The following is a 54,750-nucleotide window of genomic DNA, read 5'->3' as shown; positions in this document are numbered from 1 at the left end:
GTCAGACGCACGCAAGGCCGTGCGGCCCAGGTCATCTCGGCCGGCCCCCTGCGGCTGGAGCCGGAGAGCGGGCTGGCCTGGTTCCAGGGCGAGTCCGTCTCCTTGTCGCGCCGCGAGGTCGATCTGCTGGCCCATCTCGCCAACGCCGATGGCCGGTGGGTCCCGCCCGACCTGCTCAACGAGCGCTTGTATGGCCTCGGGGAAGAGATCGGCAGCAATGCGCTCAATGTGCATATCCACAACATCCGCCGCAAGCTCGGCGCCGAAGCCATCGAGACGGTCCGGGGGCTCGGCTATCGGCTGGGCTGGAGGCTCGCATCATGAGCCTGCGCCTTCGGGCTGTTCTGATCGCCGGTATCTCGCTGTTGGTTCTGTGGGGTGCTGCCGCCGGCTGGATGATGCGCGGCGTTCATTCCAATCTCGACCGAACCCTCGACGGCCGCCTTGCCATGTCGGCACGCATGGTGTCCGGGCTTCTTGAACGCGCCGCGCTGGCTCCGAATGCGGCGTCCAACGACTTCACCGAGGCGGTGCGCGTCAGCGGCAAGGAGGGCATCGCATGTGAAATCCGGTCCTTGCAGGGAGAGATCCTGGCACGAACGACCACTGGACCTCACTCGGAGTTCGAGTCACTGCCGGCCGGCTTCAGCACGCGGGACGTTTTGGGACATCAGTGGAGGGTCTACGTTCTTCGTGCCAATGGCTACCAGATCACGACGGCGGATCGCGTGGATCAGCGGGATATGCTGATCAACGAACTGCTGAGCGTGGCTGGCGTGCCATTCTTGATTGCTTTCCTTGGCGGCCTGGCTGCCCTTTGGATCGGCATTGGCCGGGGGCTGGCCCCCCTGGAGGCTCTGTCGCAGCAATTGCGCGACAAACACGCGGACGACACGTCCCCCATTGCTGTCAACCATTCGCCCTCGGAACTGCGCCCGGTTCTGGACGCAATGAATGGGCTTCTCAAGCGCCTGGCACGAACACTTGCCAGCCAGCGGGCATTCACCGATGCCGCGGCGCACGAGCTGCGCACACCGTTGACCGTGATCGATACGCATCTGCAGGTGGCCCGGCTCAGTGAAGGCGACGAGGTGGCATCGTCTCTCTCCAGTGCAGAGGAAGGCGTGAAACGACTGCGGCGCACCTTGGACCAGATGATGACGCTGGCCCGCGCCGAGACGTCTGCCGACAAGGCGGACGGTTGCACCTCTGTGGTCGCTTCTGTCGGCGGCGTGCTGGAACAGTGGAAGGCGCACGAAAATGAGCGCTTGTCGTTGAACATCATCGGCGAGGACACCGGAACTCCGGTGCCCAAGTCGATGCTGGAAACGGCAGTTCGCAATCTGGTTGACAACGCAATGCGCTACTCGCCGCGAGATGCGGCGATCGAGGTTGGCGTGTTCCTGGATCCGAATGCACAGCGGTGTGTGGTTACCGTATCGGACCGTGGCCCCGGGCTGACTGCCGAGCAGGCATCCCAAATCGGCCAACGTTTCTGGCGCGGCGACCAGGGCCGAAAGAGTAAGGACGGGGCGGGCCTGGGCATTTCGATCGTGCGGGCCATTGCAGAGAGATTTGGTGGGGCACTGAATCTCGAACCCCGGGAAGGGGGAGGTCTGGTTGCGAAATTTCTCGTGCCCACTGACCCTGCACCCAAAAAAAGCCAAGCCTGGCCTGCAGGACGCAGTTTGGATTCAAAGCCGTAGGTTTGGTGTGCTGCCATGGATGGCGGGGTTACAGCCAAGGGACGGATGCATGCTGATGTGGTTCCCCTTCGTTCGATCTATCGTCTGACTTGGGTGTAACCCGCCGCCGGGGATCGGGCGCATGGCAGTGCTCGTGCGGCTGCCGGTCTTGCGGCTACCGTCGGGTCGGGCGCCATGCGAGACCAGCCAGCACCATCCCTATGAGCAACAGGACGGGCTGGTCGCCATGGCGAACGTACGGCGTCAGGCCGCTCATGCCTTGTACGGTCACGGACAACACGCCCGGCCTGTGTGGCGGCAGAGCGGCAGCGACCCGTCCTTTCGGATCGATCGAGGCTGTGATGCCTGTATTCGTGGAGGTCACCATAGGCCGTGCGGTCTCGATGCTGCGCATCCGCCCGATCTGCAGATGCTGGCGAAGCGCCCAGGTCTGGCCGAACCAGGCGAGGTTGCTCAAGTTCACAAGCACGCTCGCGCCGGGTCCTCCGCCGGGGTTCGGCAGGAGCGACGGGAGCAGCTCGGAACCGAAAACATCCTCGTAGCAAATGTTGAACGCCAAGTGCTGATCATTCACCGAGAACGGTAGCTGGACCGGGGCTCCGCGATCGAAATCGCCCAGCGGCATGTCCAGCATTCGCGTGAACCACTCGAACCCGGCCGGTACATACTCGCCCCACGGAACGAGGTGGTGCTTGTCGTAGCGTAGCGGCAGGGAGGCGTCGACAAGCTGCTGCAAAGGTGTGCCGGCGTCGAAGCCGATGGCGCTGTTGGTGTACCGCGAGCTGCCGTCGGCCGCCATGCTGTGCAAAGGAACGCCCATCGCAATCATGCTGCGCTGGTGCGCGGCGACGTCAAGCCAGGCTTTCCAGATCGTCGGGTTGAGCTGGTCTTGGAATATGGGCACGACCGTCTCTGGCAGGACGATCAGGTCCGGATGCGGCTCTCCGGGACCAGGTGGCTGCGCAGCCAGCCGCAAGTGCCTGACGATGCCGTCTTCGAGCCGCGTCGGATCGAACTTCTGCGATTGATCGATGTTTGCCTGTACCAGCCTCAGATTCAATGGCTCGCCTTCGGCCGTCGACCAATCGAGACGAGCAAGTATCCACCCCATGGCGATCAGGATCAGCACCGTCGCCAGCAAGGACACGTTCCAACGCATGGACGCCGCGGCCGGACGCGACAGGAACGCCACGGTCCCTGAGAGGTACGCCGCGAGCAGCGCGACACCATGCACGCCCAGCAACGGCGCCCAGCCGACCAATGGGCTGTCCACATGGGCGTAGCCAATGTTCAGCCACGGAAAGCCCGAGAACAGCACGCCGCGCAGCCATTCCGAGGCGGCCCAAGCAGCCGACCAGGCCAGCACGTGTGACAGTGCCGCTCGCCGCCGAATGCGGGACTGCAGCCACTTGCTGATCGCACAGGCAAGACCGGGAAACAGCGCGAGAAAGGCAGACAGCGCCACGACGCTGGCCCCGGCCAGTGGCGCGGACAAACCACCGTAGTCATGGATGCTGATGAACAGCCAGTACAAGCCGACCGCAAAATTGACGAAACCGAACCCCCATCCGCGAAGGAATGCCTGCCGGCCGCGCTCGGCGGCGAAGCTGGCGCGTGCCAGAACCGCCAGCGCGAGGATTTGCACGATGGGCAGCGACCACTGGGGCAGCGGATCCGGGGCGAACGTCAACGCATGTGCGCTGCCGGCAAGCGCCAAGGTCACGGCATTTCCCCACCGCACGACCTTGCTCACGGCCTGAGCATTCCAGTGCTCCTTTCAGGATGTAGCAGGGTCGGCCTGCATCGACCTGTCCAAGACAGGGCGGCCGTGCAGCAGCCTGCAGGTGTTCAGAAATACCGACGCACTGCTGGCAAGCATGGCGAGCGCGGCCGCAAAGGGCGTCACGCCTGCTTCGAACAGCACGACAATCACGGCGAGGTTGTACGCGACGGAAAACCCGAGGTTCTGCCGGACGATGCGATCGAACTTGCGAGCCAACTCACGGGTCTCGACGACAGCGCCCACGCTGCCGTGTGCGATCACCACCCCGGCTGCGGAAACAGCCACGGAACTCGATCCTGGAATGGCGATTCCGCAGGCTGCCTGGGCCAGGACCAAGCCATCGTTGGCGCCGTCTCCCACGAAGGCGACAGGCGCTGGGCTCTTTGCCACGATGTCGGCTTTCTCTTCTGGAGAGCAGTGGGTCTCGACCCGGTCGAAGTCTATGCCCAGGTCAGCCGTCAGGCGGTCGGACGCTGCGCTGGAATCCCCGGTCAGCAACCAGAGTTTCAATCCCTGCGCACGCAACTGCTGCAGTGACGAACGAGCATCGTCGCGAGGGGCATCCTGTAGTCGCAAGGAGCCGAGCCAATCCCTGCCTTTGGCAACGTGTACCAGCCCCGGCATGCCATCTTCCGGCGGCATGCCCTCGACACCCGCGGCAAGCAGCCAATTCCTTTCACCCACCCGCACGGCCTCGCCGCCGGGCACCTGCATCGTCACGCCTTTCGCGCATGCCGTCACCTGGCATCCGTCGGGCTCGCACGCGCTGCTCATTCCAGACTGCCGGGCCGCGAGGACCACCGCGTGTGCGATGGGGTGCACGACGCCGGCCTCAGCCCTTGCCGCAAGGTCGATGAGGTCCTGTTCAGACCATCCCTCCCGCGTCTGGATGCTGACGATACGCATCTGACCGCACGTCAACGTACCTGTCTTGTCGAACGCCATGATCCTCGTGCGGGCCAACGCTTCGACGCTCGCAGAGTCTCTTAAGAGGACGCCGCGCCGAGCGGCCTCGCGGCAGGTAAATGCGTAGGCCAGCGGCATTGCCAGACCGACCGCACAAGGGCAGGCTGCGACAAGGATGCTCAGCGCACCGAGCAACGCCCGATCTGCACTTGTGCCGCTCCACAGGTAATGGACGAAGGCGAGCAGAGATGCCGTCACCACGACCGGAAGCAGTATCCGGACGAAGCGCTCGGCCGTCTCGGACAACGACGACCGGGCGCCAAACAGCTCAAGCATGCGCAGGCCGAGGACATCCAATCTTCGCTCTCCCGCACCGGCGGTCACGTGGACCGTCAGAGGACCGCGCAGGTTCACGGACCCGGCGAAGACCCGCTCGCCAGGCTGAACGCTGCGAGGAACGGACTCGCCTTGCAGCAGCGAGAGATCGACGGCCGACTTTCCCGCCACGACGATGCCATCGACCGCGATGCGCTCGTTGGCGCGTATCAGAACGGTATCACCGGGCGCAAGCTCTGCCAGCAGGACGGTGCTCTCGGCCTTTGTGCCGCCGGACGAAGTCAGCTTGGTCACGGTTTCCGGCGCAAGGCTGCGCAATGCTTGCACGGCAAGTCCGCTCTCCTGCCGGGCATGGATTTCGATCAGTCGTCCGATCAGCAGAAAAGTGATCAACATGGTGGCAGCGTCGGTGTAAATCGCCACGGCCCCCATTGCCAGGGAGCCAACCGACACAAAGAGGGAACCCAGGACAGCAACAGAGGCAAAGACGTCCATCCCGGCGATCCCGGCACGCAGTGAACGGGCGGCGGCGCGGTAGAAGTCCAAAGCCGAATATCCGACGACGGGAAGGCTCGCTACGACGCTGGCCCAAGCAATGGCGAGCGCTGCCCCCTCGTCGGCATTGAGGTAAAGCACCCATGAGCCGAGCATGCTCCACATCCCGAAGACGACTGCAACGGTAAGCTGCAAGCGGATCTTCCCAGCCTGCCGCTGCAGGGCCGCTTCCAGCTCATCGGTGCCTTTCAACGGCGACAGTGCGTAGCCCAGGCCCTCGGCCTTTCGCAGCAGCAAGGGGAAGTCGATCGACTCCGGGGCCCAGGTCACAAGTGCCGAGCCCGAGGTGAAATTCACCGTCGCCGAGACCACGCCGGGAACACGCTGCAGGACGCGCTGCAAGGCCATCGCGCAGCTCACGCACCAAAGCCCGTCCACGGAAAACACCATCCGGCCCGCGACACGGGCCTGCTCATAGTCGAAATCCGCGCCGGGACTACGGTCCGCTCGTGGCATCCGTTCCAACCCCAAGCAGCTTCCCACCCAAGACCTTCCCGTAGTAGCTTTGCTCACCTTCGTGGTATTTCTCCAGCGCCTCAGCCACGGTTCCGGTCTGGCGTGTGTCCTTGGGGCGTTCGTGGCTGTTGATGAATGCCGCCACGTCCCAGGCCTCCTGTTCAGTCAGGCTGTACGGCTTTCCAAGGGGCATGTTCGCCCAGATGAAGCCCGCTGCGGTATCGATGCGGGCCATGCCGGCGCCCCAGTTATACGACTCTGCTCCCCAAAGCGGGGGGAATCGCATTTTTCCGTTCGCCTCCCGGGTCCCCTGTCCATTGGGACCATGGCACAGCGCGCAATTTTGTTGATAGACCGCCAGGCCTCGGCCCACGTCGTAGTCGTCCTTTGGCTTCGCCACCTTGGGATAGAGCGCTCCGCGCGGCTTGTTGCCAGCAGGCAACCCATCGGCCATCCAGGCCATGTAAGTCATGAGATCGCGGTACACGTCGCTGCCAGCAGGTGGCGGCTTTCCCGAGGACGACGCCTGGGCGTTCATCGAATAGGTGAAACATCCCATGATCCGGTCTTCGAGCGTGCTGATGGTCCCGGTCTTGCTGCGAAAAGCGGGATAGGACGCATAAGCCGCCCACATCGGTGCGGCATTCTCGCGGCGTCCCGAGTCGAGGTGGCAGTTCGCGCAGGCCAGCGAATTGCCCACGTGGTCCTTGACCATGGCGCCAGTGTCGGTGAAGATTTTCATTCCTCGCCGGATGGCATCGCCATAGGGTCCCTTCGGAATGTCATCCTCCGCAGGCGGGATGTAATAGCCGTCCGCACCGACAGGCATACCGGGCGCAGACGCCTTGGCGTCTTTTGCATAGGCCTTGCGAGCAGCTTCCATGTCTGCTCTCGAATAGGGCGCGGCCGAAGGAATCGTGACCGTTTTGCCGCTGATCGCGCTGTACAGACGCCCGATGACGCCGCTCTCGTAGATGCCGTAACCCGCCGAAAACAGCAGGATACCCAGCCCCGCGGCATAACCGGCACGCCTGAGTGTCCCCGTATGCGCAGAGCGGCGATCACCGTTGTTCATCATGATTGCCTCCTTTGCTGCCTGGACGCAAAGATCCGAAATACTGAGCCACATCGCGCATGTCTTGCTCCGACATGCGCGACGCGATGTCATCCATCAAGGATTGCGGCGAGTTGTGGCGATGGCCGCCTTTCCATGAGACCAACTGGTGGAAGATGTACTCGGGCTGCTGCCCCGCCAGCGCAGGGAAATGGCCACCGACGCCCTCGCCCTGCTGGCCATGACAGGTCACGCACGCCGGGATATCCTTTTTCCAGTCGCCGGTTCGGCTCAGTGCCTCTCCACGTGCCGCGTCTCCGCCCAGATCGACGGGCGGGCCGACAACGCGCGGCAACGCGGCGTAGTAGGCCGCGACTTGCCCGATTTCCTCGGCGCTCATTGCGCTGGCCACGTACTGCATGGACTCGTTGGGGCGGCTTCCGGTGGCGAAGTCGTGGAGTTGCTTCGCGATGTAGGCTTCGGACAAGCCAGCCAGCGCAGGCGTCAGCCCCGCGCCGGCACCATGGTCGCCGTGACATGACGCGCAGGCCCAGACGATGTCGTTCCCCTGAAAGACGAGCGCCGGCGCGTCAGCGGCAACTGCGGGGGCCTGCTGCTTCGGCGCAACGGCCCCGCCAATCGCCGCCCCGCGATTCGGCGCCAGGTCGGCGATGTAGCTCAAAGCGCCCCAGATCGCCAGCGCCAGGAAGATGGCCAGCACAAACAAGGGAATGGGACGCGATTGCTCCCAGGGGTCGAACGTCGGGTCCACGTCTTGAACACGACGCCCCTTGCCGCTCAGATCGGATTTCATCTGGCCCCTCATTGACGCGAGCCCTGCTGAGTTTTCGGATCGTAGCCACGATCACGCAACGTCGCCTCTTTGGCGCTGACGGGGTAGGAACGATCCAGGCTCAACAGGTACGCGACCAGGTCGAGCGCCTCCTGGCGGGCCACCACCACCTTCCCGTCCGCAGGGCGGTACTTCTGCGGCAGCTTGACCACGACCTCGCCGGGCGCGGCCTTCTCCTTGACCTCGAAGAGGAAGGGATACGAAGGCATGATGCTCCAGTCGAAAATGGCCCTGGGCTGGTACAGGTGGGTCAATTGCCAGTCCCGGCTTGGCAGACGCACCCCGACATTCAGCAAATCGGGGCCGGTGCGCATCGTCCCGAGCAGTTGGGGGGCGTCGTAGGCGTAATCACCCGGCGTGGACGGCCTTCCCCAGCCCCGGGCCTGGTCCGCCAGCGTCTGGCCGCTCGAACGGGGCTGCTGGCTGTGACAGTAGACACAGCCATTGGCCACGTACTGCGCACGGCCTCTCAACTGTTCGATTGTGTAGTTCTGCAACTGCGCAGGTGCCTGGACCGTACGGACCTGCAGGCCGGGGAGCACCACGAGCATGATGGTCGCGAACACCAGGATTCCGACAGCGCCGACGAACAATGGAATCAGCCGGTTCATGCGTCACCTCGCCGTTTCGACCAGAGCAGGGCCATCGCATGGAAGGCAAAGACGAAGTGTCCCAGCGTCATCATGCCGCCGCCCACCGATCGACCTTCGAGATACGGCACGATGTTGCGGGTGATGTCGGCGAAACTGGTCTGCGGATCGAGCAGCGACATGCCTTGCAGAAAACCGCCGATGGTCAATGATAGGAAATAGATCAGAAAACCCAAGACCGTCAGCCAATAGTGGAGGGCGATGAGCCGCGGACAGGGCCAGTTCTTGCCTGTCAGGTAGGGCAAGAGATAGTAAAAGGCGCCGAACAGCACGATGGAGACGAATGCGTAAGCCCCCAGGTGCGCATGCCCTACCGTGTAATGCGTGAAGTGGGTGATCGAGTTGATGGCCCGTACGGCCTCCAGCGATCCCTGGAAGGATGCGGCCGTGTACATCAATGCGCCCGTGGACACGAAGCGTAGCGCCATGGACTCCTTGAACGCCCAGAAATTCTGTGCGACCGTCACGTGCTGATTGATCGCCACCGCGATGACAGGAATGAACATCATGACGCTGTGCACGATCGACAGCGTGACCACCCACGTCGGCACTGGCCCACCGATCAGGTGATGAATCCCCACCTGGCTATAGAACAAGGCGAGGCCCCAGAAGCCCAGCAGCGACACACTGTAGGAATAGATCGGCTTGCCGATGATCTTTGGAATCAGGTAGTAGGCCGCGCCCAGGCCCAGCGGTGTCAGCCAGAGGCCGAGCACGTTGTGCGCGAACCACCAGTTGGTGGTCGCTTGCTGCACGCCCGAATGCAGGCCCGGGATATTCGCGATGAAGAACAGGATGGGGAACCAAGCCAGTCCCGCGAGGTAGTACCAGCCGCTGACGTAGATGTGGTGAACGTTGCGTTTTCGGGTCGTCGCGATGGCGGACCATGCGATGAAGAAGCCGCCGAGGGCCAGGACAATGTCGATCTGCCATGGGATTTCGAGCCATTCCAGTCCGTCGCTCCATCCATTGGCAATGGCGATGGCGCCGGCCGCCACGCCGAGGGCCCACAGCACCGCGCCCACCATCGCCATGGCGGGCCTCCGCAGGGGCGTATGAAACATGCGAGGGATGATCCAGAGCGCGACCGCAATACCTCCTGTGGACAGCCAGCCGTACGCGACCAGGTTCAGATGGACGGTGCGCGCGCGCCCGAAGGTGGTGAACGCCTCATTCGCCAGCCAGTCGGGCCAGTGCAACTTCAGTGAGGCAATCATCCCGAACAGCGAGCCAACGATCAGGAACACGAAGGAAACGATGGACAGGACCAGTACGACGTTCCTACCCGGGGCGTCGACGCCGGCACGCAAGGCGTCGAATCGATGCTCGGCCGCCCCTTCATCAAATGAAGATGGGTCATCCGGGGTGCCGGCCTCACCCTCCAGGAATATGGTCGAAGCCTCTTTCTTTCCCGCACGAATCTGGCGCGTCACGATGGACCAGATCAATGCGCCCAGAGCCGCCAGCGAGACGATGAAGCTCAGAGCAAGGAGTAACCCAAGGCTCTCATTCATGGGCGCTCCAGAAATGGCGCGCAACCGTTCGAATTGGTTCCGATGCCAACCACTGGCGTTGGCGATAGTGTTCCATCAGGGCTTGCCTCGGCATTTTTTTTATGAATGTCACAGGTGAATCGCGAGAATGATGGTCAGCCTCGATTAAGCGAAAGTTAAGAACGTTCTTCGAGGCGCCCCGCGTTCTTTGACAGTGGGCAGCCTGGATGGCGAGAGCCAAATACAGTCGGCCGGGGTATTCGAATCGTCGTGATGCGAAGGTCTCGTTCGCCTCGCGGCAGACGCCGACGCTGCGCCGGGGTCTGCCCTGGCACGGGTCGGGACGAACGCTCGTTCGCCTTGCGCAGGAAATCACAACGGAGCACGTATCCGTTGTACCCACCCGCATCCCGAAGGACCGTCAGCCCTGGAAGGGGTAGCCGGCGTTGAGGGTCGAAGGGCCGAATGCCGCCCTCCTTTCGCCCGCTGTTCGCCCCCACTAAAGGCGTCGGCTTCCCATGTCCCGGCGACGACGCACGCCGCTGCTCATCCGTCCGAGAGGACAGGATGCGCGAGCCATTCGCGGCCCTTGAGCATGCCGTCCCAATAGACCGGCGGCAGGATGCGTTCCTTCAGCAGCCACGCCAGCGATGACGGCCGTTTGCCGTCGATGAACCATTTCGGAAACGAAGGTGCCAGCTTGCCGCCGTAGGCAAATTCCGCCAGCACGATCTTGCCGCGCTCGACGGTGAGCGGGCAGGAGCCATAGCCGTCATAGCTGGCTAGGCGCGTGGACCCGCTCCGGGCGGCGAGCAGGTTGTGCGCGACCACCGGCGCTTGCTTGCGCGCGGCCGCGGCAGTCTTGGCATTGGTGGTGTTGGTGCAGTCGCCCAGTGCGAAAACGTTGGCGTACTTCTTGTGGCGCAGGCTCGATGGGTCCACGTCCACCCAGCCCGCACCGTCCGCCAGTGGGCTCACTCGGATGAAGTCCGGCGCCTTCTGAGGTGGCACGGCGTGCAGCAGGTCAAATGGACGGGTGATGCGCTCTTTGGTGCCGTCGGCGTTCGTGCGGACAAAGGTGGCTTCATGCGCTGCGCCATCGACGGCCACGAGCTGGTGGTTGAACTGCAGATCGATGCCGTAAGCCTTCACGTACTCCATGAGCGCAGGCACGTAGTCCGGCACGCCGAAGAGCACGCCTCCCGCGTTGCAGAACTCGATGTGGATGTTCTTGAGCACACCGTGCCGCTTCCAGCGATCGGCCGAGAGGTACATCGCCTTTTGCGGTGCACCCGCGCATTTGATGGGCATGGGCGGCTGCGTGAACAGGGCCTGGCCGCTCTTGAGGTTCTGTACCAGTTCCCAGGTGTAGGGCGCGAGGTCGTAGCGGTAGTTGGAGGTGACGCCGTTGCGGCCCAGTGTCTCCGGCAGGCCCTCGATGCCGTTCCAGTCGAGTTTCAGGCCCGGGCAGACCACGAGCTGCTGGTATTTGACGACGCGGCAGCCGTCGAGCACCACGGCGTTGCGCTCGGGCTCGAACGCGGCGACGGCCATCTTGATCCACTTGACGCCGCGCGGCAGCACGCTCGCCATCGTGCGCGCCGTGTGCGCAGGTGGAAAGATGCCCGCGCCCACCATCGTCCACCCCGGCTGGTAGTAGTGCACGTCCGCCGGGTCGATGATGGCGATGTCCGCGTCCGGCTTGCGCGCGAGCAGACTGGACGCCACCGCGATGCCCGCCGCGCCCGCGCCGACGATCACGATGTCATGCGTGGCGTCCACGACCTCGGTGGGTGTGCGACCGCCGTTGGCGATGCGCCGGGCCACGCCGGAAAGCTCGTAGCCGGCACCGCGTGCGGCTTCGAGGATGGAGGCCAGCGGCTGGCGCTGTGCTTGGCTCAGCGCCCACAGCGTGGCCGAGCGCGTGCCGGTGCGGCAGTAGGCGAACACCGGGCCAGGCAGTTGCGTCATCAGCGTCCCGAAGGCCTGGGCCTGCTGGTCGGTCACTTTGCCGGACTCGACCGGCAGGTAGGTCGTCGCCATACCCAGTGCCTGCGCGGCTTGCTCGATTTCGCTGAAGCCGGGTTGGTCGCCCGCTTCTCCATCGGGCCGGTTGCAAACCACCGCGCGGTAGCCGGCTTCGGCGATGGCCTTCAGGTCAGTAGCAGCGATCTGGCCGCTGACGGCCAGTCCCTGATCCAAGGCTTTGATGTCCATGAGGTCTCCTGCCCGAAAATTGTCCTTTCAGCCGGTCGGTGCCGCTCTCAGAGGGCATCGATGGGAATCTTGAGGTAGTGGACGCCGTTGGATTCGGCGGGCGGCAACTCGCCGGCCCGCATGTTCACCTGTACGGAGGGCAGCAGCAGCACGGGCATCGCCAGCGTGGCGTCGCGCTGCTCGCGCGTGGCCGCGAAGTCATCCTCGCTGATGCCGTCGCGCACATGGATGTTGTGCGCCCGCTCCTCGGCCACGGTGGTTTTCCATTGAAGCTCGCGTCCCCCGGGGCGGTAGTCGTGGCACATGTAGAGCACGGTCTCAGGCGGCAGCGAGAGCACGCGGCCGATCGAGCGAAACAGCGTGCGTGCGTCGCCACCCGGAAAGTCGCAGCGCGCCGTGCCATAGTCGGGCATGAACAGCGTGTCTCCCACGAAGGCCGCGGCAGGCGCGTCAGATGTGGTGTTGTCCTCGACCACATAGGTCATGCACGCAGGCGTATGACCGGGGGTGTGCATGGCCCGCACCTGCAGCGTTCCGAGCATGAAGGTCTCGCCGTCGTCGAACAGACGGTCGAACTGCCGGCCGTCACGCGCGAACGCCGGCTCCGCGTTGAAGAGCTGGCCGAACACCTGCTGTACGGTACGGATGTTCGCCCCGATGCCGGTGTGGCCGCCCACGAGCGACTGGAGATACGGCGCGGCACTCAGGTGATCGGCGTGCACATGCGTCTCCAGAATCCACTGGACGCGCGCGCCCAGTTCCCGCACGCGCTCGGCCATGCGGTCCGCACCGGCGCGCGAGGTGCGGCCGGATTTGGGATCGTAGCCGAGCACACTGTCGATGATGGCGCACTGACCGCTGTTCGTGTCGAGCACGATGTAGCTGAAGGTGCTGCTGTCCTCGTCAAAGAAGGGTTCGATTTTCACGGTGCCTTTGCCTCGCTGACGTATGACCCGTCTGTTGTCGCCCATGCTCCTTTGATCGGATGTTTTCTGGGGCGTTCTCAAATGTCAGATGGTGTCCGGGCCGAATTAACTCAAAATTAAAAATCTGTCGTCGCATGTTCCTGCCGGCCGGCTGCCGGGTGAAGGAATCGCTTCCCCGCCCGTTGACTCAGCCGGGCAGCGCGCGGCGGTTCCAGGGCATGCGCATCAGCACGCGCGCGAGCCCACAGAACCCCGAGACACCGGCGAAGACCAGCCCCGCGCCCACGAAGCCCGAAAGCACATGGAACCATGGCGAGACCGTGGCACCCAGCACTGCACCGAGCACGATCAAGGACCCCGCAACAATCTGCACCTGCCGTTGCAGTTCCAGGGGTTGAGAGGCATCGGCCACGACGGGCAGGCCGGCTTTCTTCCATGCGTCCAGGCCGCCTTCGAGCACGTAGGCGTCACAGGCCGTGCACGCACCCAGCGTCGGGGCGTTCACCCGCGTCCGGTTGCCCGAGCGGCAGTGGAAGATGATTGCCGAAGCGCCGTCGAGCGGCAGGCCGCCACTTCGCAGGCGGTCCATCGGCACATGGCGTGCCTGTGCGATGCGCTCACGGGCATGTTCGTCCGCCGCACGGATGTCCACCAGGACGGCACCCTGGTTCACGAGTTCGCTGGCGGCTTGGGGCGAGATGGATTTCAGGGACATGGCAAGGGCCTCCTAGGGCGGATCATGGACAAAAGATGGCCTTGAGCGTGGCGATGAGCTTGGCCACGTCCGGATTGTCGATACGGTAGTGCAGGGTCTGCGACTCGCGCCGGTAGGTCACCAGGCCTTCCTCGCGCATCTTGGCCAGATGCTGGGACAAGGCGGACTGGCTCAGCGCCACGTTTTCGTGCAGGGCGCCGACGGTCATCTCGCCATGCTCGATCAGCAGGCACAGAACGAGCAGGCGATGCTCATTGCCGACTGCCCGCAGCATGGCCGCAGCCTTGGCCGCGCCGTCCTGTAGAAACGACTGGTCTTTCTTGTCAACCATCATGGCAGCTTGTATTTCATGTTTATCTAATTTAGCATAAACTAATAAAAGATCAAGGAAATTCCTCCAAGGCAGGGAGTGCTGCAGGTCTTCCGGCCGGTGTTCCCATGCTGCGGTATGGGTTCACCTGACACCTCATTCCTGATTTCTTCATGACGCCACCTGCTTCGCTGCCACCGCCAATTGCGACAGACGCTCGACGCAATGTAGGACTGCTGATGGCCGCCCAATCACTGGGCGGCGCCGCGCCACCCATCATCATTTCGCTGGGCGGCATCGTGGGCCAGATGCTGGCCAGCAACCCTTCGCTGGCCACACTGCCGGTCAGCCTCTACAACCTGGGGCTGGCGCTGTCGACCATCCCCGCGGCCCTGCTGATGCGTCGTCTCGGCCGGCGCGCGGCTTATGCGTTGGGGGCGCTGCTGGGTTCGGTGTCCGGACTCATCGCCGCATTGGGCGTCCTGTGGGGCAGCTTCGAGACCTTCTGCATGGGCACGGCGATGGCCGGCTTCTACGGCGCGTGCGTGCAGAGCTACCGCTTCGCGGCCAGCGATGCGGTGCCGCCGCCGCAGCGCGCCACCGTCATCTCGCGCATCATGATCGGCGGCCTGATCGCCGCGGTCATCGGCCCGCAGGTCGTCATCTGGACGCGCGACGCCTGGCCCATGGCGCCGTTTGCTGGCAGCTTCCTCGGGCAGGCAGGCTTGGCGCTGTTGGCCTTGCCGCTGCTGCTGATGCTGCGCATGCCGCCGCCCCAGGCAGCGGCCGTCGTGGGCGCGGCGCGCCCGCTGGCGGTGATCGCGCGCAGCCCAGGCTTCGTCGTGGCCGTCACGGCGGGCATCGTGTCCTACGGTTTGATGGCTTTCATCATGACCGCCGCGCCGATGGCCATGGTGGGTTGCGGCCACACCGTGGGCGAGGCCGCGCTGGGCATCCAGTGGCACGTGCTGGCCATGTTCGCGCCGAGTTTCGTCACCGGCCACCTGATCGCGCGTTTCGGCAAGATCGCGATCACGGCGTGCGGACTGGTGTTGATCGGGACCTCCGGCCTGCTGGCCCTGGCCGGGCTCGAACTTCTGCACTTCTGGGGCTCGCTGATCCTGCTGGGCGTGGGCTGGAATTTCGGCTTCATCGGTGCCACGGCGCTGGTGACCGACTGCTACGCCGCGCCCGAGCGCGCCAAGGTGCAGGCACTCAACGACTTCCTGGTGTTCGGCACCGTGGCCGCCGCCTCTTTCGGGTCGGGCCGGCTGCTGAACAGCTCGGGCTGGGAAACCATCAACGGACTGATGCTGCCGCTCATCGCGCTCGTGCTGGCCCTGCTGGGTTGGCTGGCTTGGCGCAACCGCCAGCAGTCGGCGGCAGCCGCCGCGCCATGAAGCCGTCTGGGTCCGGTCGAGCGTGCGGGTCAACCCCGTTTCATATTCGATGTTCCAAAACCATGAGGAGTTCGCGATGACGACAAGTTACCGGCAACTGACGCAGGACGTGGTGGCCAATCTGGCGCCTCTGCACAAGGGAGTGCCGCAGGTCATGAAGAGTTTTGGTGAGATGGGCAAGGCAGCCATCGCCGACGGCGCACTCGACGCCAAGACGAAAGAGCTGATCGCGTTGGCGATCGGCGTGGCCGCACGGTGCGATGGCTGCATCGGCTTTCATGTCAAGGCATTGGTCAGGCTCGGCGCGACGGCTGCGGAGGTCCATGAGGCCCTGGGCGTGGCCATCTATATGGGAGGGGGCCCGTCGGCGATGTACGCATCGAACGCGGTGGCCGCCTTCAACGAGTTCGCGGCGCTGTCCAGCAACCCGGGCGCGCCGGCCAGCGCCCCGTAGCCTGGGCCCGGACCGTCGTGCGGCGCCGCGGACCGCCTGCATCCGGTGCCAGAGCTTCGCTCCCTCCAACTTGCATCCCCGCAACCACTGTTTACCACAAAGGCCTAACCATGCAGACCACCGACTTCGTTGCGACAGTTTTTGATGGGAGAAGCAATCCCAACAAGGTGACCGTGACCTTTACCATGGCACTCAACGCGCTGCTCAAGGGACATACGGCGACCATCGTCCTGATGGTGGAAGCCGTGGAGCTGGGAAAACCCGGCGCGGCCATTGGGTTGGACATCGGCAAGCCTTTCGAACCCGTTGCCGATCTGCTGGAGAAGTTCTTGGAGAAGGGAGGTCGCATTGCCATTTGCGGCTCTTGCATGATCCACAACGGCATGACCGCCGCGCAGATGGACCCGCGCTTTAGCGTCATCAATGCAGCCGATGTGGTGGAGTTGCTGATGGGCGCCAGGGGGTCCTTGCAAGTCACCTGAGCCCAACCATGACACGATCAAGCGTCGCTGGCTGAGGCCTGTGGCGCGCGTCTTGGAGATCAAGCATTCAGTTGTACCTTGTGCGCCTTCTTGTTCACGAACTCGCCCAGGCGCTCCTGCACATCGTCACCTTGCTGGATCATGGCCATCACCAGCCCCTCGGTGAAGAGCCCGTCCGTGGCCGACATGTCGGCGATGCGGCTGATGGCGCTGACGATGGCGTAGTTGGAAAGCGGCGCATTGCCCGCGATCTTCTTTGCCAGAGTCAGGGCCAACTCCGGTGCGGGCGTGTCGCCTTTCGCGGTGTCGCAAACGTAGTGGGCCAACCCCAGTTCGCGGCCTTCCTGCGCATCGAGGACCCGTCCGGTGAGCATCATCTCCACCATGCGCGGCGCGGAAATGATCCGCGCAGTGCGCACCGTCGCGCCGCCGCCCGTAAAGATGCCCCGCGTGCCCTCGGGCAGCGCAAAGAAGGTGCGGCTGTCGGCAACGCGCACGTGCGCTGCGCTGGCCAGTTCCAGACCGCCGCCCACGACCGCGCCCTGCAGGCAGGCGATCACGGGAATGCCGCCATGCTGGATCTTGTCGAACGCGCGGTGCCAGCCCTGGCAGACGCGCATGAACTCGACGCCGCTGCGCGCCTTGTCGTGGTGCTCCTTGAGGTCCAGGCCGGCACAGAAGTGATCGCCCTTGGCCGTTAAGAGGATGGTCCGGATGTGGCTGGGCACCGCCGAGAAATAGGCGTCGATAGCGGCGATGGCATCCTCGTTGAGCGCGTTGCGCTTGTGCGCCATGTTGAGCGTGACGATGCCGATGTTGCCTTGTTCGGAGGTCAGCAGAATGGGGTCGGACATGAAGTTTTCCTGGCACTGGGTCATGAACATGGTGGGCTGTGGCGGGCAGGTCGACGTGCTCGGTCCGGCGGGCATCGGCCGCCGCTGTGACGGCATGGCCCGCGCCGAAGCGGGCCATGCCGTTCAAGGCCGAGGCTCCATGCCAATGTCGCCATTCATGGGCATTGAGCTTGGCCTGGGCGCGAAATGGCGGATAGACCCCTGGAGTCGCGGTCAAGCCTCACAGTCGATACTATTAAGGGGCGTTTATCTTTTCCATGCCCGTAGATTACCCACCAGGGATGCTGGGCTCAATTGCCAATAGCGTCGTGAAGTTTGCAAAAACTGACAATCTCGTCCGGCCGCCAAGAGGGCTTCCTGCGAGCCCAAAGGCTGTCGCGGCGGCCACGGTCTCATGCGACCTGGTGGAGGATCTGCTGCGCAGCCTGCGCTCGCTGTGCTCGGACCAGGCCCTGGATCGCTGCCTGCAGCAGGCCGGCATCGTGAAGGCATTTATCAACCACCCCGGCTCGCGTCTCACGCACGATCAACTGGTCGGGCTGTACCGGCGAAGCGCCGCCGCCACCGGCGATGAAATGATGGGGCTGTGGAGCCGGCCCATACGGACCGGCGCTTTGAAGTACATCGTCCGAGCGGTCATGGACGCGCCAAGCATCGAGGTAGCGCTGTATCGCTTCACGCAGGTCTGGAACCTGCTGCTGGACGACTACAGGCTGAGTCTCACGAAGGCAGACGCCTCCTTGCGCTTGGACCTTGTCCCGCGGTCTTCCAACACGGGGGTGAACCGATTCGGGCACGCACTGATGCTGAAGCTGACGCACGGCATCGTGTCATGGCTCGCCGGCCGAGAGGTCTCGGTGCGCACTGTGGGCTTCGCTTTTCCACGCCCGTCCTTTGCTGCCGACTACTCGATCCTGTTCCCGGCCCCGATCGATTTCTGCGAACCTTACTCTCAGGTCACCTTTCACGCCGAACTCGGAAAGGTCCAGCCGGAACGCAGCGCGTCCGACGCGCGCAGCTTCCTGGAGCAGGCGCCGCGCGACTGGATTTTCACCTCCTACCACGAGCACGCCCTGCGGCTGAAGGTGCGCGAGTTGCTGCATATGGATCTCGGACGGACGCTGGATGATGTTTCCAGCCGGCTGCACATGTCCTCGCGGACACTGATACGCAAGCTGCAGCAGGAAGGGCTGTCGTTCCAGGGCATCAAGGATGAGTTGCGCAGGGATCTGGCCATTCTCCACCTTGTGCGCAACGACGGCTCACTGGAGGAGATATCCGATGCTTTGGGCTTCAGTGCCCCCGCCGTCTTCCATCGCGCGTTCCGCCACTGGACAGGTATGACCCCCGGACGATACCGAGCGGCGCAGCAAGGCATTTCCCAAGTGGTTACGCTCTGACCTGTGCACCGAAAAGCGGGCATCCGGACCTCGCCACTGGATATCCTCATTTCGCAGCCAGCGAGGCCTCACGCCCGGCCTCCTCGTTGGCGAGGCACAAGTAGGGGTTGTTGGGCGGCACTCGCTCGAACAACGCACCGGGCTGCGTTAGCAGGTAGCCGTGCAACTGCCGCGATTTGCGCGGCCCTGTGACGTGGCAAGTCCAGATGTTCAGGCCGCTGGCCTGCTTACGGTGCACGGCCAGCTTCTCGAAGCGTTTTTGTACCCACTGCCACGGCTCCAGTTTTTCCTGGCGAGCAATGGCTGCCAACTGCGGATGCTCTTGAGCGTAACGCTGGAACACGCCGGGACTGACCAGGTACGCGGTGTCGTCCACGGAGTGCACCAGCGCCTTTGCGTCGTTGATGATGAGCCGGCGGGAAGCGATGCCCTGTTTCAGCCACGCCATGAAGTGCTCGCCTGATGGCGGCGCTGCCGAGGATGTTGGCACTGGCACTGGCACTGGCACTGGCACTGGCGCCGGTGACGAAGGCGAAGGCGAAGGCGAAGGCGAAGGCGAAGGCGAAGGCGAAGGCGAAGGCGAAGGCGAAGGCGCGGCCAAGCTTGGTGCTTCGGGGCGCACGGTAGACGTCTCTTTGGGGAGCGCTTCCGCATCCTGCCGGGTCTCGGGCGAGCCTCCCATACCCACCATCGACAGCATGTCCTCCATGACGTCGGGCACGACCTGGGCCTTCAATGGAGGCGCCGAGAGGGGGCCACCGCTTTCCCATGGCGGAACCGACGGGCCGTCCGAGTTGGACTGCGGCCCCTCCGTCGTGCGGGTGGCGGAAACATCGGCCTCCTTACCCGTGGACGCTGCGTCGATCGCCACTGTGCCGGTAAATGGTACCGGCCGCTGCCCCGGCTCCCAGATCAGCGCGGGTGCGAGGCGCAACAGGGTGAACGAGTGGGACCAGCCGGTGGCGCTGGTCACGGTTGCGCGCCAGACTGCCTTGCCGTCGTATGACGGCTGCAATATGCCGTGGTCCTGCAGCACATTGAAGACGGCGGTGTTGTTGGCCGGGATGCCGTCGATGCCCTGGGACAGCAGGTGCGCACGCAGCTTGTCCGAGACCGTCTTGCTCACCAGCCACAAGGCATCCTCGGTGAGCCAGCCGTCTGAGGCCTCGGGCTGGTTCAGCTTCAACTCTTCCTTGAGCAGGTAACGCAATCCGTCGAGCAGTTTGCGTTGCAGCGCGTGCTTCGGTGCGGCCATGGCGCGCGCCGGGTCACCGCCCAGTTCCTGGGCCACCGAGGCGCGGTCGGCCTGCACGACAAGTTCGCCCAGCACACCCGCGTGCTCGTACTGGCCGGCCAGGACATAGAGTAGCGGTGCCCACAGGTCGGGATAGCCACTGAGCCAGTCCAGGGCATCACGGTCGAGCAGTTGGCGGTAGAGCAAACTTGTCGCGGCACTGTGCAGGCGGTATTCGCGGTCGTCGCGGTAGCGGAAGCGGTACGGCTGGTGCAACGGGCCATGCCACGGGTGCCAAGTGCTGCCGTCGGCAAGCTCGACGTGCAGATCGACGGCGATCTTGCCGATGTCATGGAGCAGCGCGGCATAGGCAACGGCGGCGGTCCAGGCCTCGGACTGTGCGGCCTGGTCCTCGGGACTGGCGCCGATGGGCAGCAGATGGGACTGGCGCAGCTTGAGCGCATAAGCAACGATTTCGAGGCCGTGGTCCAGCATGCCGCCCGGATAGGCATGGTGATGCGCCTCGGAGGCCGGGAAGGCCTGGACCAACTCGGCGTAGCGTTCCAGGGGCGCGCGGTACAGGGTGGCGAATTGCCTGCGTGAGAGCGAGGTGCGCTGCCAGATGTGCTCCAGCAGTTTCTGCCGGCGCGGGGTGGCCAGCATCGATGCGGCAGACTCGGGCCGCAGCAGCCCTTTCGGGAGGACGGTGGCGGGTGGTGGCGTGGGCGCGGCAGCGACCGGGGGCCGTTTTCGCTGGAACAGGGAGAGCATGTCGATGTCCTGATGACGGGCCGACCGGGAGGCCTTTTCGCCTTTTCGAGGTAGGGCCTTTCCCCTTGCACCCCATTCCCTTGCCGTTTCGGCCCTTTGGCCTTTAACCGTTTCGGTATAGCGGGGCCTGGGTTGCGGCTCCAGCGCCAATGTGGAATCTGCTCGAATGGATTGGACGGCGACCAGGTGATGGCCTCGGCCTATGCTGCGGAGATGCTGCTTCCGCCAGGTAGGTTGCCCCTAGGCGTCCAAGTTGACAAACGCGACAAACGCGACTAGAGTGAATCTTGTCTCAAACCTGCTTGGGAGATGACCATGCCCACCGCCATTGAATTCATTGCCGATCGTCTTCCGCGCGTCACCGTGGAGGACGTGCGCCGTTTCGCGGATACCGTTGAAATCCGGGACGCCACGGCATTCGCGGCCGAGTTGCAGGCGTTCGTTCACGAGCGCGTGGAAGCGGTGAAACTGCCCGCTAACCTCGCAGGCGAAACGGTGGAGCATGCCCTGGAGCGCAAAGCGGCCGCGCTGCGTGCCGACACGAGTTGGGCACCGACTGAAACCGACGTCCAGCGTGGCCGCGCCGTGCTGCTGGAGGCCTTCAACCAGCCGCACAACCTGCCGCCCGCGGAGTTCGCCAAGCTGGCGGACAAGTCGCGCCAGCAGATCTACAAGGACATCCTCGCCCGTCGGCTGCTGGCGCTGAACGTGGGACCGCGCGGCCAGAAGCTGCCCGACTGGCAGCTCGACCCGGTGAAGCAGCAGTTGACCCAAACCGTGCTTCAGGAGGTCGAGGGCATCGACCCCTGGACGATCTACCGAGCGCTGACCGAACCGCTCGAAGGCTTGGGCGGTCGCTCGCCGGTGGATGCGGTGACGCATGGCACGATCGACGACGTGGCCGAGGCCGTGTTCAACGTGCTGGGCGTTCAGGTGCATTGAGGCAAGACCGCCGTGAGCCGCGAGCTGCCTTCGTTCCTGATCGATGCCGGCGAACTGCTCCAGCATGTGAGCCGTGTCGTCTATCGAGGCAGCAGGCTGTACTATGGCCGCGGTAGCACCAATCGCTACGATGATCCGGCACGGGCCTATGGCGTGCTCTATTTGGGGCGCGACCTGCCCACGGCGCTGATGGAGTCGGTGTTTCACAAGCATCAGTGGCTTGCGGACACGCAACGCTCGATCGCGCTGAAAGAAGTCCAGGCCCGGATGGTGCGCGCGGTGGGCGTGATGGACGACGTGCTCCTGGCCGACCTCACGGCGTCGGGCGTCATGGCGGGCTACTTCGGCCTGAACCTAGAGCAGTTGGCCAGCCGCGACTACACGCTCACGCAGCAGGTGTCTGCCCAGGTGCATGCGATGTTCAGCGGCGATGGCCAGCCGCTGTTCGATGGGGTGCTCTATCCGTCGCGCAACAACTATCCCGCCAAGAGCATCGCCCTGTTCGAGCGTGCGGCAGCAAAGGTTGGCGTTGTCGATGACATCGACCTGGTGGACCATGTGGACTGGCCGCACTTCGTTGCCACGTATCGCGTCGGCGTGGAGCCTGACCCCGGCCCGGTGGAACCGGATGACGAAGCGTCATGAAGCACTTTGAAGCCCGCAGCAGAATGAAATGGACCAAACTCGAATAGGCATCCCTCAGTAGCAGGAGACGACCATGAGCATCACGACCCGCATCAGCACTGCAGAACGCCTCGGCCGCGCCCTTGGCCGCGGGTGGCGCGCCTACGCGCGCAGCGAACGTCGGGCGTCAAACTGGTTGGTGTCCAAGGGTGTGCCGTTGGCCGGCGCTGCTGCGCTGCTGTGGGCCGGCAAACTGGCTGTCCTGGGGCTGCTGCTCTACGTTGCTTTCTGGCTGGCCTTGCTGCTGGTCGCGCTGGTGTTTGTGGCCCAGGGGCACGATACCGTCGAATGGGAGCCGCCCGAACCAGAGTGGCGGCACGGCCACGCCGGTTTTGGCCTCTATACCCACGATGAGTATCGGATAGATCCACATGATCCATCTGATGAGACCTAGCGAAGAAGCATGGCACTATTTCTTCTTGCTAGGTGTCGATGCCCACTTCATAGCGCCGCCAAAGGCCATGTCGGCGGCCTTGCCGCCGGCCGCTTTGGCGCCTGCCGTACCGGCAGCAAGCCCTTGCAACATGCCCCCCACGGCGTAGCCCGCCCATCCCAAGGCGGTTACCCAGAACAAGGGCAGCACGATGAACATCGTCGCCATGACGAAATTCAACAGCATGTCTCCGAAGGCATTGTTGAGGCCCATGACCGGATCGAAATTCGTATGCGGCCGGTTCCATCCCCAGCCCCATCCGTAGAGCGCGTCCAGAATGGTGCTGTCGATCCAGCGCGCGAGTTGAAACCAGAAATCCACGAAGAACAGCGCAAACTGCACCACGCTGACCGTCACGAGTGTTTTCAGGTTGTAGGTGCTAACCATGAGCACCACCGGAATGCAGATAACCAGCGCCATCTTCAAGAGCGCCAGCACCATCGGAAGGGCCTGGCGCATTGCATCCATGGAGGGGAAGTAGCCCAACGAGCCCACCGCCAGTCCTACGTCGGCTGCCGCCCGGGTGATGATGTTCGGGTCGGTCATTTCGATCTGGCCACCGTAGTCCGTATAGACGCTGCCTTGGTTCAGCTTCTGCTGCCGCGGTGACGCGATCGCGCGGATCACCGAATCGTCCACGTCGGCCCGGCTCAGGAAGCCAGCCCAGCCCGCCAAGCGATTGAGCAGGCTCGGGTCCACCTGGCCCAGAAGCCGCGCCCGCAGGCCATTGCTGCCGTCGGCCCACCATTGCCTGCAGGTCGGGTAGCCGCCGCCGCTTGCTACCTGCGCGAGCCCTGCATCTCGGTTGCTGTCGTAAGGCCAGTCATCGCGCGGCGTGCTGGAACGATACGTGTCGTAATAGCCGTTCGTGTCCGTGAAGAAGCGCGAGCCGATCCAGGTCACGTCGTGCATCTGCTGCTCATCGAGCTGAGGGCGCTGCATGAATAATTTCGCCCGTGCAGCCCCATAGCAATCCCGCGAGAAATCCGCCACTTCCTGAGCCAGTACCGGGTCGTCGATGCGCGTGGCGTCGATCTCCATGCGCATCTGCCGCAGGTCCGTGCCACACGGGATCGCCGCCACCGAGGCGCTCGTGACGGCGCGCGAGAGTGCATGCATGAACGCCCACCAGACGGGCACCTTCGCCGACTGGTTGTTGATGGTGCTGAAGGACTGCGACCAGCCGGTATCCGTGGGCTGCGGCACGCTGACCTGGCACTGGGCCGAGCGCGAGCTGTCGTACTGGATGGTGTTCAGGTCCACGTCGATGAACGGAATGCCGGCGAACATCACCACCACGATGGCGACGAAGACCCGGTTCTCGATGCGGGCGGCGCTCAGCACGCCTTTATTGCCCTCGTCGGCACCTTCCGCACGGGCCTTCAACCACTCCTGCACGATGATGGCGACGAAAGGCAGCGCGAATACCCCGCTGGATACCAGCACCGCCCAGATGCCGTTGTTGACGATCCAGGACACCAGCGTCAGGTAGTACTCCAGGTAGTCGGTCGTGAAAAGCGTCATCGCGCCATCTCCCCTCAACCGGCCTGCATCAGCAGGCTGGCTTCCAGCGCCACGATGGCGATGACGCCCGCGATCTCGGTGCGCACCAGGCGGCGCCGCGCCTGGGCGTCGTCCTCACGTACCAGCAGCCGGCGCCGCATCCAGACCCAGCCATAGGCCGTCGCCCCGTACAGGCACAACCGCCACACGAAGAAGTAGCCCGATGCGGCCGCGAGCCACCGCTCCCAGCCGGCCACGCTCCCGACCAGGTAGATGCCGGCGACGTTGGCCCCCACCGCAGCGGCGACGATCACCACCGCCCACAGCAGTGCTTTCGCCGCGCGCCGGCTGAACAGCCAGCGCAAGGGGCGCCAGGTCATGCGCATTGCGCTCATGGCCTGACTCCCGGATTGCCCTTCTGCAACTGGTCGAGGCGGTCGGGCACCGGATCGCCCTCGTAGATGCCGCGCGAGCCGGCCGCGCGCGTACCATGGCGCTGGATGATCGCCATCGGCGAGTTGTTCGCCAGCTCGCGGCGCAGCTCCAGCTCCGTTTTCAGGTTGCGGATCTCCCGGTCGAGCGTGTCGCTCTCGTGGTTCACAGCCTCGACCGCCAACTCGTTGGCCGCCACGTTGGGCTCCTTCTTTCCCGTGAGCAGCGTGCGCTGGAGCAACAAGGCCTTCTCCAGCACCGACGACAGCGCCACCTCGGACGCAAGGCGCCGCGCCAGCAGGTCCTGGTCCGGCTCGTCGCGCAGCGCCTCGATGACGCCGCGCGTGATCGGCAGCGACGTGCTGCCGGCCTCGCGCAAGTTCTCGAAGGTGGTGTTGCGCACGCCGGAAACCAGTTCCTGCAAGACTTCCAGTTTGGCTTCGTACTCCTCCTGGATCAGCGGCGTCAGCCCGACGCCGGGCACCGTCTCGGTCTTGGTGCAGGAATCGCACGTGCGCTGCACCTGTTCCCCGAGGACCCGGGTGGCCCATTCGGTCGCCTGCTGCGGCGACGTCCAGGTCTGGCAGGACAGGCTCGCGCAACTGGCGGGCGCGATGGAGGATGTGTCCGTCACGCCGCGCCCGTTGACCAGGTTGTAGCCCGCGCGGGTGACGTCGCCGACCACCCGAATGGCGGACTGGCCTGCGCCACCGGCATTGCTGCCGCCCACCCAGGGAACGCCGTCGTTGCCGCGGCGCGTCTCAGCCTGCTCGACGGCCGAAACGGCATCGTTGCTGCCAACCGCGTCACGCAGGGCCATGCCTTCGGCCATCTGGCTCCAGCCAAGCTGGCCGCCCGCCGTCTCGGCCATCTTCTCGGCCATCGCGCGGCACGTCAGCTTGGAGCGGTCGAAGTCCAGCCGCGCCTGCAGCACGCCGTTGGTCAGCAGGTTGTACAGGCCGGGATCGGCGCGCTGAATGATCAGCGCCGGCAGGGACGCCACCGCGCTGGTGGCGCTCTGGATCACGTTGCTCATGATCTGCTGGAAGCCGTTCGTGATGCCGTTGAGCTGGTTGCGCAGCGTGGTCTGGATGCTCATGTCGCCGCAGATCAGGTTGCTGTTCCACCCCAAGCCGACCCCGATGGAGCGCATGCCAGCCGCGCGGCCCATGGACACCGCGCTGCCGCCTCCGATCGAGTACATGACGTCATCGCCAATGACGGGGCCGCTGTTCTGGTATCCGACCTGCGCCCACGCCAGGCCGCAGACCAGAGCGAGCGTGCCGGCCAGCGCCGTCGGGCGCAGCAAGTAGCACGCCTTGGCGGAAAGGTTCATCGGTTCAGGACGCTTCATCGTGGCACCTCAGAGGAAATCGACGCTGCCCAGGAACACCTGCCCGCGGCGTTCGCAGCAGGCATACGGCCGCCACAGCGCCCAGGCGTAGTCGCCTTGCTGGGCCTGGGTCAGCGTGCCGCTGTGGGGGAAGACCACGCAGGTGTTCGACAGACGAGGGGTCAGCTCCTGCCACTTCCCGGTGGAGGTATCGCCTTCGACCAGCGCCCCGGCCGGCCAGTAGCCGTCACGGGCGTTGGCGAGCAGTGGCTGGTACACGTGCAACTGCCCGCGGCGCGTGACGACATCGCCCGCGCGCTGGGCCACCACCGCCCCGGATTTGTGGTCGTCGGTCTGGTGCAGGAAGCCACCGCGTGGATAGACATTGCCCCAGAGGTTCATCGTGGTGCGCGCACCGACCTCACGCATGCCCGGAATCAACGCCTCCGGGTAGGCCATCTCGGGCACGTTGTAGCGCCAGGCCAGCGTGTCCAGGGTGCTGAGCAGATACGGCATGAAGGCCGTGCCCGCGCCTTGGCAGAAGTAGCCGGAGGACGAGGCGAACTGGTTGAACACCTCGCCGCCGGGATGGCCGATAACATCGCTGTTCTTGAATTTGGCGAGGTTGTTTTCATGATCCTCGTTCGTGGTGCCGTCCCCGCCGGCCTGGGCCGAAGGATTGGGCGTGCTCATGGCGCGCACTTCAACCCAGGGGTTCTCGCCGGTGTTCGAGTACGACGACACCACTGCATCGGGGATGTAGTGCCTGACCTTGACGGAGGTACGCACCGTGCAGCCGGTCCAGGTGCAATAGAGCCAGTAGCAGATACCCACCACCCGGTATTCCAGGCAATCGGGCGAAGCCACTGAACCCACGATGGTTGCCGTGTTCAGGGCGTAGCTGCCCGTGGCGCTAAGCAGCAGCACGGACGCGACAGCAGCTCGCATGCGGCGCAGAAGGTCGAATGGGGGGATCACGGTTCGGTCCTCCGGTGCTGTTCGATCCGCGCGATGGCGCGGGCCACGTCCGGCTCGCCATAGACCACATAGCGCTGGTCCACCACGACGGCCGGGACGGCGGTGATGCCCAGGCTCCATGCGTCCGTCACGCCCTGGTAGGCCGTCGCGATGCGCCGCTGAAGGTCAGTGCCTCCCTGGGTCAGCCGACGCTTGACCAGGGCTGTCGCCTGGTCGGGGTCGGTGGGCAGATTCGCCGAAAGCTCGGCCTCGATGCGCGGCGCTTCATCCAGCTCGATCAGCCGTTCGCCGCCCATGGTCTTGACCGGGTGGTGGCCGTCGGTGACGACCACCACGTCGGCGGCGAAGGTGACCGGGCTGAACACCGCCAGGGACGCCGGCAGCGCCACGGCCAGGCCAAGGGTTCGCCAGCCTGGTGCGAACCGGGTAAAAGCTGCTGGCATGTCATGCGCCCCGGAAGTTGATCAGGGCCATAGTCAAACGCCGAACCCCATGCGGTCCCAACAAACAATGCGCATCGCGGCCACCCCGCATACCTGCTTGTGTCGCCGCGAAGAAAAAGCGGAGGCCGAAGCCTCCGCGCTGATCAACGAAGCAGTGCAACACTTACAGCAGGCCGGACTCCGCAAAGGAGAACGGGGCACCCTGGCCGACGATGATGTGGTCCAGTACCCGCACATCGATGAGTGCCAGCGCAGCTTGCAGTTGCTGGGTCAGCATGCGATCCGCGCTGGACGGCTCGGAGACACCCGAGGGATGCTGGTGGGCGAAGACCACCGCGGCGGCATTCAACTCCAGCACACGCTGCACGACGACACGCGGATAGACCGAAGTCGAGTTGATCGTGCCCCTGAACAACGGCTCGTAGGCCAGCACCTGATGCATGCTGTCAAGGAATATAGCGACGAATATTTCGTTGGGCTCGGCCACCAGCTTCACGTGCAGGTAGTCGCGCACGGCCGTGGGGTCGAGGAGTTTCGGACCCGCTTTGAAAACCCGCTTCTCCAGCAGTGCAATGGCTTGCTGGATGATCCAGTCCTCGTGCTGGGCAGCGATGGCGGAAAGCGACTCCAGGCAGGAGTCATTGACGACGAAAGACATGGCGAACCTCCAAATGGTGAGATCGGAGGGCGCGCGCCCGGGGAGGGCAAGCCCTCCTGGGGAACGAACAAGGTGCATCCATCACCGCGGGAGCGGTGATCGTTCGCGGCCAGGATGCGAGGCGAACGGGTTGCGGTCAGCGCAGCGGACTGCGCCGTAGCCTTGAAGACCGGGGCTACCTGGGCATGTCGCCGACGACGTCGGCAGGCATTTCCGATGTAGGTGTGGCGGCGGGATCGCGGGCCGCGAGCATGTCCATGGCCGACAGCAAGGCATCGCCCTCGATCGGACCCTGCAGCAGGATAGCCTTGCCGGTTTCGCGATCGTGTAGCCGCAGCGACGGCGTGGCGGTCACGCCGCTGTTCGTGGCTTCCGCAGTTTGGGCGCGAATCGCCGCGTCGGGCCGCTCGCTCGCGATGCACTGCTCGATGGGTGGCGTAAGGTCGGGGTAGCGCAGGTCCTCGGGCAAGCCCTGACCGTCGCTGCGCGTGTGGGCATATACCCACTCGACGGCCTGCCAGAAGGCGGCATGACCGCTGGCTTGGCCCGCGCATTCCGCCAGGCGCGCTTCCGCGGACGCGGCCGGCTCATGCGCTGCCAACGGGAGGTGATGCCATTGCAAGGCCACGTCCGCATTGCCGGCCACCCAACGCTTGAGCACTGGGAAATAGGACCGGCAGAACGGGCATTCGAGGTCCGCGTAGAGCGTCAGCGTGAAGCGTCCTTCCGGATTGCCCATCTGCCACGGAGGCCCAGCCACCTGCGTCTCGCTGACTGGCGCTGAAGTCTGAGGCGTGGACTGCCCGGGCCAACGGGACACGAGCCAGATCAGCAGCAGTGCAACCAGCGCTGCGGCCACTGTCCAAGGCCAGCTGGGCCGCCAGTGCCGACGGCGGAACGCCTGCACCTGCATCGGAATAGAAGGACGTTTCTGTTCCATGGCGTTCTCCGGTGTACGGCAGATTCAGGGCAGGTCCAGGGTCGGCGACTCGATGCCACGTGCCCGGTCGATCTTCTCAGCCACCTTGAAGGCGGCATCCAGCTCGCTGACGCCGTGCTGCTGCATGAGTTGGTAGCGTTCTGCCTTCTCCTCGGGCTCGGTTTGCGCGAGCGCGAGGTAGAGACTTGGCGGCACGGCGCGGAACAGCACTTCCATGCTCTTGGAGAGGATGACGCCCTCGGTGAACTTGCCCGCTTCCTTGCGTGCGGAGAGCATCAGCGCCTTCTGCGCCGGCGAGAGTTCGCGGAAGCGCGCGATCTTCTCCACCTCGTCCGGCGGCATCGACAGGCACACCCACCACTCGATCATGTTGAGCATCGGCTCCGCTGCACGTGGCAGGTCGTCGATGTTCTGCGTCGCCAGCCAGAACCAGGCGCCCAACTTGCGCCACATTTTTGTAATTTTCACGACATAGGGCGCGAGCAGCGGGTTCTTGGTGATGATGTGACCTTCGTCGGTCACGTTGACGATCGGCCGTCCCAGGTACTGGTCGCGCTCGGCGATGTTGTTCACCGTGCTGATCAGGCTGATGTAGGCGATGGAGAGCTGCGCGTTGTAGCCCTCGCGGGCATAGGTCGCCAGATCGACCAGCGTGATGTCGGCCTCGGGCCACGGCGTGCCGTCGCGGTCGAACATCTCGCCGTCCGTGCCTTGGCAGAACATGTCCATCGCGTCCGCCATCTCCAGCAGCCGCGCACGGCGCATCTCGGGCAACGTCGGGTCCTGGCCACGGGTGCGCAGTGCATTGCGCACATCGCGCGTGAGCACGGTGCGCTTCTCCGCCACGCAATGTTCGGCGGCGTCGAGGATGCACTGGCGGATCAGCGAGCGGTCGGCCCGCGTCATCCGCGCTTCTTCCTTGTCTTCGCCGCCCGTGATCATCAGCCGTGCCGTGATCTCCAGTTCGCCGAGCACGTCGCGCTGCTCATCCGCCTCCATGGCCGAGGCATCCGGTGGCAGGTCTTCGTCCAGGGCATCGGCATCGAGCGTCTGCACGTCGCTGGGCGTTTCGATCAGCCGGCGTGCGTCGGCGAACGGCGCCAGGCTGATGCCCGATCCGGGGGCCAGCTTGACCCGGTTCACGGTCAGGCCCAGGCGCCGCGCGAAGTCGCTGAACAGGCCGAAGCTGTTGCCGGCTTCCACGATGAAAAGCCGCGGCCGGTAGATGGCCGTCACCTGGTTCAGCAGGTTGTTGAGTGTGGCGGACTTCCCCGAGCCGGTGGGGCCAAATAGAAACAGATGGGCATTCATCTGCCGATCCAACCTGTTCAAGGGGTCGAACGTAATCGGGCCGCCGCCGCGATTGAACATCGTGATGCCGGGATGCCCCGTGCCCTGGGCGCGGCCCCACACCGGCGACAGGTTCGCCGCATGCTGGGCGAACATCAGTTGCGTGTACCACCGGCGCCGATCCTGGCCGGGGTTGTAGCAGCACGGCAGCCAGCGCAGGTAGCTGTTGAGCGGCGCCACCTCGTCGTCCTCGCGCACCGGCTGCAGGCCGGCGTTGAGCATCACGTTCGCGAGGTCCAGGCCGCGCCGATCCAGTTCCGCCTCGTCGCGCCCGCGTAGGTAGAACGCCAGAGTGCCCCGGTAGAGCTTGTGCGCGCTGCCGATCAGGGAGCGGGCTTCATGCACGTCCTTGAGCGTCTGCTCCGACGCCAGCGTCTCGCCCACAGCTTTCTTCGCCAGATGGTTGAGGTCCGATTCGAGGACGTCCTGCGGCGTGGCGACCATCGTGAGACACATCAAGGTGTCCTCGGGCATCTGGTCGAACAGCGTGTTGATCGCGTCCCCCTTGCGGGTCTCGCCGGTCAGGTGCCCGGTGCCGGGCGGCATGCGCAGCCGGTCGGTGATCAGCACGCGGTGCGGCATGCCGTCGAAGTACCAGGCCCCTTGCGCCACGTCCGAGCGCGGCTGCCCAAAGAACAGCCGCTGGCTGAAATCCCGCCCGCTCGCCAGCTCGATCTCGCCGGCCTCGCTTTCCTCGGTACTGTCCGGATAGCGCGCCAACGCGTAGAAGCGCTCCCGGTCCTCCACCCCAGGCCCGAGCAGCGTGGGGCGCGGGTTGAACCACCGCAGCAGCCAGTCGTGGACGTCGGCCGCGACCATGCGCCGGGCCTGGATGCCGGCGTTCGCCAGCCCGCCGCACAGGCGGTCGCAGACGATGTTCAGCATCTGTTCGGGCGTCTGGCCGCGGCGGCTTGCCTGCCCGGTGGCACGGCGATAGACCACCATGCGCACGCGCCGCGTCTGCCCGCGCCAGCGCAGACGGGTAACCACCGTGTCCTCGAACAGGCCGCCCGGCTTGGCTACCGCGCGCAGGTGGTGACGGAAGAAGCGCAGGTAGAACTCGGTGAATGCCGTGCCGCGGGCGCGTGGCTGCACGTAGTCGCACAGGGTCTGCATGTATTGGTCAAAGCTCGGTTCGTCCTGTGCGTATAGCTGGAGCACCCAGGGGTTCTCGTCCAGTTCATCGAAGCTGTCCTGGAGCGCGTTTTCCAGGGCGTCGCGGGCATGCGCGAGCCAGCCAGGCTCCCGGCCCTCGGTGCCCAGCGGCACCAGCTCGAAGAAGGCGGCTACGGATTGACCGTCCTCCAACAGCATGGCCTTCGACTCGGGCAAGAATTCCACCCAGGGCAGCAGTTCCACGAAGGACGGGGCGACGCCGTACAGCGCCTGCTCCTCGGCCACGGTCGCCGGCCTGCGGCCCTGCACCGGGGCGCCGGGTTCGGGGATGCCGGCCTGCTGCAAGGCTTCGACGTGGCGCTGCCAGCCGTCCGGCTGCTCATCGCCGGCCGGGCCGCTGATGCCGGCGCCCGCCAGCTTCGGCCAGGGAAGTTTCCACCGCATCAGTAGGCCTCCACGCGCTCGCCTGGCATGGCGTACTGGATGCGCTGGTACAGGGGGAAGACCGTGGTGTAGCCCGGAACCGGCACCGGGTCCGTGCCCGCCAGGTGCGGATACACGTACATGACGAGATCGGGATTGGGCAGGCGCTGGAACTGGTGATGGACCTCGTTGCGCGCGGTGCGCGTATAGCGCATCTGCTCGGCAGGCGCGGCCTGCATGTCGGCGTCGGTCAGCGGCCGACGCAGGCTCTGGCGCGCATCGAGCAGTTGGCGGCCGGCATTCCGTCCGGCTGCGCCACCGCCGTCGCCGGCCTCCTGCTGCCAGATGTCCATCATCGTGCGGTCACCGTGGGTCAGCAGCTTTTCCTTGCTGGTGGCGCAGCCGCCGAGCGCCGCGACGGCGAGGACCAGCGCCAGGCCACGGGCCAAGCTATTCAAGTTCGAGTGCATGGCTTTCTCCTGCGCGGTGATCGACCTTGCGGCCTTCGGGATCGAAGTCGATGGCGAGCGGCTTTTCGAGGTGAACGGCGACCTTCGCGCCGGGCTGGACATAGACGGCGGCGAACGCTTGGCCGTAGAGCTTGTTGACCCAAGCCGACATGTCCCGCACGCCGCCCGCCAGAATCTGGCCGACCGCTTCCTGGCCGGTGATGCCCACGGTGCCGATGGAGCCGTCCGAGCCGACATAGGACATGCGGCCGCTGTCGCTCTCGATGAGCGAGGCCACACCGGCACCGGCCGCGGTGATCAGGGCCTGCGAGCCGAGGTATTGCTGGGCGTTGCTGCGCCGCTCGCCGCTGACGCACGGGATGCCGTGGGGATCGCTGATCCAGCCCAAGCCCCCACTTTGAGAGTTCTGCTGTTGGTTGTCCTGCTGGTTGCCCTCGCGGTCTTCGGGGATCGTGCGGATCGTGCCGTCGTGGAAGACGAACGTGATGCTGCGCACCTGACCGCGCACGCACGACAGCGTCCAGTCGCCCGAGGCGGTGCCGCTGAACACGGCGCCGGCCACGTCGGGAATGTCGATGCCATTGGCGGTCAGGTTGTCCGGCCCGACCAGGACTTTGAACGGATAGGGATCATTGACCGTGCCGTCGATCGGCACGCGGCCGATCAGCGCGGTCATGGCGACCGAACCCATGAGCGTGGAGTTGGTCGGCACGGTATAGACCGGCTTGGCACTCTTGACCCCGGCGGCGCGGGCGCCCGCGTTGGCCACGGTTTCCGCGGTGGTTTCGAGCGTGCTCTGCGCCGGGCCGAAGCTCGTGGGGAAGCTCATGCCGCCGCTCGCGCCACGCCCCCCGTTGCGCCCCTCGGCGGGCTTTGCGTGGTCCGGCTCGACCCACCGCACGCCGCCCTCCATGCCGGCCTCGTCGCCGCCCTGCAGCCCCAAGCCCACGGGCAGGTCCGCATGGCCGCCGCCGCGCCCGCCGATGCTGTCCAGGCGCCGCTGCAGGTCGGCGAGCAGCCCTTCGGTCTGCTGGCGCGCGCTGGCCGCCTGCTCCTGGTCGCGGCGCAGGTTGGACCGCTCGGATTCGAGCGCCGAGTTGATGCGCTGGTCGATGGAGTTTTCGCGCTGACGCAGCCGCTGGTTCTCTTCACGCTGGGACTTGTTGTCCGAGAGCGCGGTCTGAAGCTCGGTGCGCAACTGCTTCACCTGCGCCACCAAGGTCGCCACGGTGTCGCGCGGGGTATCGCCCTCGATGCCGAGAGCCTTCATTTCATCGGGCGTGAGCTGGGCGCCGTTGTCCTCCGCGGGTGGCGCCGTGCTGCCTCCACCCGAGAACAGCCGGATACCGACGAACAGCACCAGGATGGCGACAGGGATCATCAGCCACTTGAGCAGGCCGTTACTGCGCATGGCGGGCCTCCTTGGTGTTCTCGTCGCCGTCCGGCTGCGGCAGATGCAGGGCAGGGTCGAAGCGGTGAATCGCCGGCAGCAGCGACTGCGCGAGGCCGCGGCCGCGCGTGACCAGGTACAGGACGGTCGTGTCCTCGGGCGTGCCGCGCGGGCCCAGCGCCTCGTGCTGGAAGGTGGCGGTGAGGAAATCGCCTTGCAGCACGCGCGGGTCGAGCGTGATCCAGCCGCCGCTGCCGTTGGTCAGGCGCACGGCTGTGACCCACTGGTCCTCCAGGCGCCACGACGCGAGCGCGACCGCGCGCACGGGCAGCGTTGGCATCAGTGTGTCCAGGTCGAGGTCGCGGGGCAGGTTGACCCGCATGACGCCCGGCAGCGGCTCCACGGTGCGCAACGGCGCGTAGAGGTTCTGCGCGGCGAAGCGCGTCAGGACGACAGGGACCGGGGTTTCGCGCCGCGCGGTCCGAGCACCTGCCTGGGCACGTGCTGGGGCATCGTCGGCGCCGCCTGCCTGATCGCCGTAGCGCGCTGGAGTGCTGCTGCCCTCGACGATGCGCACCGGCTCCAGCTCGGCCTCGCCGTCCTTGGGTGGTTCGGCCGCGATGTCCAGCAGGATCAGCGCGCCCGTGTCGGCGTCCTGCAGTTGCAACCGCGTGGGCTCGATCGGCTCGCTGGCGCGCAGGTACACCGCGCCGCCCGCGCTCTGTACGCGGAGGCGCTCGCCCACGCCCGCGGGCACGCCCACGCGCACGTCCCGGTCGATGAACACGATGCGTTCCTGACCGACCTTCAGCGGCACTGCCAGCGGCATGCGCTCCCAGCGCAGGATTTCCACTGCATGGGCGACGGGTGCCGCGGCCACGGCCAGCAGTCCCAGCAGCGCGAGTACAGGGTGCTTCATGGGGTGTTTCCTCCTTGAGGCGCTTGCGGAGACAGGCCACTCGGCGCCGGGCGCGTCGGCTCCGGTGCACTGATGCGCTGGGGCGCGCCGTCGTAGCAGTCCAGCGCCAGGCCGAACGGGTTGCGGGCGGGATCGACATCCACCCGCGTGACCTTGATCGGATAGCGCACCAGGGCGCGCTTGACCTGCTCGGCGCCGTAGTACTCGTCCGCCGTGATGTCCAGCGTCACCACCCAGTCGCGGTCGGACACGGTGCGCACGCGTGCCGTGGGGTCGTCGCCATAGCCGCGGCCGGGAATCTCGTAGATGCCGCGCACGCGCTGGCGCAGCTCGCCGGTGGAGCGGCGGTAGTCGTAGTCCGCCCGCAGGAAGGCCTGGCAGGATGGGGTGAGGTACGGCGAGAGCGTGTGGAGGTTGCGCGGGTAGTCCTCTTCGCCATTGGTCGGCCAGCGGTTCAACGTCTGGAACACGTAGAACGTGAACGCATAGACCGATTCGGGCGGCACCTCCCACCACTTGCGGGTACTGCCAGAGCGCAGGTCGGGCGGGACGTGGATGGTCAGGTCGCGCGGCGCGCTCCACCAGCCGCCGCCCATGACCAGGGCAACGACGACCAGCGCGCCCGCGCCCAGCCGCAAGGTCTTGATGTGCGCCTGCAGGTGGGCGATCTCGTTCTTGAAGCGGCTCATCGCATGCTCCTGCGGGTGGACCAGAAGCCCGAGCGCGAGATCAGCACATGGCCACCAACCCAGCCTGCCATCAGCGGATGGCGCGTGACGATGCGCCATTGCAGTTGTCGATACAGCCAAGTGTCGGGACGCCCACGCTTGAGGCGGCGCAGGATGCCGCCGCCGATGAAGACGCCGAGCGCCACACCCAGGACGACGAACGTCGGCGCCAGCGCGATCGTGCGGAACACCCAGGACAGGGGCGCGCCGACCAGCAGGCCGGCGGCGCCGGACAGGCCGCAGCAAATCCAGAGTTCATCGGCGGTGAGGCCGCGCACGACAACGGGATGGCGGTTGAGCCGGTGCGGAAGGAACGTCACGGTCCCGTCCGCACGGACGTGCTGCTGCTCGGACATACCGGCCTCGCTTACAGGATGCCGGTAGCTTCGGTGAGCAGCCAGATGCCGATCACCAGCAGCACGGCGCCGATGGCGACCGTGAGGCCGAACTGGCCCCACGTCTTGCGGCCGGTGTGGATCTCCGCGTAGGTCCCGTAGGCGTGGTAGCAGACGCCGATGAACATCGACGCCACCACCAGCAGGGCCACGAGCATGATGATGTCGTAGCCGTAGTTGCGGATGGTCTCCATGATGCCGTTGCCGGTGCCGCGCGTGGGGTTCTCCAATTGCGGCAGACCTTGCGCGAACGACAGCGCGGGCAGCGCTGCGGCGCCCAGGGCCACGGCGGCGCGCTGGGCAAAACGGGAAGTGAGGTTGCGGTTGTGCATGGTCGGGCCTTTCAGGTCAGGACAGAAGGAAGAAACTCAGGACGAGGTACATCGCGACGAAGCGGATGCAGACGCCGAGGAACTGGCGCTGGTTGAGGCGGCTCTCGGACCACCCCACGTAGGCCGTTCGGATGGCCCAGACGCCCCACACGAGCAGGACCGCGAACACGACGCCGACCAGGACGGTCGCCATTGCGGAAGGCGCGATGCCGCTGTTGGCTTGAAATGCCGAGACCTGGGCGCCGTTCATTGCTTGCCCCCCGCAGTCGTCGCCGGCAGCGGCTCGGCCGCCCGCTCGGTGCGGTAGTCGCCGGCCAGTTCGGAGGGGTCGCGCGGCTGAGCGCGCGATGGCGTCAGGTGAAACTGGATGCCGGCGCGAACGCGCGCCAGGTCAGCCAGCAGCCGCGGGTAGTCGAAGTGGTAGCGCTCGCCCGGCTGGATGGGGGCATGCGCGGCGCTGTCCGCGACGGTGCGCTCCAGCGCGTCGAGCTGGCGCAGTGCGGCGACCAGCTCCTGGCGCTGTGCCGGAGACTCGGCCAAGGCCATCTGGGACTGACCCAGCAGGAGGGCCGTCACGAGAAAAGTGGGCACGCCGCGATGCGCGGCGCGCAGCCAGATCGAAGCCACCATCGCGCCATTCCTGTGTGATCAGCAATGGGGTGATCGTGGAGATCAGGGCTGTTTTAGGCCGCAAACAATAGGAACTGGCGGACGACCGGATTGGGCATACCGCGAGCGAACCTACAAAAGCCCGGGTCGAGTTTCGATTATTGCGTTTTTCGAGTGTTTCGAATATGATCGGCTCTGCAACCGTTTTCGCTTAGGAGCTACCCATGACCACCGCCACTGCCCAATCCAAGATGACCCTTCCCGCCGCGGGAGAGGTTAAGGCAGCCGTCCAGGGTCAACGTGCCTTGGCGGCTTACCTCGCAACCCAGTTCGAGACGCAGCACATCCAGATCTTTGATGACCACAAACAGGCTCATCAGGTGGAACTGCCTACCTCGGCTTTACGCCTGCTGGTCGACATCCTGGCCGAGTTGGCCGATGGCAATGCAGTAAAGGTGGTGCCCGTCCATGCAGAGCTGACGACCCAAGAGGCGGCGGACTTGCTCAACGTGTCCCGTCCCCATTTCGTCAAGCTGCTAGAAGATGGGGTGTTGGCATTTCATCGCACCGGCAAGCACCGCAGGGTGAGGTTCGCCGATCTGATGCAGTACAAGGAAGCGCGCGAGCGCGCCAGTGAGCAGGCGATGGCCGAACTCGCTCAGCAGTCGCAAGAGTTGGGAATGGGATACGAATGAGGCATTCCCCATTCACCGCCGTCTACGACGCGTGCGTTCTATATCCCGCGCCACTGCGGGATTTCCTGATGTGGCTCGGCCTGTCTGGCCGCTTCCGGGCGCGGTGGAGCCAAGCCATTCATGAGGAGTGGAAACGCAATCTGTTGATCAACCGCCCCGATCTCACCCGGGTTCAGGTCGACAGGACGTCGGATCTCATGGACAGGGCCATTCCGGACGGCTTGGTGGAGGGCTACGAAGCGCTCGTGGCAGGCCTGACATTACCCGATCCGAACGATCGGCACGTCCTGGCTGCGGCGATTCGCTGCGGTGCGAGCGTGATTGTGACGTTCAACGAACGTGATTTCCCGAACGATCTGCTGGCTCCGTACGGCATCGAATCGCAGCACCCCGATGAGTTTGTGGACAACCTGCTGGATCTGGATGCGGCCGCCGTAGTGTCGGCTGCGCAGCGCCAGCGTGCCCAACTCAAGCATCCGCCGATCGATGTGGACCGCTATCTCGAAATCCTGCTGCGCCAAGGCCTTGTGCAAACGACCAAGGTGCTGGCGACCTATCGCACCATTCTCTGACCCGCCGAGAGCCACGGATGACCAAGAATCCTTCATCAGACGCCACTTTGCCGAAAGGCATCCATCGAAGCTGGAAGCTGCCGGATAAGTCGCTGGGTGACTTGTGGGATTCGATCGTGATGGACGAAGCCATCAAAAAACAGTTGCTGTCACAAGCGATCGTCAACTTCACGGTGCGCCCCAAGGTGGAGCGCACGGTACTCCCCCTGCACGGCGTGATCTTGTTGGTCGGCCCGCCGGGGACTGGGAAGACCTCCTTGGCACGGGGCTTGGCGCATCGTGTGGCCGAATCTTTTTCTTCTGCGAAGTTTCGATTGCTGGAAGTGGAGCCTCACACGCTGACGAGCTCTGCAATGGGAAAGACTCAACGCGCCGTGGCAGACCTGTTCTCGCAATCGATCGCAGAATCCGCAGCGGCGGGCCCGACGATCGTCCTTCTGGACGAGGTCGAAACGCTTGCGGCTGATCGAGCGAAGCTCAGCCTGGAAGCCAACCCGGTTGATGTGCACCGGGCCACCGACGCGGTGTTGGTGCAGTTGGACATGTTGGCCGAACGCAACCCGCATCTGCTGTTCGTGGCCACCAGCAACTTCCCACAGGCCGTCGACAGTGCCTTCCTATCTCGTTGCGACATGGTGATGGAGGTGCCACTGCCCGGCAAGGATGCCTGCAAGCAGATCCTAGTGGACTGCCTGAATGGCCTGGCAAAGACATTTCCGGGGATTGGCAAGCTTTCCTCGGCTCACCAGTTCGACGCGTGCGCTGGCGAGTGCGTCGGATTGGATGGTCGGGCCATTCGCAAGGTCGTAGCCAACGCCCTCGCGGCCGACCCGCAAGTGGCTATCGATCCGAACAAGCTTTCCGTAGAGCACCTGCGCAGTGCGATACGACAGGCAAAGCAAATGCGCCTTCAAGGAGGGAAGCAAAAATGACCACCGTTGTCAGCCGGACGTTTCGCAGCTCGCCGCACCGCGATGCGTTGCAGACATGGGATGCCATTGTCGAACTGCTCACTCAGGGCAAGGACGGCACGGCTCGCTCTGAACTCAGGGCCGTGACGGGCGTGGCCGCCAGCTTGATCGCCGACCAGGCACCCAAGAGCGCGCCCATCGTTGCGACATGCGATGGACCACGGACCAGGATCTACTGCCTCTTCGACGAAGACGCGATCGATGGTGATGATGCCAACGAAGAAGTCTTGGGGTTCGAGCCGTTGAAGGGAGACTGGGGAGTCTCGCTGCCGTGTCCGAAGGAGCAGCTAGGCTGGGTGCAAAGCGCGCTCAAAAAGCACAGTTCTCGCATCATTGCACGGGACTTGAGCCAAGGAATTGCCACGCAGGCGCAGGCCGATGCTGGGCAAGCGCTGTCGCTCGACCTCGGAGGTTTCCTCAAGTCATGAGCACCGTCGCCACCTACTCGTACACGCACTCGGTTACCTATGTGACCGACAACATCCTCAAGAGCTTGAAAGACATCATCCTGCTCAGTGGGCTGGACCCTGAGCACTTTGCGGATCGCTGGGAGAGCAATACCCGAGCCATCAAGACGTGGCTCGGGACCGGTGATCTGCGCAAGGTGATTCTGGAGATCTACAACCCGGCAACCGACAAGCTCGTGACCCGATGGGATATCGACATCGTGTATGGGTGGTCCGATGGCGACGGCAGCTTCTGGACAGATACCGAGCAGTTGAAGTACGCGATCAAGAAAGCTGGGCTGCTGCCATCGCAGGCCAAGTACAAGTTAATGCTCGATACAAAGCCAGGGCGACCTGATGTGGAGGGATGGAGCAAAGGAAGTTATCGCTCGACGGATGGAATGGTCAAGCAGAGCCTAGGCTCGACTGTCGAACACAGCGGCCTGGCGGGTCAGGCCGGATATTGGAGGCAACGCTGATGCTGTCGATCGATGAAGCTTTTCGCAAGTTCAAGTCGCGTCTGGAACTCAACGAACGCGAACAGAAGAATGCCTCGCAACGCCAGAACGAAGTGCGGGACTACCTGCAGACCAAGTTCGGCATTGCGCGCAGCTTCCTGACCGGTTCCTATGCTCGATACACGAAGACGAAGCCGCTCAAGGATATCGACATCTTCTTCGTGCTGAAGGACTCGGAGAAGCATTACCACGGCAAGGCCGCATCGGTAGTGCTGGATGATTTCCACTCTGCATTGGTGGAGAAATACGGTTCGGCGGCCGTGCGCAAACAGGCGCGCTCGATCAACGTGGATTTCGGTGTTCACATCGACGCGGAGGACAACACGGACTACCGGGTGGTCAGCGTGGATGCGGTGCCCGCATTCGACACCGGCGACCAGTATGAGATCCCCGATACGGCGTCCGGAAAGTGGATCAAGACGGACCCGGAGATCCATAAGGACAAGGCGACCGCAGCGCACCAAGCCTATGCCAATGAGTGGAAAGGTCTCGTGCGCATGGTGAAGTACTGGAACAACAATCCCAAGCACGGCGATCTGAAGCCGGTGAAGCCCTCGTTCCTGATCGAGGTAATGGCCCTTGAGTGTCTTTACGGCGGCTGGGGAGGATCGTTCGATCGCGAGATCCAGTCGTTCTTTGCCACGCTTGCCGATCGAGTTCATGACGAGTGGCCGGATCCCGCCGGACTTGGCCCGGCGATCAGCAACGATATGGATGCCGCGCGCAAGCAGCGCGCGCAGCAGCTGCTGTTCCAGGCGAGCCAAGACGCAAGCATCGCCATCGACCACGCGCGTCGTGGTCGCAATATCGAAGCGCTTCGCGCCTGGCGCGCACTGTTTGGCCCCAAGTTCCCACTGTCCTGATTCCATCGGCTTCCATACACGTCCCATCGAGGTACAGCATGTCCCAGTGGTCGCTTTCCCAGCTCCTGTCGTCCCTGCATGAGGACATCCAGCAGCGCTTGTCCGTAGTACGCAAGACCTTCGGTCACCCGGGTACGAAGGGGGATGCGAGCGAGAACGTCTGGATCGACATGCTGGATACCTATCTGCCCAAACGGTACCAGGCGGCCAAGGCGCATGTGGTGGACAGCCTGGGGAACTTCAGCCAGCAGATCGATGTGGTGGTGTTTGATCGGCAATATTCGCCTTTTATCTTCACCTACGAGAACGAGACGATCATTCCAGCCGAAAGCGTGTACGCCGTTTTCGAGGCCAAGCAGACGGCTGACGCGGGGCTTGTGGCCTATGCCCAGGAGAAGGTCGCCAGTGTGCGCAGGCTGCACCGCACGAGCCTGCCGATCCCGCACGCTGGCGGGACCTACCCAGCGAAGCCGTTGATTCCGATTCTGGGTGGCTTGCTCACCTTCGAGAGCGAATGGAGTCCTGCATTGGGTCCATCCATGGACAAGGCGCTGAACGCAAACCTCACCGAGGGGCGTCTGGACATCGGATGCGTTGCCGCCCACGGGCACTTTTTCTATGACCAAGCCAGCGGCGCGTACAGCTACACCAACGAAAACAAGCCGGCGACCGCGTTTCTTTTCAAGCTGATCGCGCAGCTTCAGTTCAGTGGAACGGTCCCCATGATCGATGTGGAGGCTTACGGTCAGTGGTTGACCAAGTGAGGGGGCGCTGTGGCAAGCATACGTTCGGAGTACCACCGGTTCCTGGCGCACTTGGCGCAGCGGCACGTGCACGACGACGTGCGCCGGCTGGCGCACCTGGTGCTCGATCACCTGCAGCCACTGGCCGAGGTCGGTGCTGCACGCCGGGGGCGCTCCACGCGCTTGGCGCCGCTGGCCATCGCGCATCTGGCGCAGATGCCTGTCGCCTACGACGGGGACGCGCGCGGCCCCGAAAACGGGCCGGCGCTCGGGCGACTGCACCAGCTCGAAGTCGGGCCGTTTCGAGGATTCATGCGGCAGGAGACGTTCGACCTCAGCCATGACATCACCTTGGTCTACGGTGCCAACGGCACCGGCAAGAGCAGCTTCTGCGAAGCCTTGGAAGTGGCGATGCTCGGTTCGATCAGCGAAGCGCAGGCCAAGCGGGTCGACCAGCGGACGTACTGCAACAACGCTCGCCTGCGCCGCCACGTCGCGCCAGTCCTGTCGTCTACGGCGGCGGGCGAAGCGCAGGCCGTCCAGCCCGACGAAGCTGAGTATCGCTTCTGCTTCATCGAGAAGAACCGCCTCGACGATTTCGCCCGAATCGCCGCGCGGACCCCGAGCGATCAGCGCCAGCTCATCGCCACCCTGTTCGGCGTGGACCAGTTCAGCGAGTTCGTGCGCGGCTTCAACCCCTCGCTCGGTCAGGACCTGATGCTTGCCGGCGTGCAGGCGGCGCAGCTGGCGCAGCGTCGCCTGCGGTTGGCGAACTCCGAACAGACCATCGCCGCCTACCCGCAGAAGATCGCAGCGGTCGAGGGCCTGGAACAAGCTTTGGCGCAGCGCATGTCACCTGGCGCGACCTATCAAGCCTGCGTGGACTGGCTGCTGGGTACGCCGCAGCAGCAAGGACGGCTACCGTATGTCCAGGCTCAGCTGGACGCCAACCCGCCTGCCATTCACGAGGTGACCCAGGCCCGCCTGCAAGCGTTGCTGGCAGAGGCCTACCGCGTCCAGGGACTGTGGCAAGCGTCTTCCGCGCAACTCGCGGCACGCGCGGGCGAGGTGTCGTACGCGAAGCTCTACGAGGCCGTGCAAGCGTTGGCGGACGGGGCGACCGTGTGTCCGGCATGTGGAACCGGACTGGCCGCTGTGGCACAGGACCCGTTCGCCAGGGCGCGAATGGGCCTGGAGCAGCTCGCGCAACTGGCCGTCCTGCAGCAGCAAGAGGCCGGGCATCGGACGCAGTTGAGCGAGGCGGTCCGAGCGCTGTGGGACGAAATGCGCCGCGTGGTGGCGGCGGCTGGGGTCGCTTGTCCTGCCGAATCGCAGGCCGCGGGCCTGCCACTGCTGCCTCCCACGTCGGCGGGCAATTGGCTCGGCGGCTGGGTGAATGGGGACCAGCGCGCCTGGCAAGCCCTCTTACGGATCGCACAGATCATCGAAGGCTTCGACGCGCAGGCGCGCGACGTGAATGCCCAGCGCGGCGCGATGGCCCAGGAGCGGGACCGCCTGCAACAGCATCAGCTGGAGATCGAACGGCTGCGGACCATGCGCACGACTGCGGATCAGGAGCTGGCGGCCGCCCGCCAAACCGTGGCCCAGTTCGACGACGCGAACCGCGGCCTAATCCAGGCGGCCACGGACGAAATGCCGGTGGTGGTGCACCATCAGCGGGTCAAGGCCGCCTACGACGGCTTCCTACCCGAGATTCAGGCATACCTGACCGCTCTGCCGGGGGTTCTGCTACAGGGGCTGGGAGACCAAGCCCGCCATCTCTACAACGCATTCAACCGGGCCGATCCGCCCGGCGATCTGCTGCACGCGCTGTGGTTGCCCGTGGCCGAGAACGGCAAGATCGAGGTGGAGTTCGCCGGCGAGCCGGGCGTGCGCTACGACGCGTTGATCGTCTTCAGCGAAGGGCACATCAAATGCTTGGGTCTGGCGATTCTGCTTGCCAAGAACCTCGCGCAGGGCTGCCCCGTGGTCATCTTCGATGACGTCGTCAATGCGATAGACGACGACCATCGCGATGGCATCTGGCGTACCTTCTTCGAGGACGGTTTGCTCCACGGCAAGCAGGTTATCCTCACCTCGCACGCAGAGGAGTTCCTGCACCGCATCCAGCAGGAGTTGGGCGTGCGCCGCGCCGCGGCCATCAAGCGCTACAAGTTTCTCCCGCATCAGGGAGAGCACGAACTGCGGGTCGACAGCGACCCGCCAGCGAAGAACTATGTTCTTCTGGCCCAGCAGGCGTTGGCGGCTGACGAGAAACGCGAGGCACTGCGCCAGGCCCGGCCGGCGCTGGAGAGTCTGACGGACCGCCTGTGGACGTGGCTGGGTCGGCGGGCGGACGGCCGGATCGACATCAAGCTGAGCGGGCCCCGCGCGCCTTGGGAGCTGAACAATAAATGCACCAAGTTGCGGTCGGCCGTCGAGCGTATCGCGGCGCAACATGCGGGTGCGCCGGATGCCGTAGGGGCGTTGGTCAGGCTGCTCAATGTCAGCGGTACGAGTATTGAATGGGGTTACCTCAATAGCGGTGTGCACGACGCTCAGCGCGATCATGAGTTCGATCGGGCGACGGTAAGAACGGTCGTCGAGGCGGTTACGGCGTTGGATGCTGCTCTTGATACCCTGCAGAACCGATGAACGGCACACGGCTTTGCAGAGCAGTGCCGCCCGTGTCACCTCATAAGTACTTCTTGAAGCTGCCTGCGGTCAGGCTGACTGCCATCCCCAGCAACGCCGCGCTGGGCAGCAGGATGACCAGAGGATGCACCGATATGGGCAGAGCGAGATAGGTGACCCAAGGCAGCACGGCCAACGGCATCAGGCTGGCCTTCGCGCGGTGGTAGATGAAGCCGGATTCGCGGCCGGCGCCGAACCGGCGCACATCCCGTCGCACCAGGCCGTCAATCAGGCCGACGAATGCCGCCGTGAGGATCAGGGGCAGCGTGAGCACCAGGACCAGCAGGCGCACCAGGAAGGTGAGCGTCGTGAAGGCCGCAGCGATCAGGTAGCTTTCGGCCCAGACATAGACTTGGCTGATGTAGTAGCGGAAGTTGCGGCTCTGCCCGTGGCTGGCCGAGCGGACGCGCTCGGCGGTCTGGCTCATGCGCTCCAGCAACCCCGAGCGCACGAACACCCACTCGTACCCGGTATCCACCAGCTCGTGCGCCGTGCGCCCCGGCTCCTGCACGACCACGCTGCGCGTGAAGTGGTCGGACAGGTGCCCGAGTTCGTACTGCAGCATCTGCTGGGAGTGGCGCCAGCCCTGGTCCTTCCAGAACAGGTGCATGCCGACGCACTCCACCGCGATCGAGAACAGCAGCGAGCCAATGAGCACCCCGAGCAGCCGGAACGGTAAGGTGATGGTGCCGACGATCAAGCCTTGGCGTTTGTTCTGCTCCCGCTGCGCGGTCGAGGCGGCATCCTTCATGGCACGGCCTCGTTGTCCGCGCCATCGTCGGCGCCGGTGGCCACCGCGCCGGGCTCGGCCGCAGCGGCATCGTCAAGCAGGTCGTCGGGCAAGGCCGGATCCTGCAAGGCCGACGAGCTGGTGAACTCCCACCACTGCGTGGCCTCGCTGTAGCTCTGGCGCATGTACCCGGCCAGTTGCTGCAGGTCCGCCGGCATCACTTCATCCGCGTCCGGCGCCGGCAGCGGCATGCGTACCTTCCAAAGCTGGCCGCCCTGCAGCAGCGCGAAGCACTGGCCCTTGGGCAGGCCGACGACGTGTGACGGCTCGATCATCGGCACGCTGGACATGCTGATGCGGTCCTGGGTGTTCGACGTGAAATCCGTCGCGCCGCGGATGTCTGAGCTGTCCGTCGCGCCCGAGACGATGGTAGTCGTATAGACCTCGACCTTCGGCAACTGCCTCGTCAGCAGTTCCGCGGTGGCCGTCTCGCGCACGCGCAACATGAACAGGTTGTTGAAATTCCCGATCACTTGGCCGGCCTTCGCGCGATTGCCGATGCGGGCCTCGATGTCCGAGAGCGTTTGCGTGTAGGCGGTGACTTGCAGGCCCGCGCCACCGCCCTTGTTGATGAGCGGAATGAACTCGTCACCCATCAATTCATTGAACTCGTCCGCATGCACGTTGATCGGCACGCGCGCACCAGCCGATGCACCCGGCAGTCCATCGTCGATCCCGTGCTTGTAGATGTGGCCTGCGACCGAAACCAGGTCGGAGAACATCGAATTGCCGACCGCCGCGGCGACCTCGGCATCGGACAGCGCATCCAGGCCCACATAGACGACGGCTCGCTTCCTGATCACCTGCATCCAGTCGAAGATCGGCCGTGGGTCGGCCAGGTCGGAGTAGTTCGGCGCCAGGAGCTGGGCGATCTTGCCGCTGGTGAGCTTTTCCAGCAGCGGCAGAAGCGATGCAACGATCTTGTCGAAGTAGGTCTTGTCGTAGCGGACCGCCGAGCGCAGCCCGTCGAGCACCGGGTCGTAGTTGCGCGCCTGGGAGAGGTACTGCTCCAGCGCCACCACGCGCTTCTCGCGCCCGATCATGTTCCTTGGGATGTTCTTCTCGTTGAGCTTGGCCTCGATCTGGACGATCACCTCCCAGGCCTTGGGCTCCGTCTTGGCGAAGTAGTGCTGGGCGTACTCGATGAACAGCGCGTCGATGTTGATGACGTGGCGCTGGATCAGCATGTAGTCCGGGCGCTGCCCCAGTTCCACCAGGGCGCGGGCGATGATGTTCACGAAGCGCCATGCGAACTCGCGGAACGCCGCGCTGTTGCCTTCGCCGGAGAGCTGCCCCGCCACCCGGGTCGCCACTTCGCTGATGCGGCCGAAGCGGCCCACCGCGTTGTAGCGTGCCGAAATGTCCGGCCAGCCCAAGTGGAAGACGTAGAACTCGCCTTCGCGGCCAGCGCGCTGGGCTTCGACGTACATCCGCTTCAAGAGATCGGCATCCCCCTTGGGATCGATGACGATGACGACCTCATGCTCGCCGGCAGCATTCCTGCGGCGGATGTCCTGCGTGACGAACAACTCGGCCAGGCGCGTTTTGCCCACCCGCGTGGTGCCCAGCACCAGCGAGTGGCCGACGCGCTCGCCCAGCGGCAGGCTGACATCCACCTCGTCGGGTTCGATGCCGTGCAGGCGCGGCAGGCCACCGACAGGCGGCAACGGGCGCACGGGGTTGAAAGGCACGTCCCAGCCCGTGAGCGCGGGCAGCCGGGACAGCGGGAATGGCGCGAACTCCAGCCGCTCCTCCAGGCGCCTGGCCAGCCGGTAGGCCGGCGTCGGCTCGACGTACCGCCGGAACTCCGGCCGGTACGTCTGCATCAGCCTATGGGTGTGCTTCTGCTCCCAGAGGAACCCGCGCCCCACGAACAGCCGCTGCTGGCTGACCGGCACGTCCTTGCTCGTCATCACGTAGCGCGGCAAGCGGCGGATGTTGCGCCGGTAGCGCAGGATGACACGGGCATCGCGGTAGCGGATCGCGCCGTAGGCGCCGAATGCCAAGGCGCTGCCGACGCCCATCGAAGGGCTCAGCGCGAGCGACCATGGGGCCACCAGGCACAGAAACGCGGCGCCTGCACACGCCGCGACGGTGTATAGCTCCACCGCTGGGCGTAGCAGAACCTCGACCGGCTGTTTGCCTGACATGGCGTCATTGCTCGATGCCGGTGGCCGTGATCAGCGCCGGGTAGTGTCGCAGGCCCAGGCGATCGGCCAGGTCGTCGCCGGCCACGGGCGCGAGCGGTACGCCCGGCACCAGGGCGCGCAGCCGCGCCAGGCCCTGCGCGGTCTCGACGTTGACCACCAGGCCGACCGCGCCGCGCTCGCGCAACGCGTCCGCGTGGCGGCGCAGCCAGGCCTGGGACGCCTCGTCGTCGCCGATGACCACGAACGGCCGCAGGCCGGGTGCTTCGATCACGCGCCGCGCGACGGTGCCGGGTGTGAGCTTGGCGCTGCGCACCGGCAGCATCGCGGCTTCGTCCACTGGCGTGGCGGGAACCTGGGGCGTCGGGATGGGTGGCCGGGCCGAGGCATTGGCGCGCGGCTGGAGGTTGAGGGCCTCGTAGTATGGCAGCGCCGACGTGCCGCCGCAGTCTTCGACCACGATCAGCGGCTCGCCGGCACGCGAGACTAGCGGCAGGCCTGCCAGCAGCATGAGCAGGCCCGTGAGCGCGAGATGGACCGGATGTGGTTCCGTCATGGGGAGGTCTCCTGGCGCGCGGCGAAGACCGCGGCGGTTGGGCGCGTGCCCTGCACGCGGGCAAGGTGGCGGGACACACTGCGCCGATAGCGGGCGGCGGGCTCGCCGCCTGCGGGGCGGTGGTAGCGGCCGATCGCCAGCAGCCAGTCCTCGCTGGGGGTGTGCTGCTCCTTCAGGATCTCGGCGGCAACGGCCAGGTTGCGGTACGGGTCCAGCAGGTCGCACGCGCCGGTGAAGCGGTGCTTGTGGTAGCCAAGGTTGATCTGGCCCAGGCCCGCGTCGATGCGCGTGTGCGGCGTGGCGCGCATCGCCTGCTGCAGGCCAGCGCAGGCGTCCGCGCGCGTGGCGAAGCGGCGCGATTGGCCGGCGACGTTGAGGGACCACGGCCATGGCACCAGGCGCCCGTTGCGCCGGATGCCGCTCTCCTGCAAGGCCACGGCGTAGAGCACGGTCGAGGAGATGCCTGCGCGCTGGGCAGCGAGTTGGTAAGCCGGTGGCGGAACCTCCTGGGCCAGGGCGGCACCGGCATACAGGCCGGCAGCGAGCATCAGTGCGCGCAGGGACACGGCTACGGCTGGCGCTGCCATTGGCCGTTCACTTTGCGCACGGCGGCGGGCAGATCGCCGGGCAGGCCCAGCGACAGCCAGCGGCCGCCGTCGTGGTTGAGCGTGATGCTGCCGGCGCGCACGCGCGCCGGATCGACGTTCGCGCGCTTGGCCCAGTCGCGGATGCGCGCATCGTCCTGGCGGCTGCCGACCATGTAGAGGTCGAACTCGGCGCCCGAGGATTGCAGGCGCTGCACGAGTTGCCCGCAGGCCGCGCAGCCGTCCTTGACGAACACCGCCGTGCGGCTACTGCCGCGCACGCCTGCGGCGGTCGGCAGATCATCGGGGAGGTTCACTCGCTGCATGCCGGGGTTCAGGCGCTGCCACGCTTCGTCGTAGGCGCGCTGGTAGGCAAGCAACTTCTCGACGCGCCTTGCCTCGGCTTTCACCTGCATTTCGGCGTAGCGGCGCCGCTCTTCATCGGAGCGAGCCTCGACGCCCAGCGCGGAAAGCGGGTCCAGGTTGGGCGAGTAGATGCCCAGCGGCCCCTCCATCAGTTCGCGGTAGCGCGCCCACTCCTGCGGTTGCAGTCCCCAGTCGCTCGCCACGCGGTCGTCCAGGATGCGGCCGATCACGGGACGCTCCTGGCTCTGGGCATTGCGGGACTGGGCCGTGGCGGGCTGCTGCGCCCAGACGGGCAACTGCGCTGCGGCCAGCAGGAACAGGGTGAGCAAGATCGAGGGCTTCATGGCGGGACGGTCTCCGTCAGGGAATCGCCAAACGGCGGGTCTGCTCGCCGGCCTGGAAGACGGCGGTGTTGCCCTCGATCGCCTGCAAGCGCCACGGGCCGACCGCATCGCCGGGCAGCAGCACGTGAACCTGGTCGGCAGTGAACTCGCCCGTCGCTGGTGCAACGGAAAGGCTGCGCTGGCCGGCTCGCAGTTCGGCACCCACGATGCGGAGCGGCAACGGGAAAGGCTCAGGTTTGGCGGCGGCCTTGCTTGGTGAGCGCGGCTGCGCAGGCACAGCGGCACGAACCGTCGCTTGGCGAGCCTTGGCCTGCTCGACCTCGGCGCGCAGGGCCTGAAGGTCGTCGTTGGAGGCATGGCCGCCCAGCGCCTGTTCAACCTGCGCGATGCGGGCTTCCAGCGCCTGCCGGATGTGCTGCAATTCCGCCGCGGTTGCGGTAGCCGGCCGCTGCTGTACGGTCTCGGTCAGCCCGACCACCTGTGCTTCGAGCTGCTGCAGGCCGGAATCCACCCGTTCCTGGTCGGCCAGGCCATTCATCGCCTGGTGGTTCAGGGCAACGAAGACGCTCAGGCCGATCAGCCAAAGCCAGAGCAGGCTCTGCACGATCACGGCGGCGGTCGAGCGCTGGGAAGGCCGTGGTGCGTTGTTCATGGCTGACCTCCCGCGAGCGGGAACGTCTGCACCGCCTCGGTGGCGAGTGGTTCGGGAACCGGATCGGCATCTGCATCGCGGCCGTGCCGCTCGAAGCAGACCTGTCGCGTCCGGTCATCGGCGTGCAGGTCCCAGGCCGGGCCGGCAAGGGTGAGTAGCGCATCGCGCAAGGTCATAGGGCCGAGGTGCAGATGTGCCGCAGGCAACGGCAGCGCGTACAGCTCGATCACGGCATGCGCGGTCTCGCAAAGGCCATAGCCGCTGCGCTTGAGCACATGCCGCAGCCCGTCGCCAACCGTGGCGCGGGCATCCTCGGGCATGGACACGTCGATGGTCTGCAACAGCAGGTCGCGCTGCGCCGCCGTGGGTGCCAACTCGACCAGGGTGTAGCGGCCGTAGCGCACGACCGGGATGTACTCGGGCGCCTCGGGTTCGGGCGCGGCCGAGACTTCCTCGATGGCATCGGGTGCGAGCGGCGCCGTGGTGGTCGCGCAGCCGCTGGCCAAGGCTGCGGCCAGGAGGCCGGCGCCGACCAGGTGCCGGGATACATGGATTGCGGGCATGGCATCGGCTCTTCTGTTGCGATGCCGATACCTTGGCCGCGCGCGGCGGCGCGGTCAGTCAGGAATGCGAACTCGGAGCTACCCGCTTTTGCAGTCCAACACATAGCGCAACCCGCAAACCCAACCGTGGTTTGCACATTGATTCAATACTTGTTGTATTATCGAATCATGCAAGAAGATCAAGCCATTTCCGCCTTAAACGCCCTGGCTCACACCCAGCGCCTGCGCGTGTTCCGCGCCTTGGTCGTTGCTGGGCCGGGCGGACTGACCCCGAGCACGCTAGCCGACCAGCTCGACGTGGCCCGCAACACCTTGTCGTTCCACTTGAAGGAGCTGGCCCATGCTGGCCTCGTCAGCATCGAGCAGCAGGGTCGCAACCTGATTTATCGCGCCGAGTACGGCCGCATGGACGGTCTGATCGGTTACCTGACCGAGCATTGCTGCCAAGGTGGCGTATGCGAGGTTTCTCCATCCAAGACCTGCTGCTGACCATGACCGATACCACTTACAACGCCTTGTTCATCTGTACGGGCAATTCGGCCCGCTCCATCCTCGCCGAAGGCATCCTCAACGACATAGGCCAGGGGCGGTTTCACGCCTGGTCGGCAGGCAGCCATCCGAAAGGCGAGGTTCACCCGCTGGCGCTCGCTACGCTAGAGCGGCTGCACCTGCCGACAACGGGCTACCGCAGCAAGAGCTGGGACGAATTCTTGAAGCCCGATGCGCCGGTGTTCGATTTCATCTTCACTGTCTGCGACAACGCCGCCGGCGAGGCCTGTCCGCTGTGGCCGGGCAAGCCGGTTTCGGCGCATTGGGGCGTGCCTGACCCGGCCGCGGTGGAAGGCACCCAGGAACGACAAAGCAAAGCATTCTTCGACACCGCCATGACGCTGCGCCGACGCATCGAGTTGTTCCTGTCGCTGCCGATCAAAAGTCTCGATGCCATGTCGTTGCAGCGCGAATTGCGCGACATCGGCCGTCAGTGAGGCCCGCGCGATGAGTGCAACCAATACCGCCGGCACCGCGCCCGCAAACTCCGCGATGAGCGGTTTTGAGCGTTACCTGACGCTATGGGTGGCGGTGTGCATCGTCGCCGGCATCGCGCTCGGCCAGTTCGCGCCCGCCGCATTCCAGGCCATCGGCCGCATGGAGATTGCCCAGGTCAACCTGCCGGTCGGCCTGCTGATCTGGGTAATGATCATCCCCATGCTGCTGAAGGTGGACTTCGCCGCGCTCGGCCAGGTGCGCCAGCATTGGCGGGGCATGGGGGTCACGCTGTTCATCAATTGGGCCGTCAAGCCGTTCTCAATGGCGCTGCTGGCGTGGATCTTCATCCGCCACGTCTTTGCCGACTGGCTGCCCGCCGATCAGCTCGACAGCTATATCGCCGGCCTGATCCTGTTGGCTGCTGCACCGTGTACCGCAATGGTTTTCGTTTGGAGTCGGCTGACTGGCGGTGATCCGGTATTTACGCTGTCGCAAGTGGCCTTGAACGACACCATCATGGTGTTCGCCTTCGCACCCATCGTCGGCCTGCTGCTGGGCCTGTCGTCGATCACGGTGCCGTGGGACACCTTGCTGGTGTCGGTGGGTTTGTACATCGTCATTCCGGTCATCCTGGCCCAGCTCTGGCGCCGGGCGCTGCTGAGCAAGGGGCAGGCCGTGTTCGATCGAACACTGGAACGCATCGGCCCGTTGTCCATCGCCGCGCTGTTGCTGACGCTGGTGCTGCTGTTCGCCTTCCAGGGCGAGGCCATCATCCGGCAGCCGCTGGTGATCGCCATGCTGGCGGTGCCGATCCTGATCCAGGTGTTCTTCAATTCCGGTCTGGCGTACTGGCTCAACCGCCAGGCGGGCGAAAAGCACTGCGTCGCGGGGCCATCCGCGTTGATTGGTGCCAGCAACTTCTTCGAGCTGGCCGTGGCCGCCGCCATCAGCCTGTTCGGCTTCCATTCCGGCGCAGCACTCGCAACAGTGGTCGGCGTGCTCATCGAGGTGCCGGTCATGCTGCTGGTGGTGCGCGTGGTCAATCGCTCACGCGGCTGGTACGAACGCCGCGCGACCACTTCGTAATCTCCAAGAGGCATCCATGAGCACCATCACGATCTACCACAACCCAGCCTGCGGCACCTCGCGCAACGTGCTGGGCCTGATCCGCAACAGCGGCGAGGAACCGACCATCATCGAGTACCTGAAAACGCCGCCCGACCGCGACACGCTCCAGGCGCTGATCGCGGCGATGGGCGTTCCGGTGCGAGACGTGCTGCGCGAGAAAGGCACGCCCTATGCCGAACTCGACCTGGGCAACCCGAAGTGGAGCGACGACGACCTGATCGGCTTCATGCTCCAGCATCCCATCCTCATCAACCGGCCTATCGTGGTCACGCCGCTAGGCACGCGCCTGTGCCGGCCTTCGGAAGCCGTGCTCGACCTGCTGCCGCAGCCGCAGCGCGGCGCGTTCAGCAAGGAAGACGGCGAACCGGTGGTCGATCAGGATGGCCGCCGTGTCTGAATCCCGTCTCGACCTGCCGAACATCGACGCGGCGCTGTTCCAGCAATCGGACACCGAACACCTGTTCGCGCCGGCACGGGTCACGCACGCGCCGCGCTTCCTGCTGTTCTACGGCTCGCTGCGAGAACGCTCGTTCAGCCGCCTCGCCGCCGAAGAAGCGGCGCGCATCCTGCGGGCGCTGGGCGGCGAGACCCGATTGTTCAATCCGTCCGGCCTGCCGCTGGTGGACGATGCGCCAGCCGATCACCCCAAGGTGAAGGAACTGCACGAACTGGTGCAATGGGCCGAAGGCATGGTGTGGAGTTCGCCGGAGCGCCACGGCGCGATGACCGGCCTGATGAAGACGCAAATCGACTGGATTCCGCTGTCGGTCGGCGCGGTGCGCCCGACCCAGGGCAAGACGCTGGCAGTGATGCAGGTATCGGGCGGCTCGCAGTCCTTCAACGCCGTCAACCAGATGCGCGTGCTGGGCCGCTGGATGCGGATGCTGACCATCCCGAACCAGTCCTCGGTCGCCAAGGCGTACCAGGAGTTCGACGAGGCCGGGCGCATGAAGCCCTCGGACTATTACGACCGCATCGTGGACGTAATGGAAGAACTGATGAAGTTCACGCTGCTCACGCGCGACGCGGTCCCCTATCTGGTGGATCGGTACAGCGAGCGCAAGGAGAGCGCTGAATCACTGTCCAGGCGTGTACGGCAAGGTGCAATTTGACGCTGCGAGGCGCTGAAAAAAAGCCGACGACCTCTCGGTCGTCGGCATTGCGTGAAGTTCAGGCGGCGACCAATTGCCGGGCCAGTGCGACCTCGACGGAATCACCGTCCTGGTTGAGTACATCCAGCCCGGATTCGGGCACGTCGCCCGAGGTGGACTGCGAGACCATGATCTTCTTGGCCATCAGCTCCAGGCAGGTCATCTGCGAGGAACCGGAGTAGCCGAGGTAGATCACGCGCACCGGCTGCTTCTGCCCGATGCGCCAGGAGCGGCGTGCCGCCTGCTGGAGCGAGTACACGTTGTAGCCCGACTGCATGAATACGATCGTCGGGAAGTCCAACAGGTCCAACCCCGTCTTGACCAATTCGGGATTGGTGATGAGCACGTCGATGCCACGATCCAGTTGCTCCGCAATCCAGTCTTCGCGACGGCTGGCATCCACGCTTGCGCGCAGCACCGCCACCCGAAAACCTTCCTGCTCCAGCAGCACCTTCAACCGGCTGGTCGTGTCGCGTGTGCCGGTATAGACCGTGTAGGCCAGGACCTTGCGGCCCTGGGCCTTCTCTTCCTTGCAGATCTCGATCAGCTCACGCTCCTTGGGGCTGATCTCGAACTCGTTGAACTGAGCCGGGACGAACGCCAAGGTGTTGCGCGTGCGCGGATGCACCACGGTTTCCGACCGGAAGCAGCAATCCGGCCAGGCCAGCAGCACGTTGAGCACCACCCCCAGCAAGGTCGTATCGCGTCGCGCCAGAGCCTGTTTCAACTCCGCGGTCAGCCGACCCGCCAGATCGCGGTAGGCCGCGGCTTGCGCCGTGTCCATTGCGACCTCACGGAACTCTTCGTCATACGGCGGAAGCACGTTGCCGCCGATGTCTCTGAGCTTCAGGAAGATCGTGAACGGCAGGATGCAGCGCAACACGCCCTTGGGGCCGAAGCCTGGGGCCTTGACCGTTCTGACACTGACTTTCGTGCCTTTCGCGGTCTTGTGCGCCGTGCCGGTGCTCTCGGAATAAATGTCCTTCAAGACACCGTGATCGCGCATGAACGCCATCGCGGCCGAGGTCATGCTGCCGCTCGTGGTCGGGCGGTAGCCGTCTTCGATCATCCGCCCGGGAAGGGCTCGGAACAGCAGGTAGAACAGATCGTCGCCGTAGCCGCCCATCAGCGTGCCGGTCAGCAGCAAGGTCTTGCGAGCCTTCGCTGCCAGCACGCCCATGGCCTGGCCTTGGGCACTGCCACCGTTCTTGTACTCGTGGGCCTCGTCGGCGATGAGCAGGTCGAACGTGCCTTGCGGCAGGTAGTCGGGTAGGGACAGGCCATTGCTGGCCCATCCCCCCCTAAGAACCGTACGTGAGAGTTTCCCCTCATACGGCTCAAGCCTTT

At 65.1% G+C, this 54,750-nt stretch carries 58 protein-coding genes (1 of these 58 only partly in view); 22 read left to right on the top strand and 36 right to left on the bottom strand.

Annotated features, from left to right (window positions below):
• On the top strand, positions 1-324 hold the 3' end of the coding sequence (locus tag H0X95_RS31050; protein ID WP_020204487.1) for a response regulator. It extends 345 nt beyond the left edge of the window; only the last 324 of its 669 coding nucleotides appear in the window; the start codon falls outside the window, past its left edge; the stop codon is at positions 322-324.
• Positions 321-1,706: an ATP-binding protein gene (locus tag H0X95_RS31045; protein ID WP_020204488.1), complete on the top strand. Its 1,386-nt coding sequence runs from the start codon at positions 321-323 to the stop codon at positions 1,704-1,706. Before H0X95_RS31050 ends, H0X95_RS31045 begins: the two co-directional genes overlap by 4 nt.
• 154 nt (positions 1,707-1,860) lie before the next feature.
• Here H0X95_RS31045 and lnt read toward each other — a convergent pair whose 3' ends face one another.
• From lnt to H0X95_RS30995, 10 genes are all read right to left on the bottom strand, one after another.
• A complete protein-coding gene (gene lnt / locus H0X95_RS31040; RefSeq protein ID WP_020204489.1) occupies positions 1,861-3,459 on the bottom strand; it encodes an apolipoprotein N-acyltransferase in 1,599 nt (532 codons plus the stop codon).
• 24 nt (positions 3,460-3,483) lie between these two features.
• Positions 3,484-5,676, bottom strand: a complete 2,193-nt coding sequence (locus H0X95_RS31035) for a heavy metal translocating P-type ATPase (RefSeq protein WP_230878316.1) — start codon at positions 5,674-5,676, stop codon at positions 3,484-3,486.
• Positions 5,677-5,722: 46 nt separating this feature from the next.
• Positions 5,723-6,820: a c-type cytochrome gene (locus H0X95_RS31030; protein ID WP_020204491.1), complete on the bottom strand. Its 1,098-nt coding sequence runs from the start codon at positions 6,818-6,820 to the stop codon at positions 5,723-5,725.
• The gene (locus H0X95_RS31025; protein ID WP_020204492.1) at positions 6,804-7,610 is read right to left on the bottom strand and encodes a c-type cytochrome; all 807 of its coding nucleotides are present in this window, start codon (positions 7,608-7,610) and stop codon (positions 6,804-6,806) included. Before H0X95_RS31025 ends, H0X95_RS31030 begins: the two co-directional genes overlap by 17 nt.
• Positions 7,611-7,618: 8 nt before the next feature.
• Entirely contained in the window at positions 7,619-8,260 is a 642-nt protein-coding gene (locus H0X95_RS31020) for a cbb3-type cytochrome c oxidase subunit II (protein WP_020423863.1), read from the bottom strand.
• Positions 8,257-9,813 (bottom strand): cbb3-type cytochrome c oxidase subunit I, encoded by a 1,557-nt coding sequence (locus H0X95_RS31015; protein WP_020204494.1) that lies wholly within the window; start codon positions 9,811-9,813, stop codon positions 8,257-8,259. The genes H0X95_RS31020 and H0X95_RS31015 overlap by 4 nt, the downstream gene beginning before the upstream one ends.
• Positions 9,814-10,338: 525 nt before the next feature.
• Positions 10,339-12,009, bottom strand: a complete 1,671-nt coding sequence (locus tag H0X95_RS31010) for a bifunctional protein tyrosine phosphatase family protein/NAD(P)/FAD-dependent oxidoreductase (RefSeq protein WP_020204495.1) — start codon at positions 12,007-12,009, stop codon at positions 10,339-10,341.
• Between the two features lie 47 nt (positions 12,010-12,056).
• The gene (locus H0X95_RS31005; RefSeq protein ID WP_052165952.1) at positions 12,057-12,980 is read right to left on the bottom strand and encodes an MBL fold metallo-hydrolase; all 924 of its coding nucleotides are present in this window, start codon (positions 12,978-12,980) and stop codon (positions 12,057-12,059) included.
• A 142-nt stretch (positions 12,981-13,122) separates the two neighbouring features.
• Complete coding sequence (locus H0X95_RS31000) at positions 13,123-13,650, bottom strand: rhodanese family protein (RefSeq protein WP_020204497.1); 528 nt, start codon at positions 13,648-13,650, stop codon at positions 13,123-13,125.
• Positions 13,651-13,672: 22 nt separating this feature from the next.
• On the bottom strand, positions 13,673-13,984 hold the full coding sequence (locus H0X95_RS30995; RefSeq protein ID WP_020204498.1) for an ArsR/SmtB family transcription factor: 312 nt from the start codon (positions 13,982-13,984) through the stop codon (positions 13,673-13,675).
• Positions 13,985-14,199: 215 nt separating this feature from the next.
• Between H0X95_RS30995 and H0X95_RS30990 the strand changes: the two genes are divergently transcribed.
• The 3 genes from H0X95_RS30990 (at position 14,200) to H0X95_RS30980 (ending at position 16,296) form a co-directional block, all read left to right on the top strand.
• Positions 14,200-15,360, top strand: coding sequence for an MFS transporter (locus tag H0X95_RS30990; RefSeq protein WP_020204499.1), 1,161 nt, complete (start codon positions 14,200-14,202; stop codon positions 15,358-15,360).
• 76 nt (positions 15,361-15,436) lie between these two features.
• Positions 15,437-15,814, top strand: a complete 378-nt coding sequence (locus tag H0X95_RS30985; RefSeq protein ID WP_020204500.1) for a carboxymuconolactone decarboxylase family protein — start codon at positions 15,437-15,439, stop codon at positions 15,812-15,814.
• Between the two features lie 110 nt (positions 15,815-15,924).
• On the top strand, positions 15,925-16,296 hold the full coding sequence (locus tag H0X95_RS30980; RefSeq protein WP_020204501.1) for a DsrE family protein: 372 nt from the start codon (positions 15,925-15,927) through the stop codon (positions 16,294-16,296).
• A gap of 59 nt (positions 16,297-16,355) precedes the next feature.
• On the opposite strand, the gene H0X95_RS30975 is transcribed toward H0X95_RS30980, so the two are convergent.
• Complete coding sequence (locus H0X95_RS30975) at positions 16,356-17,150, bottom strand: crotonase/enoyl-CoA hydratase family protein (RefSeq protein WP_029043919.1); 795 nt, start codon at positions 17,148-17,150, stop codon at positions 16,356-16,358.
• A gap of 404 nt (positions 17,151-17,554) precedes the next feature.
• Between H0X95_RS30975 and H0X95_RS30970 the strand changes: the two genes are divergently transcribed.
• Positions 17,555-18,550 carry an AraC family transcriptional regulator gene (locus H0X95_RS30970; RefSeq protein ID WP_020204503.1) on the top strand — a complete coding sequence of 332 codons (996 nt, stop codon included), beginning with the start codon at positions 17,555-17,557 and terminating at the stop codon, positions 18,548-18,550.
• Positions 18,551-18,596: 46 nt separating this feature from the next.
• Here the strand turns inward: H0X95_RS30970 and mobH are convergent, their stop codons facing one another.
• On the bottom strand, positions 18,597-20,555 hold the full coding sequence (mobH, locus tag H0X95_RS30965; RefSeq protein WP_196446335.1) for a MobH family relaxase: 1,959 nt from the start codon (positions 20,553-20,555) through the stop codon (positions 18,597-18,599).
• 315 nt (positions 20,556-20,870) lie between these two features.
• Between mobH and H0X95_RS30960 the strand changes: the two genes are divergently transcribed.
• The 3 genes from H0X95_RS30960 to H0X95_RS30950 all read left to right on the top strand — a co-directional run bounded on the left by H0X95_RS30960 (position 20,871) and on the right by H0X95_RS30950 (position 22,575).
• Positions 20,871-21,497, top strand: coding sequence for a hypothetical protein (locus tag H0X95_RS30960; RefSeq protein ID WP_029043920.1), 627 nt, complete (start codon positions 20,871-20,873; stop codon positions 21,495-21,497).
• 12 nt (positions 21,498-21,509) lie between these two features.
• Complete coding sequence (locus tag H0X95_RS30955; protein WP_196446334.1) at positions 21,510-22,142, top strand: RES family NAD+ phosphorylase; 633 nt, start codon at positions 21,510-21,512, stop codon at positions 22,140-22,142.
• A 73-nt stretch (positions 22,143-22,215) separates the two neighbouring features.
• Positions 22,216-22,575, top strand: a complete 360-nt coding sequence (locus H0X95_RS30950) for a DUF3742 family protein (protein WP_020204507.1) — start codon at positions 22,216-22,218, stop codon at positions 22,573-22,575.
• Between the two features lie 15 nt (positions 22,576-22,590).
• Here H0X95_RS30950 and H0X95_RS30945 read toward each other — a convergent pair whose 3' ends face one another.
• The 16 genes from H0X95_RS30945 to H0X95_RS30870 all read right to left on the bottom strand — a co-directional run bounded on the left by H0X95_RS30945 (position 22,591) and on the right by H0X95_RS30870 (position 36,654).
• A complete protein-coding gene (locus H0X95_RS30945; RefSeq protein WP_058343375.1) occupies positions 22,591-24,138 on the bottom strand; it encodes a conjugal transfer protein TraG N-terminal domain-containing protein in 1,548 nt (515 codons plus the stop codon).
• Positions 24,139-24,152: 14 nt separating this feature from the next.
• Positions 24,153-24,512, bottom strand: a complete 360-nt coding sequence (locus H0X95_RS30940; RefSeq protein ID WP_058343376.1) for a hypothetical protein — start codon at positions 24,510-24,512, stop codon at positions 24,153-24,155.
• Positions 24,509-25,903, bottom strand: a complete 1,395-nt coding sequence (locus tag H0X95_RS30935; protein WP_009518521.1) for an integrating conjugative element protein — start codon at positions 25,901-25,903, stop codon at positions 24,509-24,511. Before H0X95_RS30935 ends, H0X95_RS30940 begins: the two co-directional genes overlap by 4 nt.
• Positions 25,904-25,912: 9 nt before the next feature.
• A complete protein-coding gene (locus H0X95_RS30930) occupies positions 25,913-26,860 on the bottom strand; it encodes a TIGR03756 family integrating conjugative element protein (RefSeq protein WP_023108457.1) in 948 nt (315 codons plus the stop codon).
• On the bottom strand, positions 26,857-27,303 hold the full coding sequence (locus H0X95_RS30925; protein ID WP_009518519.1) for a TIGR03757 family integrating conjugative element protein: 447 nt from the start codon (positions 27,301-27,303) through the stop codon (positions 26,857-26,859). The genes H0X95_RS30930 and H0X95_RS30925 overlap by 4 nt, the downstream gene beginning before the upstream one ends.
• 163 nt (positions 27,304-27,466) lie before the next feature.
• Positions 27,467-27,961 (bottom strand): RadC family protein, encoded by a 495-nt coding sequence (gene radC, locus H0X95_RS30920; RefSeq protein ID WP_196446333.1) that lies wholly within the window; start codon positions 27,959-27,961, stop codon positions 27,467-27,469.
• Between the two features lie 175 nt (positions 27,962-28,136).
• Positions 28,137-28,901 (bottom strand): DsbA family protein, encoded by a 765-nt coding sequence (locus H0X95_RS30915; protein ID WP_023098544.1) that lies wholly within the window; start codon positions 28,899-28,901, stop codon positions 28,137-28,139.
• A gap of 24 nt (positions 28,902-28,925) precedes the next feature.
• The gene (locus H0X95_RS30910) at positions 28,926-31,811 is read right to left on the bottom strand and encodes a conjugative transfer ATPase (protein WP_058343378.1); all 2,886 of its coding nucleotides are present in this window, start codon (positions 31,809-31,811) and stop codon (positions 28,926-28,928) included.
• The gene (locus H0X95_RS30905; protein ID WP_031329484.1) at positions 31,811-32,260 is read right to left on the bottom strand and encodes a TIGR03751 family conjugal transfer lipoprotein; all 450 of its coding nucleotides are present in this window, start codon (positions 32,258-32,260) and stop codon (positions 31,811-31,813) included. Before H0X95_RS30905 ends, H0X95_RS30910 begins: the two co-directional genes overlap by 1 nt.
• Complete coding sequence (locus H0X95_RS30900; RefSeq protein ID WP_058343379.1) at positions 32,241-33,671, bottom strand: TIGR03752 family integrating conjugative element protein; 1,431 nt, start codon at positions 33,669-33,671, stop codon at positions 32,241-32,243. The genes H0X95_RS30905 and H0X95_RS30900 overlap by 20 nt, the downstream gene beginning before the upstream one ends.
• Entirely contained in the window at positions 33,661-34,569 is a 909-nt protein-coding gene (locus H0X95_RS30895) for a TIGR03749 family integrating conjugative element protein (RefSeq protein ID WP_009516219.1), read from the bottom strand. The genes H0X95_RS30900 and H0X95_RS30895 overlap by 11 nt, the downstream gene beginning before the upstream one ends.
• Positions 34,566-35,258, bottom strand: coding sequence for a PFL_4703 family integrating conjugative element protein (locus H0X95_RS30890; protein WP_009516220.1), 693 nt, complete (start codon positions 35,256-35,258; stop codon positions 34,566-34,568). The genes H0X95_RS30895 and H0X95_RS30890 overlap by 4 nt, the downstream gene beginning before the upstream one ends.
• Positions 35,255-35,653, bottom strand: a complete 399-nt coding sequence (locus H0X95_RS30885) for a TIGR03750 family conjugal transfer protein (RefSeq protein ID WP_009516221.1) — start codon at positions 35,651-35,653, stop codon at positions 35,255-35,257. The genes H0X95_RS30890 and H0X95_RS30885 overlap by 4 nt, the downstream gene beginning before the upstream one ends.
• Before the next feature lie 11 nt (positions 35,654-35,664).
• Positions 35,665-36,024, bottom strand: a complete 360-nt coding sequence (locus H0X95_RS30880; protein ID WP_003090173.1) for a TIGR03745 family integrating conjugative element membrane protein — start codon at positions 36,022-36,024, stop codon at positions 35,665-35,667.
• Positions 36,025-36,040: 16 nt separating this feature from the next.
• On the bottom strand, positions 36,041-36,274 hold the full coding sequence (locus H0X95_RS30875; RefSeq protein ID WP_003050225.1) for a TIGR03758 family integrating conjugative element protein: 234 nt from the start codon (positions 36,272-36,274) through the stop codon (positions 36,041-36,043).
• On the bottom strand, positions 36,271-36,654 hold the full coding sequence (locus H0X95_RS30870) for an integrative conjugative element protein, RAQPRD family (protein ID WP_003090167.1): 384 nt from the start codon (positions 36,652-36,654) through the stop codon (positions 36,271-36,273). Before H0X95_RS30870 ends, H0X95_RS30875 begins: the two co-directional genes overlap by 4 nt.
• A 203-nt stretch (positions 36,655-36,857) precedes the next feature.
• On the opposite strand from H0X95_RS30870, the gene H0X95_RS30865 reads away from it, so the two are divergent.
• The 8 genes from H0X95_RS30865 to H0X95_RS30830 are packed head-to-tail and all read left to right on the top strand — an operon-like array spanning position 36,858 to position 44,096.
• Positions 36,858-37,328, top strand: a complete 471-nt coding sequence (locus tag H0X95_RS30865; protein ID WP_003050245.1) for a helix-turn-helix domain-containing protein — start codon at positions 36,858-36,860, stop codon at positions 37,326-37,328.
• A complete protein-coding gene (locus H0X95_RS30860; RefSeq protein ID WP_003153636.1) occupies positions 37,325-37,900 on the top strand; it encodes a PIN domain-containing protein in 576 nt (191 codons plus the stop codon). The genes H0X95_RS30865 and H0X95_RS30860 overlap by 4 nt, the downstream gene beginning before the upstream one ends.
• Before the next feature lie 17 nt (positions 37,901-37,917).
• Positions 37,918-38,832 (top strand): CBASS system CD-NTase-associated protein Cap6, encoded by a 915-nt coding sequence (gene cap6, locus H0X95_RS30855; protein WP_003050256.1) that lies wholly within the window; start codon positions 37,918-37,920, stop codon positions 38,830-38,832.
• On the top strand, positions 38,829-39,299 hold the full coding sequence (gene cap8, locus H0X95_RS30850; RefSeq protein ID WP_003090160.1) for a type III CBASS phage resistance system CD-NTase-associated protein Cap8: 471 nt from the start codon (positions 38,829-38,831) through the stop codon (positions 39,297-39,299). Before cap6 ends, cap8 begins: the two co-directional genes overlap by 4 nt.
• Complete coding sequence (gene cap7, locus H0X95_RS30845) at positions 39,296-39,796, top strand: type III CBASS phage resistance system CD-NTase-associated protein Cap7 (protein ID WP_003090159.1); 501 nt, start codon at positions 39,296-39,298, stop codon at positions 39,794-39,796. The genes cap8 and cap7 overlap by 4 nt, the downstream gene beginning before the upstream one ends.
• Positions 39,796-40,698: a CBASS oligonucleotide cyclase gene (locus tag H0X95_RS30840; RefSeq protein ID WP_003090158.1), complete on the top strand. Its 903-nt coding sequence runs from the start codon at positions 39,796-39,798 to the stop codon at positions 40,696-40,698. Before cap7 ends, H0X95_RS30840 begins: the two co-directional genes overlap by 1 nt.
• Positions 40,699-40,736: 38 nt before the next feature.
• Positions 40,737-41,462, top strand: a complete 726-nt coding sequence (gene nucC / locus H0X95_RS30835) for a CBASS effector endonuclease NucC (protein WP_003050273.1) — start codon at positions 40,737-40,739, stop codon at positions 41,460-41,462.
• Between the two features lie 9 nt (positions 41,463-41,471).
• A complete protein-coding gene (locus H0X95_RS30830) occupies positions 41,472-44,096 on the top strand; it encodes an AAA family ATPase (RefSeq protein WP_110159228.1) in 2,625 nt (874 codons plus the stop codon).
• Between the two features lie 40 nt (positions 44,097-44,136).
• Here the strand turns inward: H0X95_RS30830 and H0X95_RS30825 are convergent, their stop codons facing one another.
• Genes H0X95_RS30825 through pilL2 form a run of 7 tightly spaced genes read right to left on the bottom strand, consistent with a single transcriptional unit; the run spans position 44,137 to position 50,137 of the window.
• Positions 44,137-44,886 carry a TIGR03747 family integrating conjugative element membrane protein gene (locus tag H0X95_RS30825; protein WP_023108453.1) on the bottom strand — a complete coding sequence of 250 codons (750 nt, stop codon included), beginning with the start codon at positions 44,884-44,886 and terminating at the stop codon, positions 44,137-44,139.
• Entirely contained in the window at positions 44,883-47,075 is a 2,193-nt protein-coding gene (traD, locus tag H0X95_RS30820) for a type IV conjugative transfer system coupling protein TraD (protein ID WP_023108452.1), read from the bottom strand. Before traD ends, H0X95_RS30825 begins: the two co-directional genes overlap by 4 nt.
• Before the next feature lie 4 nt (positions 47,076-47,079).
• Positions 47,080-47,628, bottom strand: a complete 549-nt coding sequence (locus tag H0X95_RS30815) for an integrating conjugative element protein (RefSeq protein ID WP_033961852.1) — start codon at positions 47,626-47,628, stop codon at positions 47,080-47,082.
• The gene (locus tag H0X95_RS30810) at positions 47,625-48,215 is read right to left on the bottom strand and encodes a transglycosylase SLT domain-containing protein (protein ID WP_024767279.1); all 591 of its coding nucleotides are present in this window, start codon (positions 48,213-48,215) and stop codon (positions 47,625-47,627) included. Before H0X95_RS30810 ends, H0X95_RS30815 begins: the two co-directional genes overlap by 4 nt.
• Entirely contained in the window at positions 48,197-48,922 is a 726-nt protein-coding gene (locus H0X95_RS30805) for a TIGR03759 family integrating conjugative element protein (RefSeq protein ID WP_058343380.1), read from the bottom strand. The genes H0X95_RS30810 and H0X95_RS30805 overlap by 19 nt, the downstream gene beginning before the upstream one ends.
• A 16-nt stretch (positions 48,923-48,938) precedes the next feature.
• A complete protein-coding gene (locus tag H0X95_RS30800; RefSeq protein ID WP_011804681.1) occupies positions 48,939-49,574 on the bottom strand; it encodes a hypothetical protein in 636 nt (211 codons plus the stop codon).
• Complete coding sequence (gene pilL2, locus H0X95_RS30795; protein WP_011804682.1) at positions 49,571-50,137, bottom strand: PFGI-1 class ICE element type IV pilus protein PilL2; 567 nt, start codon at positions 50,135-50,137, stop codon at positions 49,571-49,573. The genes H0X95_RS30800 and pilL2 overlap by 4 nt, the downstream gene beginning before the upstream one ends.
• A gap of 168 nt (positions 50,138-50,305) precedes the next feature.
• Here pilL2 and H0X95_RS30790 point away from each other — a divergent pair, with 168 nt between their 5' ends.
• The 5 genes from H0X95_RS30790 to arsH are packed head-to-tail and all read left to right on the top strand — an operon-like array spanning position 50,306 to position 53,364.
• Complete coding sequence (locus H0X95_RS30790; protein WP_023108449.1) at positions 50,306-50,626, top strand: ArsR/SmtB family transcription factor; 321 nt, start codon at positions 50,306-50,308, stop codon at positions 50,624-50,626.
• A 2-nt stretch (positions 50,627-50,628) separates the two neighbouring features.
• On the top strand, positions 50,629-51,123 hold the full coding sequence (locus H0X95_RS30785; RefSeq protein ID WP_011804684.1) for an arsenate reductase ArsC: 495 nt from the start codon (positions 50,629-50,631) through the stop codon (positions 51,121-51,123).
• A gap of 10 nt (positions 51,124-51,133) precedes the next feature.
• Positions 51,134-52,210, top strand: coding sequence for an ACR3 family arsenite efflux transporter (arsB, locus tag H0X95_RS30780; RefSeq protein WP_023108447.1), 1,077 nt, complete (start codon positions 51,134-51,136; stop codon positions 52,208-52,210).
• A gap of 16 nt (positions 52,211-52,226) precedes the next feature.
• Positions 52,227-52,649: an arsenate reductase (glutaredoxin) gene (gene arsC, locus H0X95_RS30775; protein ID WP_011804686.1), complete on the top strand. Its 423-nt coding sequence runs from the start codon at positions 52,227-52,229 to the stop codon at positions 52,647-52,649.
• Positions 52,642-53,364: an arsenical resistance protein ArsH gene (gene arsH / locus H0X95_RS30770; protein ID WP_330165503.1), complete on the top strand. Its 723-nt coding sequence runs from the start codon at positions 52,642-52,644 to the stop codon at positions 53,362-53,364. The genes arsC and arsH overlap by 8 nt, the downstream gene beginning before the upstream one ends.
• Positions 53,365-53,422: 58 nt before the next feature.
• Here arsH and H0X95_RS30765 read toward each other — a convergent pair.
• Positions 53,423-54,750, bottom strand: a 1,328-nt coding sequence (locus tag H0X95_RS30765; RefSeq protein ID WP_230878315.1) for a helicase-related protein, incomplete at its 5' end; no start/stop codon positions are given.

The organism is Burkholderia sp. 9779_493 (genome assembly GCF_015712215.1).
GTDB classification, from domain to species: Bacteria; Pseudomonadota; Gammaproteobacteria; order Burkholderiales; family Burkholderiaceae; genus Burkholderia; species Burkholderia cenocepacia.
Note: the sequence above shows the minus strand (reverse complement) of the source record. Positions and strands in the feature narration are given on the sequence as shown.

What these genes read in the sequence shown, in the direction of transcription:
- H0X95_RS31045 (WP_020204488.1), top strand. Translation starts at nt 321, where the DNA reads ATGAGCCTGCGCCTTCGGGCTGTTCTGATCGCCGGTATCTCGCTGTTG.
- H0X95_RS31035 (WP_230878316.1), bottom strand. Translation starts at nt 5,676, where the DNA reads ATGGTGTTTTCCGTGGACGGGCTTTGGTGCGTGAGCTGCGCGATGGCC.
- H0X95_RS31030 (WP_020204491.1), bottom strand. Translation starts at nt 6,820, where the DNA reads ATGATGAACAACGGTGATCGCCGCTCTGCGCATACGGGGACACTCAGG.
- H0X95_RS31025 (WP_020204492.1), bottom strand. Translation starts at nt 7,610, where the DNA reads ATGAAATCCGATCTGAGCGGCAAGGGGCGTCGTGTTCAAGACGTGGAC.
- H0X95_RS31020 (WP_020423863.1), bottom strand. Translation starts at nt 8,260, where the DNA reads ATGAACCGGCTGATTCCATTGTTCGTCGGCGCTGTCGGAATCCTGGTG.
- H0X95_RS31015 (WP_020204494.1), bottom strand. Translation starts at nt 9,813, where the DNA reads ATGAATGAGAGCCTTGGGTTACTCCTTGCTCTGAGCTTCATCGTCTCG.
- H0X95_RS31010 (WP_020204495.1), bottom strand. Translation starts at nt 12,009, where the DNA reads ATGGACATCAAAGCCTTGGATCAGGGACTGGCCGTCAGCGGCCAGATC.
- H0X95_RS31005 (WP_052165952.1), bottom strand. Translation starts at nt 12,980, where the DNA reads ATGGGCGACAACAGACGGGTCATACGTCAGCGAGGCAAAGGCACCGTG.
- H0X95_RS31000 (WP_020204497.1), bottom strand. Translation starts at nt 13,650, where the DNA reads ATGTCCCTGAAATCCATCTCGCCCCAAGCCGCCAGCGAACTCGTGAAC.
- H0X95_RS30995 (WP_020204498.1), bottom strand. Translation starts at nt 13,984, where the DNA reads ATGATGGTTGACAAGAAAGACCAGTCGTTTCTACAGGACGGCGCGGCC.
- H0X95_RS30990 (WP_020204499.1), top strand. Translation starts at nt 14,200, where the DNA reads ATGGCCGCCCAATCACTGGGCGGCGCCGCGCCACCCATCATCATTTCG.
- H0X95_RS30985 (WP_020204500.1), top strand. Translation starts at nt 15,437, where the DNA reads ATGACGACAAGTTACCGGCAACTGACGCAGGACGTGGTGGCCAATCTG.
- H0X95_RS30980 (WP_020204501.1), top strand. Translation starts at nt 15,925, where the DNA reads ATGCAGACCACCGACTTCGTTGCGACAGTTTTTGATGGGAGAAGCAAT.
- H0X95_RS30975 (WP_029043919.1), bottom strand. Translation starts at nt 17,150, where the DNA reads ATGTCCGACCCCATTCTGCTGACCTCCGAACAAGGCAACATCGGCATC.
- mobH (WP_196446335.1), bottom strand. Translation starts at nt 20,555, where the DNA reads ATGCTCTCCCTGTTCCAGCGAAAACGGCCCCCGGTCGCTGCCGCGCCC.
- H0X95_RS30960 (WP_029043920.1), top strand. Translation starts at nt 20,871, where the DNA reads ATGCCCACCGCCATTGAATTCATTGCCGATCGTCTTCCGCGCGTCACC.
- H0X95_RS30950 (WP_020204507.1), top strand. Translation starts at nt 22,216, where the DNA reads ATGAGCATCACGACCCGCATCAGCACTGCAGAACGCCTCGGCCGCGCC.
- H0X95_RS30945 (WP_058343375.1), bottom strand. Translation starts at nt 24,138, where the DNA reads ATGACGCTTTTCACGACCGACTACCTGGAGTACTACCTGACGCTGGTG.
- H0X95_RS30940 (WP_058343376.1), bottom strand. Translation starts at nt 24,512, where the DNA reads ATGAGCGCAATGCGCATGACCTGGCGCCCCTTGCGCTGGCTGTTCAGC.
- H0X95_RS30935 (WP_009518521.1), bottom strand. Translation starts at nt 25,903, where the DNA reads ATGAAGCGTCCTGAACCGATGAACCTTTCCGCCAAGGCGTGCTACTTG.
- H0X95_RS30925 (WP_009518519.1), bottom strand. Translation starts at nt 27,303, where the DNA reads ATGCCAGCAGCTTTTACCCGGTTCGCACCAGGCTGGCGAACCCTTGGC.
- radC (WP_196446333.1), bottom strand. Translation starts at nt 27,961, where the DNA reads ATGTCTTTCGTCGTCAATGACTCCTGCCTGGAGTCGCTTTCCGCCATC.
- H0X95_RS30915 (WP_023098544.1), bottom strand. Translation starts at nt 28,901, where the DNA reads ATGGAACAGAAACGTCCTTCTATTCCGATGCAGGTGCAGGCGTTCCGC.
- H0X95_RS30910 (WP_058343378.1), bottom strand. Translation starts at nt 31,811, where the DNA reads ATGCGGTGGAAACTTCCCTGGCCGAAGCTGGCGGGCGCCGGCATCAGC.
- H0X95_RS30905 (WP_031329484.1), bottom strand. Translation starts at nt 32,260, where the DNA reads ATGCACTCGAACTTGAATAGCTTGGCCCGTGGCCTGGCGCTGGTCCTC.
- H0X95_RS30900 (WP_058343379.1), bottom strand. Translation starts at nt 33,671, where the DNA reads ATGCGCAGTAACGGCCTGCTCAAGTGGCTGATGATCCCTGTCGCCATC.
- H0X95_RS30895 (WP_009516219.1), bottom strand. Translation starts at nt 34,569, where the DNA reads ATGAAGCACCCTGTACTCGCGCTGCTGGGACTGCTGGCCGTGGCCGCG.
- H0X95_RS30890 (WP_009516220.1), bottom strand. Translation starts at nt 35,258, where the DNA reads ATGAGCCGCTTCAAGAACGAGATCGCCCACCTGCAGGCGCACATCAAG.
- H0X95_RS30885 (WP_009516221.1), bottom strand. Translation starts at nt 35,653, where the DNA reads ATGTCCGAGCAGCAGCACGTCCGTGCGGACGGGACCGTGACGTTCCTT.
- H0X95_RS30880 (WP_003090173.1), bottom strand. Translation starts at nt 36,024, where the DNA reads ATGCACAACCGCAACCTCACTTCCCGTTTTGCCCAGCGCGCCGCCGTG.
- H0X95_RS30875 (WP_003050225.1), bottom strand. Translation starts at nt 36,274, where the DNA reads ATGAACGGCGCCCAGGTCTCGGCATTTCAAGCCAACAGCGGCATCGCG.
- H0X95_RS30870 (WP_003090167.1), bottom strand. Translation starts at nt 36,654, where the DNA reads ATGGTGGCTTCGATCTGGCTGCGCGCCGCGCATCGCGGCGTGCCCACT.
- H0X95_RS30865 (WP_003050245.1), top strand. Translation starts at nt 36,858, where the DNA reads ATGACCACCGCCACTGCCCAATCCAAGATGACCCTTCCCGCCGCGGGA.
- H0X95_RS30860 (WP_003153636.1), top strand. Translation starts at nt 37,325, where the DNA reads ATGAGGCATTCCCCATTCACCGCCGTCTACGACGCGTGCGTTCTATAT.
- cap6 (WP_003050256.1), top strand. Translation starts at nt 37,918, where the DNA reads ATGACCAAGAATCCTTCATCAGACGCCACTTTGCCGAAAGGCATCCAT.
- cap8 (WP_003090160.1), top strand. Translation starts at nt 38,829, where the DNA reads ATGACCACCGTTGTCAGCCGGACGTTTCGCAGCTCGCCGCACCGCGAT.
- cap7 (WP_003090159.1), top strand. Translation starts at nt 39,296, where the DNA reads ATGAGCACCGTCGCCACCTACTCGTACACGCACTCGGTTACCTATGTG.
- H0X95_RS30840 (WP_003090158.1), top strand. Translation starts at nt 39,796, where the DNA reads ATGCTGTCGATCGATGAAGCTTTTCGCAAGTTCAAGTCGCGTCTGGAA.
- nucC (WP_003050273.1), top strand. Translation starts at nt 40,737, where the DNA reads ATGTCCCAGTGGTCGCTTTCCCAGCTCCTGTCGTCCCTGCATGAGGAC.
- H0X95_RS30825 (WP_023108453.1), bottom strand. Translation starts at nt 44,886, where the DNA reads ATGAAGGATGCCGCCTCGACCGCGCAGCGGGAGCAGAACAAACGCCAA.
- traD (WP_023108452.1), bottom strand. Translation starts at nt 47,075, where the DNA reads ATGTCAGGCAAACAGCCGGTCGAGGTTCTGCTACGCCCAGCGGTGGAG.
- H0X95_RS30815 (WP_033961852.1), bottom strand. Translation starts at nt 47,628, where the DNA reads ATGACGGAACCACATCCGGTCCATCTCGCGCTCACGGGCCTGCTCATG.
- H0X95_RS30810 (WP_024767279.1), bottom strand. Translation starts at nt 48,215, where the DNA reads ATGGCAGCGCCAGCCGTAGCCGTGTCCCTGCGCGCACTGATGCTCGCT.
- H0X95_RS30805 (WP_058343380.1), bottom strand. Translation starts at nt 48,922, where the DNA reads ATGAAGCCCTCGATCTTGCTCACCCTGTTCCTGCTGGCCGCAGCGCAG.
- H0X95_RS30800 (WP_011804681.1), bottom strand. Translation starts at nt 49,574, where the DNA reads ATGAACAACGCACCACGGCCTTCCCAGCGCTCGACCGCCGCCGTGATC.
- pilL2 (WP_011804682.1), bottom strand. Translation starts at nt 50,137, where the DNA reads ATGCCCGCAATCCATGTATCCCGGCACCTGGTCGGCGCCGGCCTCCTG.
- H0X95_RS30790 (WP_023108449.1), top strand. Translation starts at nt 50,306, where the DNA reads ATGCAAGAAGATCAAGCCATTTCCGCCTTAAACGCCCTGGCTCACACC.
- H0X95_RS30785 (WP_011804684.1), top strand. Translation starts at nt 50,629, where the DNA reads ATGACCGATACCACTTACAACGCCTTGTTCATCTGTACGGGCAATTCG.
- arsB (WP_023108447.1), top strand. Translation starts at nt 51,134, where the DNA reads ATGAGTGCAACCAATACCGCCGGCACCGCGCCCGCAAACTCCGCGATG.
- arsC (WP_011804686.1), top strand. Translation starts at nt 52,227, where the DNA reads ATGAGCACCATCACGATCTACCACAACCCAGCCTGCGGCACCTCGCGC.